At 44.2% G+C, this 57,671-nt stretch carries 48 protein-coding genes and 2 pseudogenes (1 of these 50 running past the window's edge); 37 read left to right on the top strand and 13 right to left on the bottom strand.

Going from position 1 to position 57,671, the window contains the following annotated elements; all coding sequences use genetic code 11:
• Window positions 1-366, top strand: partial view of a helix-turn-helix domain-containing protein gene (locus tag BBG47_RS06650; protein WP_083189120.1) — the 3' portion only. Its footprint begins 510 nt before the window's first position; only the last 366 of its 876 coding nucleotides appear in the window; the start codon falls outside the window, past its left edge; the stop codon is at window positions 364-366.
• A gap of 149 nt (window positions 367-515) precedes the next feature.
• Entirely contained in the window at window positions 516-6,701 is a 6,186-nt protein-coding gene (locus BBG47_RS06645) for a phosphodiester glycosidase family protein (RefSeq protein ID WP_065291068.1), read from the top strand.
• Window positions 6,702-6,792: 91 nt separating this feature from the next.
• Here the strand turns inward: BBG47_RS06645 and BBG47_RS29845 are convergent, their stop codons facing one another.
• Window positions 6,793-6,960, bottom strand: a complete 168-nt coding sequence (locus tag BBG47_RS29845; protein ID WP_175400495.1) for a hypothetical protein — start codon at window positions 6,958-6,960, stop codon at window positions 6,793-6,795.
• A 217-nt stretch (window positions 6,961-7,177) separates the two neighbouring features.
• Here BBG47_RS29845 and BBG47_RS06640 point away from each other — a divergent pair, with 217 nt between their 5' ends.
• The 8 genes from BBG47_RS06640 (at window position 7,178) to BBG47_RS06610 (ending at window position 18,291) form a co-directional block, all read left to right on the top strand.
• Window positions 7,178-7,801 carry a TetR/AcrR family transcriptional regulator gene (locus tag BBG47_RS06640; RefSeq protein WP_065291067.1) on the top strand — a complete coding sequence of 208 codons (624 nt, stop codon included), beginning with the start codon at window positions 7,178-7,180 and terminating at the stop codon, window positions 7,799-7,801.
• Window positions 7,802-7,909: 108 nt separating this feature from the next.
• Window positions 7,910-10,270 (top strand): PEP/pyruvate-binding domain-containing protein, encoded by a 2,361-nt coding sequence (locus BBG47_RS06635; protein ID WP_065291066.1) that lies wholly within the window; start codon window positions 7,910-7,912, stop codon window positions 10,268-10,270.
• Window positions 10,271-10,424: 154 nt separating this feature from the next.
• Window positions 10,425-10,904, top strand: a complete 480-nt coding sequence (gene rlmH / locus BBG47_RS06630; protein WP_065291065.1) for a 23S rRNA (pseudouridine(1915)-N(3))-methyltransferase RlmH — start codon at window positions 10,425-10,427, stop codon at window positions 10,902-10,904.
• A gap of 365 nt (window positions 10,905-11,269) precedes the next feature.
• Entirely contained in the window at window positions 11,270-11,758 is a 489-nt protein-coding gene (locus BBG47_RS06625; protein ID WP_065291064.1) for a hypothetical protein, read from the top strand.
• 608 nt (window positions 11,759-12,366) lie between these two features.
• On the top strand, window positions 12,367-15,513 hold the full coding sequence (locus tag BBG47_RS06620) for a hybrid sensor histidine kinase/response regulator (RefSeq protein WP_065291088.1): 3,147 nt from the start codon (window positions 12,367-12,369) through the stop codon (window positions 15,511-15,513).
• Between the two features lie 28 nt (window positions 15,514-15,541).
• Window positions 15,542-15,715 carry a hypothetical protein gene (locus BBG47_RS29840; RefSeq protein ID WP_175400494.1) on the top strand — a complete coding sequence of 58 codons (174 nt, stop codon included), beginning with the start codon at window positions 15,542-15,544 and terminating at the stop codon, window positions 15,713-15,715.
• A gap of 91 nt (window positions 15,716-15,806) precedes the next feature.
• The gene (locus BBG47_RS06615; protein ID WP_065291087.1) at window positions 15,807-17,546 is read left to right on the top strand and encodes an ABC-F family ATP-binding cassette domain-containing protein; all 1,740 of its coding nucleotides are present in this window, start codon (window positions 15,807-15,809) and stop codon (window positions 17,544-17,546) included.
• Window positions 17,547-17,934: 388 nt separating this feature from the next.
• Window positions 17,935-18,291 (top strand): nucleotide excision repair endonuclease, encoded by a 357-nt coding sequence (locus tag BBG47_RS06610; protein ID WP_028533249.1) that lies wholly within the window; start codon window positions 17,935-17,937, stop codon window positions 18,289-18,291.
• A 143-nt stretch (window positions 18,292-18,434) separates the two neighbouring features.
• Here the strand turns inward: BBG47_RS06610 and BBG47_RS06605 are convergent, their stop codons facing one another.
• Complete coding sequence (locus BBG47_RS06605) at window positions 18,435-19,880, bottom strand: alpha/beta hydrolase family protein (protein WP_065291063.1); 1,446 nt, start codon at window positions 19,878-19,880, stop codon at window positions 18,435-18,437.
• Window positions 19,881-20,198: 318 nt separating this feature from the next.
• Between BBG47_RS06605 and BBG47_RS06600 the strand changes: the two genes are divergently transcribed.
• The 11 genes and pseudogenes from BBG47_RS06600 (at window position 20,199) to BBG47_RS06545 (ending at window position 30,973) form a co-directional block, all read left to right on the top strand.
• On the top strand, window positions 20,199-20,504 hold the full coding sequence (locus tag BBG47_RS06600) for a methyl-accepting chemotaxis protein (protein WP_065291062.1): 306 nt from the start codon (window positions 20,199-20,201) through the stop codon (window positions 20,502-20,504).
• Window positions 20,476-20,676 carry a hypothetical protein gene (locus tag BBG47_RS06595; RefSeq protein ID WP_065291061.1) on the top strand — a complete coding sequence of 67 codons (201 nt, stop codon included), beginning with the start codon at window positions 20,476-20,478 and terminating at the stop codon, window positions 20,674-20,676. Before BBG47_RS06600 ends, BBG47_RS06595 begins: the two co-directional genes overlap by 29 nt.
• 284 nt (window positions 20,677-20,960) lie before the next feature.
• On the top strand, window positions 20,961-21,404 hold the full coding sequence (locus BBG47_RS06590; protein WP_065291060.1) for a cell wall hydrolase: 444 nt from the start codon (window positions 20,961-20,963) through the stop codon (window positions 21,402-21,404).
• A 211-nt stretch (window positions 21,405-21,615) separates the two neighbouring features.
• Complete coding sequence (locus BBG47_RS06585) at window positions 21,616-22,821, top strand: hypothetical protein (RefSeq protein ID WP_065291086.1); 1,206 nt, start codon at window positions 21,616-21,618, stop codon at window positions 22,819-22,821.
• A gap of 513 nt (window positions 22,822-23,334) precedes the next feature.
• Entirely contained in the window at window positions 23,335-23,694 is a 360-nt protein-coding gene (locus BBG47_RS06575) for a thioredoxin family protein (protein WP_065291058.1), read from the top strand.
• Between the two features lie 307 nt (window positions 23,695-24,001).
• Window positions 24,002-25,281 (top strand): annotated as a pseudogene (gene codB, locus BBG47_RS06570) (cytosine permease).
• Complete coding sequence (locus BBG47_RS06565) at window positions 25,256-26,524, top strand: cytosine deaminase (protein ID WP_065291057.1); 1,269 nt, start codon at window positions 25,256-25,258, stop codon at window positions 26,522-26,524. Before codB ends, BBG47_RS06565 begins: the two are co-directional and overlap by 26 nt.
• Before the next feature lie 287 nt (window positions 26,525-26,811).
• Complete coding sequence (locus BBG47_RS06560) at window positions 26,812-27,570, top strand: helix-turn-helix domain-containing protein (protein ID WP_368072435.1); 759 nt, start codon at window positions 26,812-26,814, stop codon at window positions 27,568-27,570.
• A gap of 93 nt (window positions 27,571-27,663) precedes the next feature.
• Window positions 27,664-28,675 (top strand): annotated as a pseudogene (locus BBG47_RS31375) (phosphotransferase enzyme family protein).
• 394 nt (window positions 28,676-29,069) lie between these two features.
• The gene (locus BBG47_RS06550; protein ID WP_065291055.1) at window positions 29,070-30,104 is read left to right on the top strand and encodes a ParA family protein; all 1,035 of its coding nucleotides are present in this window, start codon (window positions 29,070-29,072) and stop codon (window positions 30,102-30,104) included.
• Window positions 30,104-30,973, top strand: coding sequence for an SIR2 family NAD-dependent protein deacylase (locus BBG47_RS06545; RefSeq protein WP_065291054.1), 870 nt, complete (start codon window positions 30,104-30,106; stop codon window positions 30,971-30,973). The genes BBG47_RS06550 and BBG47_RS06545 overlap by 1 nt, the downstream gene beginning before the upstream one ends.
• 77 nt (window positions 30,974-31,050) lie before the next feature.
• Here BBG47_RS06545 and BBG47_RS06540 read toward each other — a convergent pair whose 3' ends face one another.
• Window positions 31,051-32,211, bottom strand: a complete 1,161-nt coding sequence (locus BBG47_RS06540) for a DNA-methyltransferase (RefSeq protein ID WP_065291053.1) — start codon at window positions 32,209-32,211, stop codon at window positions 31,051-31,053.
• Window positions 32,212-32,434: 223 nt separating this feature from the next.
• Here BBG47_RS06540 and BBG47_RS06535 point away from each other — a divergent pair, with 223 nt between their 5' ends.
• From BBG47_RS06535 to BBG47_RS06500, 7 genes are all read left to right on the top strand, one after another.
• The gene (locus BBG47_RS06535; RefSeq protein WP_065291052.1) at window positions 32,435-32,773 is read left to right on the top strand and encodes a helix-turn-helix domain-containing protein; all 339 of its coding nucleotides are present in this window, start codon (window positions 32,435-32,437) and stop codon (window positions 32,771-32,773) included.
• Between the two features lie 1,222 nt (window positions 32,774-33,995).
• Window positions 33,996-34,337 carry a helix-turn-helix domain-containing protein gene (locus BBG47_RS06525; protein ID WP_065291050.1) on the top strand — a complete coding sequence of 114 codons (342 nt, stop codon included), beginning with the start codon at window positions 33,996-33,998 and terminating at the stop codon, window positions 34,335-34,337.
• Between the two features lie 402 nt (window positions 34,338-34,739).
• Window positions 34,740-35,429 carry a lysoplasmalogenase gene (locus tag BBG47_RS06520; protein ID WP_065291049.1) on the top strand — a complete coding sequence of 230 codons (690 nt, stop codon included), beginning with the start codon at window positions 34,740-34,742 and terminating at the stop codon, window positions 35,427-35,429.
• Between the two features lie 152 nt (window positions 35,430-35,581).
• Window positions 35,582-37,039: a hypothetical protein gene (locus BBG47_RS06515; RefSeq protein ID WP_065291048.1), complete on the top strand. Its 1,458-nt coding sequence runs from the start codon at window positions 35,582-35,584 to the stop codon at window positions 37,037-37,039.
• A gap of 190 nt (window positions 37,040-37,229) precedes the next feature.
• Window positions 37,230-38,057: a helix-turn-helix transcriptional regulator gene (locus BBG47_RS06510; RefSeq protein ID WP_065291047.1), complete on the top strand. Its 828-nt coding sequence runs from the start codon at window positions 37,230-37,232 to the stop codon at window positions 38,055-38,057.
• Between the two features lie 86 nt (window positions 38,058-38,143).
• Window positions 38,144-39,121 (top strand): ABC transporter substrate-binding protein, encoded by a 978-nt coding sequence (locus tag BBG47_RS06505; RefSeq protein ID WP_065291046.1) that lies wholly within the window; start codon window positions 38,144-38,146, stop codon window positions 39,119-39,121.
• Window positions 39,122-39,161: 40 nt separating this feature from the next.
• A complete protein-coding gene (locus BBG47_RS06500) occupies window positions 39,162-39,476 on the top strand; it encodes a cupin domain-containing protein (protein WP_021260746.1) in 315 nt (104 codons plus the stop codon).
• A gap of 172 nt (window positions 39,477-39,648) precedes the next feature.
• Here the strand turns inward: BBG47_RS06500 and BBG47_RS06495 are convergent, their stop codons facing one another.
• Together BBG47_RS06495 and BBG47_RS06490 are read right to left on the bottom strand one after the other, a co-directional pair.
• Entirely contained in the window at window positions 39,649-40,431 is a 783-nt protein-coding gene (locus tag BBG47_RS06495; protein WP_065291045.1) for a TIM barrel protein, read from the bottom strand.
• 18 nt (window positions 40,432-40,449) lie between these two features.
• On the bottom strand, window positions 40,450-41,439 hold the full coding sequence (locus BBG47_RS06490; protein WP_065291044.1) for a Gfo/Idh/MocA family protein: 990 nt from the start codon (window positions 41,437-41,439) through the stop codon (window positions 40,450-40,452).
• A 131-nt stretch (window positions 41,440-41,570) separates the two neighbouring features.
• Between BBG47_RS06490 and BBG47_RS06485 the strand changes: the two genes are divergently transcribed.
• The 5 genes from BBG47_RS06485 to BBG47_RS31185 all read left to right on the top strand — a co-directional run bounded on the left by BBG47_RS06485 (window position 41,571) and on the right by BBG47_RS31185 (window position 45,140).
• Complete coding sequence (locus BBG47_RS06485; protein ID WP_065291043.1) at window positions 41,571-42,407, top strand: helix-turn-helix transcriptional regulator; 837 nt, start codon at window positions 41,571-41,573, stop codon at window positions 42,405-42,407.
• A gap of 127 nt (window positions 42,408-42,534) precedes the next feature.
• Window positions 42,535-43,242 (top strand): DNA alkylation repair protein, encoded by a 708-nt coding sequence (locus BBG47_RS06480; protein ID WP_065291042.1) that lies wholly within the window; start codon window positions 42,535-42,537, stop codon window positions 43,240-43,242.
• A gap of 36 nt (window positions 43,243-43,278) precedes the next feature.
• Window positions 43,279-44,244: a helix-turn-helix transcriptional regulator gene (locus BBG47_RS06475; protein ID WP_065291041.1), complete on the top strand. Its 966-nt coding sequence runs from the start codon at window positions 43,279-43,281 to the stop codon at window positions 44,242-44,244.
• A gap of 110 nt (window positions 44,245-44,354) precedes the next feature.
• Window positions 44,355-44,981: a type 1 glutamine amidotransferase family protein gene (locus BBG47_RS06470; RefSeq protein WP_065291040.1), complete on the top strand. Its 627-nt coding sequence runs from the start codon at window positions 44,355-44,357 to the stop codon at window positions 44,979-44,981.
• A 15-nt stretch (window positions 44,982-44,996) separates the two neighbouring features.
• Window positions 44,997-45,140 (top strand): BBE domain-containing protein, encoded by a 144-nt coding sequence (locus tag BBG47_RS31185; protein ID WP_139070685.1) that lies wholly within the window; start codon window positions 44,997-44,999, stop codon window positions 45,138-45,140.
• Between the two features lie 3 nt (window positions 45,141-45,143).
• Here the strand turns inward: BBG47_RS31185 and BBG47_RS06465 are convergent, their stop codons facing one another.
• From BBG47_RS06465 to BBG47_RS06435, 7 genes are all read right to left on the bottom strand, one after another.
• Window positions 45,144-46,295, bottom strand: a complete 1,152-nt coding sequence (locus BBG47_RS06465) for an ABC transporter permease (protein WP_065291039.1) — start codon at window positions 46,293-46,295, stop codon at window positions 45,144-45,146.
• A gap of 1 nt (window position 46,296) precedes the next feature.
• The gene (locus tag BBG47_RS06460) at window positions 46,297-47,421 is read right to left on the bottom strand and encodes an ABC transporter permease (RefSeq protein WP_065291038.1); all 1,125 of its coding nucleotides are present in this window, start codon (window positions 47,419-47,421) and stop codon (window positions 46,297-46,299) included.
• A gap of 27 nt (window positions 47,422-47,448) precedes the next feature.
• Window positions 47,449-48,384, bottom strand: a complete 936-nt coding sequence (locus tag BBG47_RS06455; protein ID WP_065291037.1) for an ABC transporter ATP-binding protein — start codon at window positions 48,382-48,384, stop codon at window positions 47,449-47,451.
• Window positions 48,385-48,531: 147 nt separating this feature from the next.
• A complete protein-coding gene (locus BBG47_RS06450; RefSeq protein ID WP_065291036.1) occupies window positions 48,532-49,635 on the bottom strand; it encodes a sensor histidine kinase in 1,104 nt (367 codons plus the stop codon).
• Window positions 49,636-49,654: 19 nt separating this feature from the next.
• Window positions 49,655-50,380: a response regulator transcription factor gene (locus BBG47_RS06445; protein WP_083189117.1), complete on the bottom strand. Its 726-nt coding sequence runs from the start codon at window positions 50,378-50,380 to the stop codon at window positions 49,655-49,657.
• A 16-nt stretch (window positions 50,381-50,396) separates the two neighbouring features.
• Window positions 50,397-50,909, bottom strand: a complete 513-nt coding sequence (locus BBG47_RS06440) for a GNAT family N-acetyltransferase (protein ID WP_065291034.1) — start codon at window positions 50,907-50,909, stop codon at window positions 50,397-50,399.
• Between the two features lie 134 nt (window positions 50,910-51,043).
• On the bottom strand, window positions 51,044-51,646 hold the full coding sequence (locus BBG47_RS06435; RefSeq protein WP_028533272.1) for a DUF4062 domain-containing protein: 603 nt from the start codon (window positions 51,644-51,646) through the stop codon (window positions 51,044-51,046).
• A 311-nt stretch (window positions 51,647-51,957) separates the two neighbouring features.
• Here BBG47_RS06435 and BBG47_RS06430 point away from each other — a divergent pair, with 311 nt between their 5' ends.
• Window positions 51,958-54,519 carry a discoidin domain-containing protein gene (locus BBG47_RS06430; RefSeq protein ID WP_065291033.1) on the top strand — a complete coding sequence of 854 codons (2,562 nt, stop codon included), beginning with the start codon at window positions 51,958-51,960 and terminating at the stop codon, window positions 54,517-54,519.
• A gap of 103 nt (window positions 54,520-54,622) precedes the next feature.
• Here the strand turns inward: BBG47_RS06430 and BBG47_RS06425 are convergent, their stop codons facing one another.
• The gene (locus tag BBG47_RS06425; protein WP_065291032.1) at window positions 54,623-55,111 is read right to left on the bottom strand and encodes a VOC family protein; all 489 of its coding nucleotides are present in this window, start codon (window positions 55,109-55,111) and stop codon (window positions 54,623-54,625) included.
• Window positions 55,112-55,271: 160 nt separating this feature from the next.
• Between BBG47_RS06425 and BBG47_RS06420 the strand changes: the two genes are divergently transcribed.
• The 3 genes from BBG47_RS06420 to BBG47_RS06410 all read left to right on the top strand — a co-directional run bounded on the left by BBG47_RS06420 (window position 55,272) and on the right by BBG47_RS06410 (window position 57,459).
• Window positions 55,272-55,706 carry an Lrp/AsnC family transcriptional regulator gene (locus tag BBG47_RS06420; protein WP_065291031.1) on the top strand — a complete coding sequence of 145 codons (435 nt, stop codon included), beginning with the start codon at window positions 55,272-55,274 and terminating at the stop codon, window positions 55,704-55,706.
• Between the two features lie 37 nt (window positions 55,707-55,743).
• Complete coding sequence (locus BBG47_RS06415; RefSeq protein ID WP_065291030.1) at window positions 55,744-56,553, top strand: MerR family transcriptional regulator; 810 nt, start codon at window positions 55,744-55,746, stop codon at window positions 56,551-56,553.
• 129 nt (window positions 56,554-56,682) lie between these two features.
• Entirely contained in the window at window positions 56,683-57,459 is a 777-nt protein-coding gene (locus tag BBG47_RS06410) for a CPBP family intramembrane glutamic endopeptidase (protein WP_065291029.1), read from the top strand.
• Window positions 57,460-57,671 lie beyond the last annotated feature (212 nt).

The following is a 57,671-nucleotide window of genomic DNA, read 5'->3' as shown; positions in this document are numbered from 1 at the left end:
GAGCATTGGGCGGCACGTTCGAATATGTTGCGAAGGAACAATGCGGGGCTGCTTATCCAACGGGCAGGCGAATATATTCAAAGCTATTACTATAAGGAACTGACACTATCTGAATTGAGTGAGCGGTACGGGATGAGCATCTCTTATTTCAGTGCTCAGTTCAAGCGCGGATATGGCTATTCCTTCGTTGATTATGTGAATCGGGTTCGTATACAGAAGTCGAAGGAACTTCTATTGAACCCACATCTCAAGGTCTATGAGGTTGCACATGCTGCTGGATATACAACACTGCAGTATTTTAATCGGGTATTTAAGCACATCGTGAATATGACGCCGCTTGAGTATCGGAAGCAGTTCGGTATCTAGCAATTTTTGATATTCCGTAAAGAGTAGAATCGGCGAAGAAATGATAAATGTGTTTCATTACTTTGCAGAGACAGCCGACTATACTAGGTCATGTTATAGAGAGGACAAGGCCTCTCGAACATTTCAATGGTAGGGGGAACGCATTTCAGATGAAACAAATTCGACAACGATTGGCGGTTGTTCTATTACTGTGTATGATCTGGTCCATGATTGCATCGACAGGGACTAGTATGGCGATGGCGTCAAGTGCTGCTCCTGGGAGCTTCGCCAAAGTTACGGATGAGCGCAAGATGGAACTTGCGCCAGGGGCGAACTACACGTGGAACAATATGGAGCTTCCACAAGGGCAAGAGAAGGTTCATTACGTGGAGTTCGATCCGAAGAATCCTTCCTTGGATTTGCAGCCTGGAATGACGGACGGAAAAGTGTACGGTATGACGGGTGTTACGAAGATGGCTGATAATGCCGACAAGGCAGGTAATCGGGTCATCGCAGCCATTAACGGCGACTTCTATGAAATGACGACAGGCGTGCCTCTTGGATTATTCATGGGAGACGGTGAAATATTGGTGAGCCCACCGCCTAAATGGGATTGGTATGCTTATGGTTTGAAGAAGGATGGAACGTCCATATATGGACTGAGTCCTGAGTTGAAGCGTACCCTCCACATTGGCGGCAAAGACTACGAAATATCAGAAATTAATCGGATGAGGGAAAATGCGGACAAGCTGTCCTTATTTACATCTGCATTCCATACTTCGACCAAAACAAATGATATAGGCGACGAAGTTATCCTCGATGTGTTGTCAGGAGAAGTGAAGAGTGGCAGCACTTTAAAACTCAAGGTCGCGGTAATACGCAAAGACAAAGGGGACTCTCCGCTTGCCCCAGGCAAGGTTGTGTTGTCTGCTTCCGGAACAGAGAACCGCAAAATCCTCGGTCAGCTGAAGGTAGGAGATGAAATCTCCGCAAGCTTCGAGCTGGAGGATGAGTGGAAGGACGTTAAGATGGCAGTCGGCGGTGTGTTCATGCTGGTTAAGGATGGCGTGGCGCAAGAGAATCCAGATAAGGCGCTCTATCCACGAGTAGCAATCGGAACGAAGGCTGACGGCTCCATTATCATGATGGTGATCGACGGTCGTGCACCGGGATTTAGTGAGGGTGTATCCTATGATGATTTTGGCAAGGTGCTGAAGGACATGGGGGTCGTCAATGCGCTATGCCTTGATGGCGGCGGCTCGTCTACGTTTGTGGCGAAGCTGCCGGGTGAACTTACTCGCAAGGTGCTAAATCGTCCATCTGACGGCAGTGAACGCAAGACGGCAAACGGATTGCTGCTCGTAAATAAGGCGCCAGAGCAAGGTACTGCTTCAAAGCTGGTTGTACAGCCGAATATGGAGCGAGTACTCGTTGGCTCTACATTCAAATTCGCAGCAGCTGGGGTAGATGCAAATGGACATCCTGCTCCCTATGCAGGTGCATTGCAGTGGACAGTAGATCCTCCATTTGGAGCGATAGCAGGGGATGGCAAGTTCACGGCTGGATCTGCTGCAGGGATCGCAAATATAGAAGTGACTGCAGGTGGTGTAAAGGGGCAAGGTCAAGTCGAGGTTGTGAAGGATTTGACAGACCTCATACTGACTGACAAGATAAAGGCTTTTTCTTCTGGTGAACAAGTGAACATGCAGGTCACGGCAGTTCGAGATGGGCAAGTCGTTGTCTCTGATAATCGCCAGTTTGAGTGGAAGGTCGAGGGCCCGATCGGTTCTATTGACGCTAACGGTGTATTTACCGCGACGTCGGAAACGGATAAGAACGGTAGGATTATCGTCAAGTACGGTAATGTCGAGGCATCAATGGAAGTAAATATAGGGCTGAAGCCTGTCGTGTTGGAAGATTTCGAGAATGGTCTGGATCGTTACTTTGTAGAAAGTGGTGCAAGATACAAGTTCGTGGAGCTCAGCGAGACGACGGATGAGGAATATGTTCGATTCGGCAGCAAAGCAGCAAAGCTGAAGTATGACTTCACGGATACAGTGGGGATATCAGGCGCATACATCAATACAAAAGGCAAGGATCAGTATATTGATATTCCTGGCTATCCGGAAAAAATCAGCGTATGGGTTTATGGCGACGGCCAGAAGCACTGGCTGCGGGGCCAGCTGCGAGACGGCAATGGGGCTGCAGTAGATATTGATTATACAGATGAGAACACGGGTCTTGATTTCAAAGGATGGAAGTATATCGAGGCAGCGGTTCCAAAGGGAAGACCTCTTCCGCTTCAAATTTCCATGCCGATTCGATATATGGAGACGAAAAATACAAACAAGAACGATGGGACTCTCTATATCGATCAAATTCGAGCGCTGTATGGCCCGAACACGGATGACATGGATCCTCCAGTGCTAAAGGATTTCTCTCCAGTTGACGGCAGCACGATTCATACCTCGACTCCAAGAATTCATGTGTACGGTGAAGATTTCGGATATGATCCGATTAAGCATCCGGGAACAACATTAATTGATCCTGATAAGGTACGCATGTATGTGGACGGACAGCTGGTGCAGCATGGATTTTATCCACCTAAGGGCGAAATTCACTACACACCAAGTGTACCTTTGGCAGACGGGGTTCATGTCGTGATGGTCAAAATTCGTGACCTAAACGGGAATCGTGCAGAGAAAGAGTGGATGTTCACAGTCGATACTGGGGCATCGAGGCTGGTATATACGGGAGCAGACAATGCATATGCAGGCAATGTTTATAAGCTGGAGGTCAAAGGATATAAGCCTTCCAATATTAAACGTGCTGAAATCGGATTTAAGGTTGACCCGAATTTGATAGAAAAGATAGAAGTAGTTGCAGGCGATAAACTTGCTCCCGCTAATATCGAGCATCATATTGCCCCGGATGGGAAAGTGAACTTGAAGTTTACTGATGTGAATCAGTTGAACTTGAAGGATGACGAAGCGCTTGCGCAGATTGAATATCACCTGAAATCGGATGTGTCGGGCACATTTAAGATTGAATTTAAATCCGGAAGCATTGCATTGGCAGATAAGGGAAATACCGACTTTAGCTTCTTCGGTCTTCCTCTTCACGCAGCTATTCAGTATCATTTACGCTTGAATTGGAATGCAGACGGTATAGCTGAGGGGCAAGACACTGTGCTTGGGGTTGTAGATGAGGCTGGTGCTCCTGTGCAGGGAGCGCGTATCGTGACACGTGATGGAATAGAGTTAGGTGTAACGGGCGCTGACGGCAAGCTTACCACGAATAAACTGACGGGGACGGTACGCGAATACGAGCTGCAAGCGAATGAGGGAGTACGCTTCAGTCCGGTTGTGAAGTTTAAGGTATCCCCGCTAGCGGGCAGCGAATTGCCTTACAACATCAGTGTGTCGATGGGAGAAGATCCTGCAACTTCTCGCGGTTTTACATGGCATTCGAAGATTAACGTGGATGCTTCAGTAGTAGAGATCGTGAAGAAGAAGGACTTTGTCGATTTTAACAATGCGAATGTTACTCGGGTAAATGGCACGAGCACTATGCTCCATACATGGGATATCGGTACCGTTCGTGTGCATAAGGCGGTTGTTCAAGGGCTTGAGCCGGGAACGGAATATGTATACCGTGTTGGCAACGGCAGCGATAAGGTGAGTGAGCAGGGCGCATTCAAGACGGCTGAGCTGGACGGTACACGTACAAAATTCCTCTTCTTCGGCGATTCCCAATCCGAAGATGAGGCAGGATTCAAACTATGGAGTAATATTGTACGAAAAGCAGTAACTGATCAACCTGATTATGACTTTATCCTTCAGGCTGGGGATATGGTAGAGAATGGATTCAAAGAGGCAGAGTGGAATATGTGGTTCAAGGCCGTACAGGATACGTTCTTGAAGACGACAGTCGTATCGGTGGTCGGCAACCACGAGGTAACGGGTACTCGGAAAAATGATGATTTCCTTGCCCATTTCAATAATCCTCAGAACGGGATAGACAGCTTGAAGGGCAGCAATTATTCGTTTGATTATCATAACGCTCATATCGCAGTGCTGAATAGTGAGTATGACTTTGAGGAGCAAAAGGAATGGCTTCGCCGTGACTTGGCTGCTACAAATAAGACGTGGAAGATCGTCACGTTCCATCGTGGTCCATATGGCAGCAAGAATAATGAGAAGCGTATTCGCGAAGCTTGGACATCCGCATTTGATGAACTTAATGTGGACGTAGCCTTGAATGGCCATGATCATGTTTACCTGCGTACGTATCCACTCCGCGGTGGCAAGCCCGTCGGGGAGGGAGAGGGTACAACCTACATCATTGCAGGCTCTTCTGGGCCGAAGTTCTATGAGGTCGTTGCACAAGACTGGCAGTACAAAATAGACGGAACGAAGGCGCAAATCTATGTAGCCGTTGAGGTTGTTGGCAGCGAGATGAAGTTCCTCGTGAAGAATATCAATGACGTGGTCATTGATGAATTCTCGATACGAAAACCGGAGCGTAAGCCTCCTACTGCGGTAGTGCTTGATCAGCCAAGTGTAAACTTGGCTGTGAACGAAAGCGTTAAGCTGAATGCAACGGTTCTGCCAGACCAAGCGTATGATCGTTCTGTTACGTGGTCGGTCTATGGATCGTCAGAGGATGGCGTTGCGGCGGTAAGCACAGATGGAGTGGTAACTGGACTTAAGCTGGGGACTGCAATCGTGCGGGCGACGAGCGTCGTAGAATCGGTGTATGCAGATAGTCTTATTACGGTCGATCGTTTGCCAGAGGTTCGTATTGAGGAAGTTCGAATTGACCGTAATGAGGGAACGCTGAACATCGGAGAAACCTTGCAATTGAATGCAACGGTATTGCCGGACAACGCAAGCAATAAATCTGTTGTATGGTCTGTGTATGGTTCTTCTGCAGAAGGAGTTGCAAGTGTAACGCTGAATGGGCTTGTAAAGGCATTGAAACCAGGCACAGCCGTCATTCGTGCGATGAGTGCGGCAGATGCAACGAAGTATGCAGACTTCCAACTAAAGGTAGAGTTAGAAGATAAGCCGAATATACCAGATCCGTCAACGGACAATTCGAGTTCGAACAGTTCCAAAGAAGAGAACAAGCATCCAGAGCCGCCAAAGCCTGATTCAGGAGCAGCGAAGCTGGAAAACGACAAGATTGTGGTACAAGCGAAGCGGGATGCAGGCAGTAGAACAGCGAAGGCAATCATTCCTGCTGATGTGCTTAAGAAGGCTGAAGTCGGCTTGAAGCCGGATTCGAATGGTGTGAAGAAGGTTCGGATTGAAGTATTGGCCGACAAAGAGGTACGGGATATTCTCGTATCCATGCCATCTTCGGCACTGACAGATGCTTCTCTGAAGCAGCAATATGAGGTTGTTACACCTCATGCGAGTGTGATGCTTCCTTCGAATGTGGCGAATGGCAAAACTCCACAAGGAGCGAAGACGATTGATCTCGCCGTCGTTCAACCGGATCGCAGTGCTTGGGGAACAGAATTGCTTGGACGTACTGCAAATCGTCCGGCCGTTCAGTTGGAACTGCGCGTAGATGGAAAAGCGCTGAAGGGCATTGCAGTCGGAACAGCTGTGCAGGTAGCGATTCCGTATCAGCCAAGCGCAGATGAGTTGGCTCGTCCACATGCAATCGTTGTATGGAGTGTAGATGAGCAAGGCCGTCCTGCTATTATTCCAAATGCAAAGTATGATGCAAAGACAGGAACGGTGCAATTTGCGGTGAAGCAGCTTGGTACGTATGCGGTGGGCTTCTCTACGGTGACGTTCCAGGACATCTCTAAGCTGGAATGGGCGAAAACGGCTATTGAGTCGTTAGCTGCCAGAGGTATCATTCAGGGTCTCGGAGCGGATCAGTTTGCTCCACATACGCAAGTCACACGTGCAGATTTCATTGTCCTGCTGACACGTATGCTGAATCTGCAATCTACACAGGCGAAGAGCGGATTCGAAGATGTTACTGCGAATGCCTATTATGCAGATGCCGTAGCTGCTGCGAAGGAGCAGGGGATTGTACAAGGTAGGGACGCACAGACATTTGGCCCGAACGATAAGATTACACGGCAGGAAATGTTCACGCTTACGGCGCGTGCACTTGTGCAATTCAGCAAGTTGAGCGCGGCAGGGGATGCAGATGCGCTTCAGGCGTTTACAGATTACCGTGAAATTCAGGATTATGCGAAGGAAAGCTTGGCAAGTCTGCTTCGTGAAGGATTGATCCAAGGTAACGGGCAGAAGCTTGTTCCGCAGGGATATGCAACGAGAGCAGAGGGTGCTGTCTTCCTGGAGCGAATCATGTACCGTGTATCTGAGTAAGCAATAAAACCTAATAGGAAAGCACAAATAAAGGGGCTGGATATCCAGCCCCTTTTGCATGTCAATTTTATAAAAAATAATGGTTGCTAGGTTACAGTTGGCCCGACAAGAACACGATGAAGCAGAATGCCGACATCACGAATGAGTAGGTGACGGAATATTGTGTTCGCTTCTTATTGTTGTCGAGCAGGTTGAACAGAAACAGAAAGCTGAGTACGGGAATAAGCAGGTAAGCCATGTACAGAATGATCGTCGCCATTCTTAACACCTCCAAGTAGTAGTTGTTGATAAATACCATGTAAATATTTGCATAGACGTATTCTATCATGCTTTTACGCGTTTGGGTACAAAAGTTTTTTATTTTTTGTGAATGAAGGGCAAAGCTTTTCAGTTTGCGTATTGACCAAAGTGGTCAATACAATTATGATAATAATTACCAAATATTCGAAGTAAACAACTAAAGGGTGACAGTCGCGATGAATTCGAAGTTTATGACCCTATCTACAGAAAAGCAGAATCGAATCATAAACGCAGCCATGAAGGAATTTGTACGAAAAGGGTATGAGCATGCATCGACCAATGAGATGGTGAAAGGGGCGGGGATATCAAAAGGACTATTGTTCCATTACTTCAATAACAAGCAGGAGTTGTTTCTCTCTTTGTATGATTATGGTATAGAGACGGTTATGGGCCTTTTTTACGGTAGAATCGATCTAGAGGAGAAGGATTTCTTTATTCGATTTAGGCAGATTCAACAGGTGAGATGGGAGCTGCTTATGCAGTATCCGGAGCTGTTTGAATTTCTAAACGCCGCATATATCGAGACGGCAAGCGACATTAGGCCGCACATCGAGCAGCGAAATAAGGGACTGACGCAGGAAGCGTTCGGCAAAGTGCTTGCAGGGTTCGATCGTTCTAAGTTCAAGGAAGGCTTGGATATCGACAAAGCAATTAATATCATCGTCTGGACGTTCCATGGATTTCTAAAGGATAAGATGAAACGTGCAAATGCAATGCAGATAAACTCTGATGATTATGTGCATATGGTGAAGGAAGCGGACGAATATATCGACATGTTTAGACAGAGTTTTTACAAATAAGGGAGAAAGCGATATTTCTCGAATAACGATTATCAATCAATCGCCATCATGAGGTTCAATCAGCATCCGTATGTATTCGGGGATAGCATATGGGAGGAGTAGCTGCTCATGGGAAAAATGGTTGTGCATTTCGAGGAGTTAACGCCAGCGCTGCAAGCAAATGCCGGAGGCAAAGGAAGTATGCTGGCTAGGATGTATCAGCATAAATATCCTGTACCGGAGGGCATCGTCATCCTAACGCCGGCTTTTCAGGACGGGAAACTGAATGCACAGGCTTGGTCAGCCGTGCAAGGATATGCGCAGCGTTTTCGCAGCCACTATGGGGAGGTGGCGTTCGCGGTAAGATCTTCGGCGCTCAGCGAAGATTCTGCGCAAGCTTCTTACGCAGGGGAATTTGAGACGGTATTGAACGTAACGACGGATGAGCAAATCCGTGAAGCAATTATGAGGGTATATGACTCAAAAAGCTCAGAACGGGTGGAGGCTTATAGTGCCGTAAAAGGAATGGAGCAGGCGCATGAAATCGCGGTCGTCATTCAAATCATGGTTCGTCCCGAGCTATCGGGTGTCCTTTTCACTGCTGATCCGATTACAGGCAGCTATGCAGCTATGGTAGGCAATTATGTGCATGGATTGGGAGAACAGCTCGTATCGGGTGAGGCGAATGCTTTGTCATTTGCGTTCCAAAGACCAAAGGGAAGGTACGAAGGCCCAGATGAGTGTAAGCGGCATGCATCCAAGCTGTATCGACTAGCGTCTAAGCTGGAAGAAGAACTGGGAAGTTCACAGGATATCGAGTGGGCTGTAGCAGAAGGTAAACTATATATTCTCCAGACGAGACCGATCACTACGCTAGTGCTGGGGAATCTGGATACGTATGAATGGAATGAAACGAACTCCGGCGATTTTCTATGGACGAATACGAATATCGGTGAAGCCACTCCAGATGTCATGACGCCGCTGACATGGTCCGTATTAAGAGCTCTTGATGAGGAATCTAATATGATATCGGGCTTCCGCATTATGTCGGGCAATATATGTGGGAGGGCATATACAAATATAAGTTTGCCAGTGTCTATATTTCCGGCATTGGGAATACCGCTAGCCATCAGTCTGGATAAATTGTCCCAAACACTTGGCAAGATTCCAGAGGGAATGGAATTTCCCGTATACCCTTATTCTCGTTGGCATGTGTTTACAAAAATAACTCCGTCTATTTTTCGTTTTGCGAAGAAGGTCAAGACTACGCTTGAGGATATCGAGCAGTACCTCGCTGACAATCCCGATTGGTGTGCGAGGATGACAAAGCGTATTCAGGCAACAAGTTCGTGTGAGGAACTGTGTAGCATATGGAGTGATGAGCTTTGGCCTTATACATGCAAGTCATGGTGGGGCTTAATAGCAGGCGGACGGAAATTCGGTGATGCGAGTTATAAGCTGAATAAGGAACTTACTAAGCTTTCTGGTATGGAGACTGCGAATGCGTTAATGTCGAATTTGCGAGGAAAGTCCGGATTGGCCAGCCTTGGGCCGGTTATCGGCATATCGCAGGTGCTCCAAGGGACGATGAGTAGAGAAGAATACTTGAAGCAATACGGCCATCGCGGCCCGCATGAATTTGAGTTGTCACTTCCTCACCCGGGAGAGGATCCGAAGTGGCTAGAGACTCAAATCGAGGAATATGAGAGATCGGACACGAATGTGGAGCAGCTTCTGAACCGTCAGCGGTCGCAATATGAAGCTGATTGGGAACGGTTTGAGCAGAAATATCCGCAAAAAGCGAAGCACATAAAGAAGCAGATTGCCAAGGCTTCGGAGTATGCTCATCTAAGAGAGGAGACGCGATCCGAATTTGTGCGGGTGTACCGCGTTATTCGTGCATTTGCGTTGCGGGCGGGAGAGATTAGCGGGGCGAGGAGCGACGTGTTCTTTTTGTATATGGAAGAAGTGCAGAGGCTACTTGCGGGAGATGGCACAGGTATGAAGCATGTTGCTGCCCGTAAGGAGACATACGAGAAATATTTGACGCTGCCGCCGCTGCCTACGTTGATTCGTGGACGATTCGATCCGTTCCAGTGGGCGAACAATCCGGAGCGAAGAGTCGATGTCTTCGATGCATCAATGCCTCCAGTTGTGGAAGAGGGGAATGGGCTCACGGGTTTTGCGGGCGCTTCAGGCAGAGTAGAAGGAATTGTCCGAGTTCTGAATCGACCTGAGGAAGGCAACCAACTGCAATCGGGCGAGATTCTAGTGGCATCTACGACAAATGTTGGCTGGACGCCATTGTTCCCAAGAGCAGCTGCCATTATTACGGATGTCGGGGCACCTCTCTCACACGCGGCTATCGTGGCGCGGGAATTGGGCATCCCCGCTGTCGTAGGCTGCGGCAATGCAACAACGAGATTGCGGACAGGGGATCGGGTCATCGTGGATGGGGGCCATGGCATCGTACAAATATTGAAGGGGTAGTGGACGTTGCTATCAAGCAGCGTGAGCACCGATATGGACGAAGGAAGCAGATGTCGGGTAGACTAACGGTATACATGCTGGATCAAAGGAGAGCGTGCGCTGCTCTCCTTTTCTATATTACGATCAAGATCAGGAAACGGGGTAAACGACAACAATGAACATTCAATTGGTATGCGTAGGGAAACTGAAGGAGAAATACTTGATGCAGGGTATTGCGGAGTACAGCAAGCGGCTCGCACCGTACGTGAAATTCCAAGTGTCCGAGGTACCGGACGAGCAGGCACCAGAGAAAATGAGCGATGCCGAGCTGGAGCAGGTCAAGGATCGTGAGGGCGAGCGCATTCTTGGTCACATTAAGCAGGATGCCCATGTCGTGGCGCTGGCGATTGACGGTCAGCTCTGGTCGAGCGAGGACTTGGCCTCGCAGCTCGATCGATTGGCGACATACGGGACAAGCAATATAGCCTTTGTGATCGGCGGTTCCAACGGGCTATCCGATGCTGTTCTCCGCCGTGCCAATTCGAAGCTGTCCTTCGGCCGTATGACGCTGCCGCACCAGTTGATGCGCTTGGTACTCGTGGAGCAGATTTACCGTGCAGTGAAGATTAATCGAGGTGAACCGTACCATAAGTAACGGCGAAAAATTTTCGCCGGAGATGGAACAATTGGACGCAGCCGAAACCTTTGCTGCTCCCCCGTTCCGATAAAATTCATCCTTGCTTCAAACAATCCCTCTACTATTTCATCCAGATGGGCCAATAGAACGTGCTTTCCCTTATGAAGAGCGTATGGGAACATGGAGTGCATTGGAGTTCAATACAATCTTGCTTATCCTCCGTTCGCCATCTCTATGAAAAAGGCATTGCTACACTGGAAGCAAAATGAAGGCCTATACAGTGAAAAAGTTTCTAAGGAAACGATTACTAGATTAAATAGCTTATTAGTCCTCAACAAGTAGCTGTATATATTAGTAACTTAAGATATAAAGGGGGATTTATTATGAATATTGTTGTTGCGGAACATTGGAATCTTGAAAAGCATGAACTGCCCGGCGTTAATAGCATCATCTTTCCAAATGGCACTGTAACAATCTTAAGTTGTTACAGCGCATATAACCCCAACACAAATGAAAGTAAATTTTATTGCTCTCCCTTGTGTGACACAACCATTGAAAGCATATCAAAGTATAATGTTGAATGTTGGACGATCGTTGATGAATGGGTCAGTATTGATTATCAAGACGGGAAAATCTGTGGCGGTGATGGTCAAATGGGAAATGAAGGATTTATTGCTTGTACGGATGCTGAAGACCGTTTGGTATGGGGAATATTTTTTGAAAATTCAAACCCTATAAAAAGCTTAGAAATTAAAGATAAAATCCTAATCGCTATTAATGAGCATACCGAATTACAAATTGAAATCAACTTAGAAAACCTCACCCAAATTAAAATGACTTCCATAAAACCCAAAAACGAGCCAACTAATTGATGAAACAAATACCAAGCACGAAATTTCCTAATATAGAAGGCAAAAATCATGAGGGAAGTATTGGAAGCTAAGAGGTAAACGGATCGGAGCGTGCAGCAGCACGAAAGGCACCCAACTCGGGTGCCTTTCGATTTCGCCTTATAGATGATATGGTGAGCCTTATCATAAATAGGGCGAATTAATTGGCCTAATCCCCCAAGGTGTGTGGTTATTCTTATCAGAACAGCAGTAGTGAGTGATGCAGGAGAGATTGCAAGGCTGTCGCTCTTCATGTCTATGCTCGGAGGGGTTTTGTACCAAGGAAGTCACAACATATACTCGATAAGAAACTTCACTAGTAGTAAAAGGGAGTGTGCAGTACGATTTTCGGGAGGCTCGCTTGCGTGCTCGAGGGCCTCGGCTTGACGGCACCTTGAAATTACCTTTGAACAACAAACTCGCGAAATTCCAAGTAGGTATTTCTATATAATAGGCATAAAGATGTCTCTATCGTCCGTTTCTCTGCTATATTAACTGTGGTAAATTATGGGGAGCACTTAATTAAATGTCTTAGAAGAAAATGACTAGGGGAGAAATACTTCTTGGAAACTCACTCATCCAAATATCCAATGAAAAAGAGCTATATTATATTATTGCTAGTCTCCATATTAGTTGTTTTAACCGGTTTGCGTATTTTGTGGATGGAAACGTTTCATGTTCCCAAACAGGCGTCAATTTATAATGGGCAATCCGATTTGCGTAATTGGAATGCAGAAGATGGCAGCATTCTCTTACTTGATGGCGAATGGGAGTTTTATCCCTCGCAATGGTTGATAGATGGTAGTCGGCAACAATTGTTAGGCGATAATGCGCCAATGCATATTCAGGTACCGGGAGGATGGAATGAAGCTTTGCATGCTGACAAGCCATCTCCATACGGGTATGGCTCTTATCGTTTGCGTCTTTATGTAGACCCTGCAAAGCATCCTAATTATAGTATTCGTGTACCCAGCGTACGCACTGCATCAGAATTATATGTAAACGGTCGCTTGCTTATTAAATCTGGACAGGTGGCGACAACAAAGGATGAATATATTTCGGAGGATCTACCATATTCTACAACCTTTACAGCAGACGAAAACGGTGTAATCGAAATCGTCATTCAGGTGGCAAATTATGTGGATAGTCGAAGCGGGGGCATTGTCCGATCCATTAAATTTGGTTCAGAAGAAGCTATAGCCAAAGAGACGAATGCTTCCGTTTTTATGCAGTTTTTGGCAGCGATAATATTTATTATGCATGCTGTCTATGCACTTATTTTGTATGTACTAGGAAATAAGGAAAAGAAGCTGCTTTATTTCAGTTTGCTTGCATTATGTGTAACGATCACGAGTGTCTTTAGTACGGATGAGAAGTTGTTCCATCAATTATTTTACATTGGAAGTAATTGGGATTTTAGGCTGACTAATATTGCTTTCGTTATTGCAGCCTATGCTTTGCTCCAGTGTATGAATCATCGCGAGCTTCCATATTGGCGTAGGATGTACCCTGTCTATAAAGTAATGAATCTAGGGACTGCCGGCATCACGTTGTTTTTAGATCCACCTCAAGTGATTATGCTCTTTCCGGTTTATTATCTATTAGTTGTTGTTGCTGGAGTTATCACGTTAATTACAATGTTTAAAAAAGTAATCAAAGATTTAAAGAGCAATCTTTTACTGCTTTTCTCTTTTCTAGCGTTGGCGAACTATTCTCTTTGGTCGTTAATCTTGCTGAATAGCGGTTTGAGTCTTGTCTACTATCCGTTCGATATGATTATTGCGATGGGTTGTTTAGCCTCTGAATGGTTTAAGGGTTACTTTATCATGCATGCGAACACCAAAGAGCTTGCTGCAACCTTGCAAAGAATGAATGACCATAAGGATCAATTTCTGGCAAACACTTCACATGAATTTAAAAATCCGCTGCATAGCATGCTTAACATGTCACAATCCGTTTTAAAAAGGGAACAGCATTTATTGCAGGAACGGAGCATCAAGGAGCTTGAAACGGTTTTATCTGTAGGACGTCGGTTGTCATGGATATTAAACGACTTGATTGACGTGATGAGTTTACGGGAAGGCAATCCACGTTTACAAAAGGAAGTAATATTTATCCAGCCAATTGTGACTGGAGTAATGGATATGCTGCAATTTAACGCAGAAGTAAAGTCTATCACAATTGCAAATCAGATTTCGGAAGATTTCCCCCCAGTAATTGCGGATGAGAATCGAGTGATCCAAATCGTATTCAATTTACTTCATAATGCTGTGAAATATACGAATGAAGGGACAATCTCGATTCAAGCTTTTGCCAAGGACGGAAGAGCGTATATTGTGATTACGGATACGGGGATCGGAATGGATGAGCACCTGCTTAAGCGCTTATTCCGTCCGTATGAGCAAGGTAGTACGAGTGTGACGATGATAGAAGGCGGCTTTGGGTTAGGTTTAAGCATAAGCAAGCAGCTTGTTGAGCTGCATGAAGGTACATTAGATGTATCCTCTGTTATAGGCGAAGGCTCGAAATTCACATTTTCGTTGAAGCTGGCGGATGAGGAAGCGAAAGCGTTGGAAGAAAGGGAAGGTTCGAACCGATTGGAACCGTTCGAGTCACAAACTATGGCGATCCAAAAAATAGCCTCCACAGTCAATTTGGACCAAGTGGAACTTCCACTAGCTGCGAAAGGGGCAACACCAACAACTCCATTCCAAATAAATCGTAATCGTCCGCTCGTATTAATCGTCGATGATGATCCTGTCAATCTTCAAGTGCTTGAAGCCATACTGCCACCTGACGAATACGAAGTAACGATGGCAACGAGCGGTAAAGAAGCGTTGGCTTTGCTGGATACCAAGGACTGGGATCTGGTCATCTCCGACGTTATGATGCCGCAGATGTCCGGTTATGAGCTGACGCGTATGATCCGCGAGCGATTTACACTCACAGAGCTTCCCATTCTGCTCCTTACCGCAAGAAGCCAACCGAAAGATATTCAGAGCGGTTTTATAGCGGGGGCAAACGATTATGTGACGAAGCCAGTGGAAGCAATAGAAATAAAATCACGGATCGAGGCGTTAATTACGATAAAACAATCCGTTCGGGAACAACTGCGATTAGAAGCCGCATGGCTGCAAGCGCAAATCCAGCCTCATTTTATATTTAATGCGTTGAATGCTGTAGCAGCTTTAAGCGATATTGATTTGGATAAAATGCGTAATTTGCTCGATGAATTCAGCAATTTTTTGAGGAATAAATTTAAATTTCAAAATATGGATAGGCTTGTTCCGATCGAAGAGGAGTTAAGTCTAGTGCGTTCGTATCTTTATATTGAAAAGGCTCGGTTTGAAGAAAGGTTACAGGTTATTTGGGAGATAGATGGCTACGGGGACATAAAAGTCCCATTTCTTACGATCCAGCCTCTCGTTGAAAATGCGATAAGACATGGCATAATGAAGCGCAATCGTGGAGGAACGATTCTTATTCGGATTTTTGTCTATGAGACGCATGCAGAGATAACCGTTGAAGACGATGGGGATGGAATAGACGAGGTTCAATTGCAACGAATATTAGAAAGAAAAGTCGATAGTCGTTCAGGCGTCGGATTGATTAATACGGATCAGCGATTAAAACGGCACTTCGGAACAGGACTTCATATCACAAGTACGTTAGGTACAGGGACAAAGGTAACTTTTCATGTACATAACAGGTTGAATAGCGGGGATAAAGCTAGGTGATAAATAAGTGATTGAATGAGGAGCATCCTTGGCTGCTCCTTTCTTAATTTTCGCTGATAGCCCCGTTAAGCTGAACCGTATCACAAGTTACGGCAAGTTTTTATTGTACAACTCGAAAGAAATGGAACAGCTAGGCTATTCGCCAGGAGGCAGTATGGAACTTTTTACCGATACTCCTAGCGGTGGGATTCAAATGGTTTGAAGTTGGTTGTAAACAGTGTTACACTCAAAATCTATATTTTGTAATACACCTAAGAATAGTCACTATTTTAGTTATAAAGGAAGGTAATACTGTGATAAAGGTTGATAACTTATCTTTCTCATTCCCGCAAAAAGAACTATATAAAAACATTTCATTTACGCTTGAAGAGGCACAACATTGCGCTTTTATAGGAACGAGTGGCAATGGGAAAAGTACATTAATAGATATACTGATGGATCCAGAAAGATATTTGTTCGAGGGCAAATTAGAAGTTGACCCGACTTGCAAAATTGGGTATGTAAGTCAATTCCCTCAACAAGACAAAACGAAAGAAACAACAGTTTTTGAATATATAGCGGAAGAATTTATTAAGATACAAAATGAAATAACATCTATTTGTACAGAGATGGAAACATCATCGGATATTGATTCATTATTAGAAAAGTATCAATTAGCTTTAGACGCATTTGATTCAATCGGTGGGGATGATTTTGAAAGCAAAATTAATAAGAAACTAAATCTAGCGAACCTCATGAAGCTAAAAGATGTTAGGGTATCCGATCTGAGTGGTGGGGAATTCAAACTTATTCAAGTGATGAAGGAAATGCTTAGTAGTCCAGACTTAATGATTATGGACGAACCCGATGTATTTTTAGATTTTGAAAACCTAAATGCGCTCAGAAATCTTATTAATTCTCACAAAGGAATGCTGCTAGTTGTTACGCACAACCGATATCTATTGAATCATTGTTTCAACAAAATTATACACCTTGAAAATAAAGAGATCCAAGAGTTTGATGGGCGTTATATTGATTATAACTTCTCATTACTTCAGACTAAAATTGAGTTACAAGAACTCACAATCGCTGAAGATGAAGAAATCGAGAGAAATGAGAATATTATCAATAATCTTAGAGCTATCGCTACTGTTAATGCAGATGCATCTAGAGGGAGAGCACTAAAAGCCAGAGTTAAGTTTCAAGAAAGATTGGAAGCACGTAGAATTAAATCGCCATTTGTTGATATGAAGCAACCGAATATTCGTTTTGATGTGGATCATGAACTGGAAGATACCGTTGTTGTAAATGTTAATAATTATCGTGTTGCCTTTGATGAGCTGCTGCTAGACCATGTTAACTTTGAGATAAAATCTACGGATAAAGTAGCCATTATTGGTTCAAATGGTACCGGGAAAACGACTTTACTCCGAGATATCTTTAACAATAATCATGATTCCATTGAAATAAATGCGGATGCTAAAGTGGCTTATCTATCTCAGATTCAAGGCGAAATGCTAAAGGATTCTAATACAATACTCGAAGAATTCATCGATGCTGGGTTTAACACGTATGATGAGATTAGATCGTATATTTCTGGCTATGGGTTTGAAGGAGAAATCGTTAATCAGAAGATAGAATCTCTATCTGGTGGAGAAAAAAATACGCTTCAATTGGCCAAAGTTGCTGCCAGTAAAGCAAACGTATTGCTTCTAGATGAACCGACAAGCCATTTAGACACCTATTCACAAATCGCATTGGAGAAAGCCATTGAAGACTATAAAGGTGCGATACTCATGATTTCTCATGATTTCTATTCTGTTGTAAATGGTATGGATTATGTTCTAATCATTGACGATAAGACGATAAGAAAAATGAGTATGCGTAAATTTAGACAGATGATTTATGCTAGTCATTTTAATAAAGACTATTTAGAAGCTGAACAAAATAAAAAAGCAGTTGGAATGAAAATAGAATTGGCTTTAAAAAATGCTGATTTTGAATCTGCAAAAGTATTGGTTGATGAGCTGGAAGAGCTGATTAAGTTGCTTTAAAATACACCCCTCTTATTGAAAAGGAGACCCTCGAAAAAGGGGTCTTTGTACTAGGTCAAGAATATGATATATGCAACATTCTGGATTTGATTCATGGAAGGGGCGTCAATGATCATAGAACTGTCGGTTGGATAGTCTTTACTTCAGCTTCCATAGGGCAGGGACGTAAGAAGGATCCCAGCCTTGCAAATTCCGGTGTGATATTTGGAGGTAACTGCTCACATAGCGCGATAAGCCCATTGCCTTTTCTTCCTTGAAACTATGTATCTTACCATCGAACTTCCTGCATGGAATAGACAGGTATGTCCATAATAGATAGAATATAACCTAGACTCGAGAATAAGCCGAACCGGAAATAACAATGACGCAGAAGAGAGAGTGAATGTTCATGATACAAATAACGATTCCGACACCGGATGTCACGATTTACAAACAGATTGCTCCTAAATTAAGCCATATATACGGGTTTACGGATTTCATTCTGATTCCTAGAGATAAAGCAGGGATCTTTATGTTCTACAATGATAAGGATGAACTCCTATTCGTCGGCAAGGCGCGGAAGCTAAGACCTCGGATCAAGAAGCATTTCGAGGATACTGTGTCGGTCATTAAAGAGAATCGGGAGGAAGTGACCAAGATCGAGGTTTGTTTGGTCGAGGATCCCGTCCATAGAGAAATATACGAGACGTACATTATTAACGAATATAAGGCTAAGTACAATGTAGATAAGGTGTTATACAAATAATAGATAGAGCTCCTATCGCCCAAGGAGCCATAAAATGATAAGATAGCGCAAAAATGCCTTTAATCCGCTGAATGTGGATTAAAGGCATTTTGATATATGTGCCGAGCTACATGTGTAAGTTGGTTACCCCTCATAAAAATTGATTAGTTGTTCACCTTGAAATTCACTTCTGGGTACTTGGCGGCCAGATCTTGCAGTGCAGAATCGTCTTTCCCTTTTAAATACCGATCGAAGAAGGCAACACTGAATTCGTTCACGATGCGGTGATCCCGCCGTGGGTTTTCGTCGCTGAGGCCAAGCAGGGGAGAGAATAACGCAAGATCGGTGTAGCTTGCATGCTTTGAACCTGGAATAAGGATCGATATCCCTCCGCCTGCCAGAGCATAGCCCGATTTTTGGATATATTCTTTCCTCGGTGCTTCGAACGCTTCACGGCTTACCCCACCTAACTGTTTGGCGACATCATCGTAAGAAATCATTACATTGCTGTACGTCTCGTCTGAATACATCATGAAGAAAGGCTTTCCGAATCCTTTGTCCGAAACTGGCGGACCATAAAACCCTCCATCCATACTAAGGGCAGCCTTCACACGAGAATCATTCTTTAACATTTGCACCGTAACGGCTCCACCGAATGAATGTCCAAGCATGCCGATTCGTTCAAGATCGATTCTACCTGTAAATCGACCTGCAGTATCCTTCTGATTGAACTTCTCCACTTGATTGAGCACAAACGCAGCGTCGCTGGTCCAAAGCGGGATATGCCCCTCATACTGAGCAATCGAAGTCAAGTTGGGGTCGGTTCTACTCACGGCGACTCTTCCGTCAGGGTAAACGGAGGCGGCAGCTTCGTAGGCATAATCGATAGCTATAACGATGTAGCCGTGGCTGGCCAGCTCCTCTAGCTGGTACATATTCTGATTGCGATACCCGTTCATCCCATGGGAGAAAATCAGAACTGGATACAGGCTCTCGGAGTCCGAGAGCCTCGCCTCCACCAAAGCATGCGTTTTGATCAACCCTAGATGGCTTAGCACAAAAGCCGGAAGACCCATCATTTTGCTTGATATGGCATTCGTCATCTTAGACGCGTTCCATAGATAAGGGCTCCTCTCTTCCCCGCCACCTTTGGCGGCCGGATACCAAATTTGCGCCATTAGCTCGCGCCTATCAGCAGTGTTATCCGAATATGTTTCTCGCCGCTCATCGTCAACCCAATGATAAACCGTCGTTCCGACCGCATAGGGTCCTGTTGGTTCTTCAAACGAGAATACCGGTAGCACCGCTGGTGGCGTAACCGAGACCAACAAATATACGGTCAATAGCATCGCTTGAACGGTAACAGCAATCCGGCTTCTGCCGGCTTCCTTCCTCTTGATAACGAAGAAATAAGCCATCAATAAGAGTGGCGTCAAGTAGGCCGGAACCATCTCCCACCGTCCACCTTCCACGACAATCTGCACAATTACCAAAGCGAAGGCGATCCCTAAAGGGATGAACAATCCCCGTCCGCCTTTCTTGTTCGCGATTACCGCCCAGTACAACAGGCCAAAATTAACCACTATCAAGCCTATTTCCCAAAACCTCATGTCGATCTTCCTCCCTTTACCACAAATATAAACTTGTTCCAGCTTACAAAGAAATTATAAAGATGAAAGGGGGAATATTATAAATTTTTTATGAATTTCGTGGGCAGACATTGCAAACGCACCGAAATTAAGAGGAATGGAACGTAGGTTTTTGGGCGGAGGATCTCACAAACGGATAATTTGCAGTTTAATGATCAGAACTATGCATGGAATTTATCCATTTCTATGTAAATTTCCTTAACAACATTTCAATCCTCCCAGCAACTAACTGGAATCTCAGATCAATCTATACAGGCTATGAAGAAGGTTGCCGAATCTGTGCAGAAAGTATCGGATGGGACAGCTTCACAAAAGAGAACGACAGTGGAAGCGGCAACTGCAATGAATGAGATGGCGATTGGGATTACACGAGTTGCGGAAGAGCATGGTCGTGGGTTTAGCGTAGTTGCACAAGAGATAGGAGAGCTTGCTGAAGAAACATCAAGCTCTGGGAGATCCATTTCTGACCTATTGATTGATATTCGATCTCTTGTCGGAGAAACGGTATCTGCTATGGATTCGATACAAATCGAGACGAATATGGGTATGGAATCTATTGAACGAACGAAGGAAGGAGACCATTGATTGCATTCTTAGTGAGGTTAAGCTTGTAAGTGAACAAATTCAGGATGTATCCGCCACCACGGAGGAAATGTCAGCTGGAATGGAGGAAGTAGCGGCTTCTATTGCAGATGTATCCGATATTTCTCATCGTACATCGAATGAAGCTGAGATAATGGCTACAGGTACAGCATAACAACTAGTTTCCGCGGAAAAAATCCAAATTTCTGCCCAAGAGTTAAGGGATATGTCACAGCAATTGCAAAATGAATTAAGCAAATTTGTATTGTGCAATGATGTTATAAGACCTGACTTTAGGTGATGAGAATTTCTACATTTGTCGTATCATTTCAAAGCTCCATGCATGGCGGTCGAAAAGTGGCGGGGTCGTTGATATTATTGCTCTTTATTTTTGCCAGAGTAACACTTCCGCTTCGCCTACAATATGATGAGTCTAGAGAAATCTAAAGAGGTGAGCAAATGGCAGTCGTAAAAGCCAGGCAACAGGATATTGATATGTTGGCAAGGTTGCTTCGAGCTGAAGCTGAGACCGAAGGCGAACAGGGCATGCTCCTTGTTGGAAATGTTGGTATTAACCGTGTAAGAGCGAATTGCTCTGATTTTAAAGGCATCCGGACAATTCCCCAAATGATCAATCAGCCGCATGCGTTTGAAGCTTTGCAACATGGGTTGTACTATCAAAACGCAAGAGATAGGGAACGCCGTCTGGCGCGACGGGCTGTGAATGGGGAGCGGAGCTGGCCAGCCAAATTCTCCCTATGGTATTTCCGTCCAGGAACGTTCGAAAATCCCGGGCCATGTCCGGACACTTGGTATAATCAGCCGCTCGCAGGACGATGGAAGAAGCACTGTTTCTATGAACCGACTGCGGAAGAATGTGAAGAAGTATATAACACGTTTTAGTTCACAAGAGGGTGTCCTGAAGTCCTAAAATGACGGAGAGACATCCTCTTTTTTTATAAGGGAATGAATCTTGCGCATTTCCAGAATCCAGGTAAAAAGTAGGTGGATTCAGGACAAGCGATCATTATAATGAAATTAAGATACAAGGTAAAAATGAACTCAAGAGACCAAAGTTGTCATGTAATCAAGGGTAGAAGAAAGGATGACGGAAGTGCCAATTCATAATCAAGCTCGCCTTTCTGCTTCTGTTAGAGAAGACGGTAGTTATCCCATTGACCTGACGGGTCCTCGTAGCCACACGCTTGTTACTCGGCCCGGTGTGGGGAGCCTATCTATCGGACCGCTGGAATTGGGAAAAAGGGTAGACCTTCACGTCGCGCCAGACGCGAGAATCGATTGGACCGTATTCGATGCCTTTTCTACGCCAGCGGGTTCGCCCTGGCCGCGATTTTTGTACTATTCAGGCAGTGACGCGGGCTTCTTGGACTGGGCGCAGACACGCCCTATTGAAGAGATGACGTGGGCCCCCATTCTGTCTGCAGATATGGAGGTGGACGCCAGCAAGTCCGTTATGCATAGCTTACATATCGAGCTGAGCCAGTCCGGAGGGTGTCTGAGCTTGAAGCTTCCGAAGGGATCTTTCCGCCTGAACGTGTCCGGCGATCTATTACGTTTATCGGCCACTGGAAATATGACTTATTCTCTGACACTAGCGCCGCGCACCGGTCGACGCAGGAATGATCCTCCTTTCACCCTGCCCAACATCGGTGAATTGCATCAGGTGACGAGCCTAACGCTGCAAAACAAGCCGCTGGGACAGCCCATCTCGCTGGACTGTTTAGACAAGTTCCCCAACCTTGACTCACTGAGTTTGTGGGGGAACTTCTGCGACATGGACTTGTTAGCTCGTCATGCTCAGTTAACGAATCTGGAGCTGCGCTTCATGCCTGATTTGGAGGACTTGCCTTCCTTGGACATGTGGCCGTTGCTTGACAGTTTTATCGCCTACAATGTGGAGGAGGCCGCGGGCAAGCGCCTAAGGCAGCAAATGAAAACACGCGCCAAAACACGCCCATGGGCTGGCTATGCTTCAGTGAGCCAATTGCGAAAGCCTGAGTGGTGGGCGAGCGAATATGGCCGACCATTCTCGTCTTGGCCTAAACGTCTGGCCAAACTGGCTAACGAAGCTTACAACGCTGCACAGGCATCCTTGGCGAAGGCTCGCAGCCTTGCCGATGCCGAGGCAGCCATTACTGCTTTCACCGTGCGCTTCAATACCCTCAAAGGCATCGAAACAACCGAAAGGGAAGACCTTGGCGAAGCAGTAGGGCAACTCAGCCAGTCCGACCACCAGATTGGCCAGCCTATAACGGAGGAGATGGCCGGGCGCTGGTTCGATGCAGCTCGCGATTACTGATTAAAAGGAGATCGTGAACGGGCAGTGAACAGCATTGACTGGGAAGGGGATTACCTATGAAGGATGCCATCCCTCAAGTAGATTGATTTACTTCTGGGACAGCCTCCTTTTATCTGGTCGAGTCAGACCGCTAATCAAGCATCCTGTTCCTGTTACAACTTAAACTGCTCCGTTTACTAATTTTGTGAGACGAAGAAATTCTCCGACTTCGGAAACATAGACATCTGCAGTCGAATTGTCGGGGAATATGCATTGTACTCTAATAGGATTCATCCCTTCCTTTTTATATATCATATATCCGATTCGGTACGGGGACTTGTTGAGATGGTGAATTGAGGATTTGTACAGTCGCACTTTGCCATCCTGAACTCTGTCAACTATAAAGGGTACCCAAATGGGTGCCCTTATATTTCGTACTATAGATTTTACGGAGAAGCGTTTCATAAGTAGGGGGTATTCCAATACATTTTACCCCTTACGGAACATGATAGATTCCTACACTTGGAGGTACCCATGAGAGAATTTGAGCAATTAACGAGTGTCGAATCGGCAAATGAATTTATAAGGAGCCATCGATTATCGTTTCTCTATATCACCATGACAGGCTGCAGTGTGTGTCATGGATTGCAGCCGCAGGTACAGAAATTATTGGCGAAATACCCGGATATCCAACTGGGGACGATCAATGCACAAGAAGTTCCGGCGGTTGCCGGGAGCTTTTCTGTCTTCACCGCGCCTGTTCTATTGCTTTATGTGGAGGGGAGAGAATATATACGTGAAGCAAGAATCGTGCATATGGATCTGCTAGACGAAAAAATTCGCAAAATCTATGACTTAGTGACGGGACAATCCTCTGATGAAACCATGAAATGAGCGGTTTGGATTCATAAATACCAATATTTACACTTGTTGATTCCAATTTATTTATTTATAATAGTGACAATTTAATAAGATACCTTTAATTCAGTCCCGTGAGGCTGACAAGGACAGCGGAATGTATGATCTATATAGGGATACGTGTGTATATGCGCGTGTACCTATTGTTACCTATGATCGTAAACGGCTTATTGTCAGGGCAACTGGGCAATAAGCCTTTTTTATTGCTCCTGAAAGCCATCGATCATTCCCGCCTGTTCCATCTTGAGCATACTCGGTATCTAGACGATCTGGAGGATGGATAATGGAAAAAGTGGATTTGGAATTCTCATTGCAACCTGTACCACAAGCACATCGGAATGGATTTTGGAAAATACTCGCCGTGATGCTTGGATTTACGTTCTTCTCGGCAAGCATGTGGTCAGGCGGAGCGTTAGGGAACGGCTTAACGTTCAGCGCTTTTATCGGAATTGTACTGGCAGGGAATTTGATTTTGGGCGTTTATACAGGAGCGCTGGCTTATATTGCGGCCAAGACGGGTTTATCGACTCACTTGCTGACGAAATATGCGTTTGGCACGAAAGGTTCCTATTTATCTTCAGGATTGCTAGGTTTTACGCAGGTAGGTTGGTTTGGTGTAGGCGTGGCGATGTTCGCAGTCCCGGTTCAGAAAGTAACTGGAATGAACGTGTATGTCCTGATTGCGATTGCAGGAATCCTAATGACGGTGACCGCGATCTATGGAATTAAAGCATTGGCGATACTCGGCATCGTAGCTGTACCGTCGATTGCGATATTAGGAAGCTATTCAGTCTTCGAAGCGACCTCAACAGCAGGCGGATTGCAAGGATTAATGAATTATCAGCCGAAGGAAATGATGGGTCTTGCTACAGCATTGACCGTCTGTATCGGTTCCTTCATCAGTGGTGGTACGCTAACACCGGATTTTGCACGATTTGCAAAAACAACTCGATCAGCGGTTGTATCGACAGTCATTGCCTTCTTCCTTGGAAATTCGTTGATGTTTCTATTTGGAGCAGTAGGCGCGATTGTATATGGAAAAGCGGATATCTCAGATGTTATGTTTTTGCAAGGTTTGATTATGCCGGCTATCATTGTGCTAGGGTTAAATATTTGGACGACGAATGAAAATGCGCTGTATGCATCCAGTCTGGGCTTCGCCAATATACGAAGCTGCCTAAGAATATCATTGTTGTCTTTAATGGAGCAGTAGGTACGATCATGGCGATGTGGCTGTACAATAACTTCGTAGGCTTCTTGACGGTACTTGGTTCAATTTTGCCGTCGATTGGCGCGATTCTGCTAGCGGACTTCTATATCCTGCATCGCGGCTCCTATAAGAAATTCGAAGAAATGAGCTTCAAATCCGTGAACTGGATTGCGATATTGGCATGGATCGGTGGTATTCTGATTGCTCAGTTCGTCCCTGGCATCCCGCCTATTAATGGCTTGATTGGTACAGCTGTGCTGTATGTTATAGGTATGAAGTGTTTCCCGGAAAAACAGTTTAACGTAAACGAGAAAAGGGGAATGAGCAGTGATTATTCAACAAGCGAAGCTTAGAGGTCGCGAAGGTTTATGGAATATCGAGATTGTAGATGGAGCATTCAAGACGATTACCCAAAGTTCGCTTCCCACAGAAGGACATGAGGTCATTGATGTAAAAGGGAGCTTGGTGCTTCCTCCTTTTATTGAGCCGCATATTCATTTAGACACAACCCTAACAGCAGGGGAGCCAGAGTGGAATCAGAGCGGTACGCTATTTGAAGGCATCCAGCGCTGGTCGCAGCGGAAGGAAACTCTTTCAGTTGAGGATGTCAAAACGAGAGCGAAGACTGCGCTTAAGTGGCAAATCGCTCAGGGCATCCAGCATGTGAGAACCCATGTGGATGTGACAGACCCTACTCTAGTAGCGCTTAAGGCGATGCTGGAAGTGAAGGAGGAGATGTCTCCTTATGTGGATCTTCAGCTTGTTGCTTTTCCACAAGAGGGTATTCTTTCGTATCCAAATGGAGTAGAACTGCTTGAAGAAGCGATGAAAATGGGGGCCGATGTGGTAGGCGGCATTCCGCATTTCGAGTTTACACGCGAATATGGCGTAGATTCGATGAGAATCGTATTTGATATCGCCGAAAAATATGATCGTCTTGTCGATATCCATTGCGATGAAATTGACGATGAGCAGTCCAGATTCGTTGAGGTAGTGGCCAAGGAAGCTTATGAACGCGGTATTGGCGCACGTACAACGGCCAGCCATACCACAGCGATGGGCTCCTATAATGATGCATATGCGTACAAGCTGTTCCGTCTGCTGAAGATGTCGGGGATCAATTTTGTATCCAATCCACTTGTGAACATTCATTTGCAAGGGCGTTTTGATACGTATCCGAAGCGTAGAGGCTTAACACGGGTAAAAGAGCTTCAAGAAGCAGGACTTAATGTGTGCTTTGGTCATGATGATATCTTTGACCCATGGTATCCGCTTGGGACAGGCAATATGCTTCAAGTTCTGCATATGGGTATTCATGCTTCACAGCTTATGGGCTATGAGCAGATCGTGAACAGCATCGATATGATTACGAAGAACAGCGCAACTACGCTGCAAATTGAGGATAAATACGGAATTGAGGCAGGGAAGCCAGCCAACTTTATCGTATTGAATGCGGAGAATGAGTATGAGGCCATTCGCAAGCAGGCTGCGGTACAATATTCGTTCCGTAACGGTAAGATCATTGCCGAGACAAAACCGAGCGAGACATGCGTGAAGCTGGGTAGTGCGAGTGAGATTGTTACGTTTCAAAAGTAAAATAAGAGGCAGGCCTTAGGGTCTGCTTCTTTTTTTATTTTTACAATTTGTTTAATAGAGTTCGAGCCCCCATCCTACTATCTAAAAATCGGTTGAATTTCTATTCCTTAATATCGTTTAAGGGCTTTATTATATATGCAAATGACGATGTTCGTATCCAAAACATGGTATGATCTTGCTAATAGCAATTCTGTTCATATAGATAGCAATTTGCTTATTAAAAGGAACAAAAATACATTAGGAGAGTGACACAGGGGCGGAATATTTGACAGACCTTCCTATCTCCGTTGTTCATTTGCGCCGGATTTTCAAATTCGCTTTCGGCGTACCACTACAAAGTTATATCCGCTCTCGCAAGCTGGCCGCCAGCTTGGAGGCAATTGATGCAAACCGAGAGGAGAATCCTCGACATTGCAATTGAATGCGGTTATGAGCACGAGCAAACTTACATACGCGCGTTTAAACGGGAGTATGGGCTTACCCCTGGTGAATGCAGATTATCCGGTAGAAACATTCACGTAATCGCTCCCCTTCGTCTGTTTCCAGAAAACAATGCCTGCGGAAATGTGGTGTACGTGCCGGAGATGGTTATGATTCCGTCCTTCCATTTAATCGGGCAATTGCATCAAATTGAGATCGACGTAGCACCGACAGAAGCACCCCAGGGTGCCAAGCAGTTCTGGTGGAACAAGCGGCATGAAGTACCTAACTCCGTAGAACCCAATATCTATTACGGTCTAACGAGGGTACCTGATCCATCATTGAATTGGACGTATTATCTACCGTCGATGCGTGTACCGAATCTGGACGATATTCCGGAGGGTTTTTCAGGGGATACCTTCCCTGCTTCCTTATGTGTCGGATTTCGCTATATTAGGAATCACCATTATGAGGAGCTTAATGAACCACGCGCAGAGGCGATGTATCATGCCATTGGCAGGCTTGCCAGGGAGCATGAAGGGAAATATGAACTTTTGAATTGCGAAGTATTCTTCGGGAAAGTGGATACAAATGTATATGATGGACAGTATTGTCAAATTGAATAGTTTGCGCCTTTCAAATGAGGAACAGCTAACATGATCAAAAAAGTCTATTGAGCGTGACGCAATTTTGGTAGTTTATATAGTAATAATAAATAGATGTTTGTACGAAAGGGAGAGATAGTTATAAATTATAACGAAGTTGTTGCAATCGGAGATACCTATTTACTTACAGTAGTATCAGAGTTGTTCGAATTAGAAGGCTATGAATTCCAGCTGATTCCGGCACATGATGGAGGACGAAATGTCGTTTATACCTGTGAAAAAGAGGGCGAGGGCGCAAAAATACTCCGGATCTCTTTCATACCTGACAGGAACCGGGACGATTATCTGACCGAAGTATGTAAGGTATTTATTTGAGCATGGTGGCAGTGTCTCAAATGTAATCAGCTCCCGAAAGGGGCTTCTGCTGGAAGAGATCACCCCCAATAACCACATCTTTTTGTCTGCTTGTTCGAAAAGGCAAAGGGAAAATGCTTGTGGAAAATAATTATCGGTATCGGGAAGGAGTCCCTATTTCCGAATATTTTTATAACTGCGGTAAAGTCCTGGGGAAACTGCACCAAATATCGAAAGGGTATACTCCTGTCCATCGCCGGTATAGCTTCTTCATACCTTAGAAGGATTGGAAAGAGGCCATATGACTTACGGTATGATCCATTTTGATTACAACGATGGGAATTATTCAATAGATTTTGATACCGGGCAAATTACCGTATATGATTTCGATAATTCTTGTTTCGGTTGGTATATATATGACCTAGCAGAACTCTGGACACATGGGGTGGGCTGGATACAATTTGAACCAGACGCCGATAAACGTAAGAAGTTTATGGATGATTATTTTGAAATCGTTCTTGCGGGTTACAGATCCGAGACCAATCTCGAAGATTCGATGTTGGATAAGTTGCCTTTATTTATTCAGGTAACCCTCATGGAGGGTATTGTAGATACATTCGAGGTAATGCGGAACAACGGCGAAGAGCCGGAGTATGATGAGGAGTTGTCATTTCGCATAAAATGTATGGAGGACGATATCCCGTATAGGGGATTCTCTCATGAAATTTACTCTTGTGAAGAGCCTTTTGAATATAAGGAACGAAATATATAGTTTTTTTGTTTATTCAGGCATCAATTTTCGCTTCGCCATAGCATATCAAGCTATCCTATAGACACAGCCATAACATAAGTAGGATGCGTCTTTGAAGGTTCGATATTCTGGTAAATCAATAAAATAAAATTCAGTATATTTTTTTACCTTTTTTAACGGATTCATATTTTTTAAATGAAGATGAAACATCATTGTAATATAATACAAGGGGAATGTTTATTTTAACTCAAATAGCCGTGAAATGGGGGGACTCAACTGCTACTTTCGAGATTTATAGGCGCTTATTAGCCTCCTTGTCTCACCGACGTAGTGCAGACGGTGGATAAAATTAATAATAGAGAATTAATATTTACTATTTTTTTTCTATTAATTTATAACTTAGGAGGGAGACAGAATGAAGATAATAACTTTTTTTAATAATAAGGGTGGAGTAGGCAAGACAACGACGGTTGTTAACCTAGCTAGCTACTTGAAAAAGCAATTTAACCAAGAAATATTACTAATTGATTTAGATCCACAGTCAAATTCCACTCAATTAATAGTCCCAGAAGAAAATTGGGCTGATTTTTATTCGGATGAAGCATTTAGGCCTACTATAATGAGTTACTTTGGAGATATGGATGAAGGAAATATTGCATTAGAGAATATAGATGTACCAATTAAAAGTTACGAAAATAAGTACAAGCTGGATATGATACCAGGTCACCCTAACTTATCTATAATTGATGACAAACTTAGTCGTAGTTGGAATAATATGTTTGCCAAAGAGAAGGGAGATCTAAGAATTGTAAATTGGCTTAACCAGCTAAGAAGCATGTTCAATAGTTACGACTATATTTTTATAGATGTGGGCCCCTCGTTAGGAGCATTAAATAGAAGTATTCTTCTAAATTCAGATTATTTCTTGTCCCCTATGGGCTCAGACATCTTCAGTGTTATCGGTGTTGAGAATATCGGGAGTTGGATAGAAAGGTGGCGTACAGATTATAATACGGCTCTTGCAGCTTTTAATAGTGGTTATGGAAAGGAGTCCATGTTGCAATTTGGTGAAAAATATGCCATTAATTTAAACCCACAATCGACTTCAAGCTTTATTGGCTACTCCGTCCAACAGTACTCAAAAAGGAAATTTAAAGGTAAAGTAAGGCCTGTACAGGCATACGAAAATATTATAGCCAAGATGCATAATAAAATTTACGAAAGCCTTGGAAGTCTATTGCCACCAAGTGTCAATAAAGAGGATATGAAGATAGGAGATATTCCTTATGTCTATAGTATAGTCCCCTTATCACAAACATCTAACTGTCCAATATTTGAACTGGATTATCAATCTGGTTTAAGGGGGAATCAAAGTAGTAGTGTTGAGGAATATACGAGATATTTAGACAACATAGCAAAAAACTTGTTGAAGAATTTAGGTGATTTATAATGGCGAGAACTAAGAACATCAATTGGCCTAGTAAATTGATTGAAGAAATTGCTTATAGGAGATGTGTATTGTTTTTAGGATCTGGAGTATCAGCAACCGCTGTTAACGAGCAAGGTGAATCACCAAAAACTTGGGGTGATTTTATAACTTTAATTCAAAATTTAATGAGAAGCCCTTCTAGGGACGATATAAAATTTGTTAAAAGTATGATATCCCAGGAGAATTATCTACTTGCTCTGCAAGCTATTTATGATTTGAGTGACTCAGGTGAATACGCAGATTTTTTGAAGAGGAATTTTGGTAGGGGGAATTACGAAGCTTCAGCTGTACATAGATATATTAAAGAAATTGATAGTAAAATAGTTATAACTACAAATTTCGACAAGATTTACGAGAACCTATGTAATGAGGATTACTATGTAAAGTATGACTATCAAAAAACTAAATCTATTATAAACAATATTAAATCACCTGAAAATATAATTATAAAAGCGCACGGAACAATTGATGATACAGACGACATTATTTTTACTTCTCAACAGTACTATAATAGTCAGGAAAAATATCCTGAATTCTATAACTTACTACACTCTTTATTTACAACGCATACAGTCTTGTTTTTAGGATATAGTTTGAGTGATCCAGATATAAACTTAATTCTACAGAACTGCAGAACTACTTCTAGTCCAGCGTCACCACATTATATGGTTTTGAAGCAAGGGACCTCAAGACATAGAATTAAACATTGGGAAAATACCTATAATGTTAAATGCCTAGAATTTGGACCTACTTATACTGAATTTACTCCCAATATTGAGGAATTAAAAAATCAAGTATTAGCATTACGTGAGGAGAGACAGTTACCGTAAGTGTATACGTTAAAAACTCTTAGATTGTTTCAATGTAACATAAGGAGCACCCCAAGATGAGTGCTCCTTATAATCTGTTAAGATAACCAGTAACCATTTTTAGTTCTTATTTTTTTCATTTCCTCTGTAAAGAGTTGGTTTTTGGAATCTTGAATTTGCTGAATTAATAGGGAAGGGAATTCAAGGTTTTTAAATCTGTCTTCTATAATGTCGATTGGTCCTATTTCTGTTCCTATCCAGCGTCTTTTAAGAATTTCACTTACTACGTAAGTAGTACCACTCCCACCAAAAGGATCAAATACCATATCCCCTTTTTTTGTCGATAGGCTTATGATTCTCTCTAATAGGTTAAGCGGCAATTCATTACTAGTACGATTTTTATATTTTTTGTGTCTAACTGGAGAGATATCTCTCCAAACATCTGTGAGGCTGATCCCTTCAGTGTTTAATTTATTTTTATATCCCCCATAATCCTTTATATCCCCGCCACAATGACGGCAAATTTCTAATGGTAGTCTTTCTTGATTAAAACTAGTAGGTTTATCACCTTTTACATAATAAAGAAGTGAATAATGAGACGGATAAAGCTTGTTAGGGATTGGTAAACTATATTTAATATCAACAGCTATCCAATGTCGTAAATTTAAGTACTTATTCAAGATTTCAGCGGTATACGTATTCCATGAAGGTAAGTTCCAAATAAATAAGGATCCACCTTTTTTAAGAATTCTAATACTCTCAGTAATCCATTTTTCAGACCAGTTTAAATAACTGGTTTTGCTTAATCCATCATTAACACCAGATTCATATTCTTTTTTTAAGTTAAAAGGTGGATCTGCGAAAATTAAGTCCACAGATTCATCAGGTAAACTATCCATAATTTCAAGACAATCGGCTTTATAAAGCTTACCTAAAGATGTACTGAACTGGGCATGTGGAAGTTCCCTTTTAACGTTTGTCTCTTTAGCAGCAGGGTTGCAAATTGAGGAAATTTCCTTAACATTTTTTTGTAGGTAACTTAATATCTCGGAGTCGATATGACCTAAACGTATTTTAAGTTCAAGTTCTGTAAGATCTTGATTATAATTTAGTATTTTTTTAATTATGTTGTAATCCGGATAAATGCAATTATCATTATAATAAGCAAGTTCAGTAACACTAACACCAATTTCTTTGGCAAATATCCTAGCATCTTCTCGGTTATTCAAGTTTAATATAGAAAAAAGATCCTCTTTCATTTTACTCCTCCAGTACATTAACATTAATTCAAACTGTATGAATAAGCAATTGTTTGTAGTAAAAGGTTTGATTTAAAAAATCATGGAGGAAAAATAGAAAAAAGGTTAGCAAAAAGCATTTATTTTTCCTATTTATTATTATCTATAAATGTTTATTTTGTGTCAATAATTATCTATAGATTGTTTGTTTGGGAATCTACTTAAATTCATACTGAGGTGAAGCATGAACAATATAATCCTTCGAATAGGTGAGAGAATTAGACAACTACGTAAACAGCAGGATATAAGCCAAGACATTTTGGCAGAACGATCGGGTCTACATAATAATTATATTGGCCAAGTAGAACGTGGGGAAAAAAATATTACAATTGAAAGTCTCAATAAAATCGCTACTGGTCTTAGTGTTTCTTTTGAAGAATTGTTTTATTGTATAGACCCTACTCATCAGCCAGATGAAATAAGACAATTAGTAGAAATACTTTACTCTCGACCTAAAGAGGATCATGTAATGGTCTTAACTTTAGTGAAAAATATAATAGAGTGGGAAAACAACAAACGTTAAGTTGAAAAAATAGATCCTAAGGTTGAACGGGAAACTTTTCAATGCTTGCAGTACAAAGCATATTGCACTGCGTCTCCCATTAAGTAGCGACGAGCTTGTAGGAAATATCTTATACCAATGTCTTTGGAAGATTTGGACTGAGTTTTGACAAAGATGTCAATTGTCTTGGCATGATCGGAGGCATATGCCTCAGCAATTAGAATCCATGACATGACGATGGACAAGACAATCTGTTGATAAACATAGGCATGTCCTTACCTGCCAGTAGCTAGGGGCAGACGACGCAGCGAGGAGATCTCGAGGCTACTAGAAGAAGAGCTAGGGTGAAGTGGGTTTATACTTTAATGAACTACAAAAAGATTTCGTCTTTTAGATCTCATATTATCGTTCAGATCACCCAGGGGGGTTAGCGCATACACTCTTATGGCACGTAATAGTGTAGAAAGTTGGATGTTAAGCCCCCTTTTATAGTTCTTTGGCTTTTTAGTACATCCGGTTGGTGTTTTGGAAAGTACTTTCGGGTTTCACTTTTTCGATTTTCGATGTATGTTCAGGAACTTTCTCGAACAAACACAAACTCAAGGGGAAAATGGATACTAGGGCCTTACCTTCGGCATGCTCCAGGTTGAGCTTGTTATTGTACATTCCTATGTTTCAATAGCACTGAAATATAGAAAGTTTCTTTTTCTACAATTAGCTCTGTATGAACTACATTATAATTGATTCCTTCCATTGTTATCCCATTTACTAATTTTGTCAGACGGAGGAATTCTCCAATTTCGCAAACATAGACATCCGCAGTTGAGTTGTCGGGGAATATGCATTGTACCCTAATAGGACTCATTCCTTCCTTGTTTATAATCTCCTACATGTCAATGGACATTCGAGTGCTCCATGCAATTAATCCTTGCTGCTTCCTACCTTGTGGGATTGTGAAATCAAATTACATTTTAATAAGTTCAATCTCCTCAGAGCTAAATTACGTTAGTTTTACTAAATCAGCCTAAATATCATTTTGGTTCGAAACAAGGATTTGTTGAGATGATTATGTTAATAAGGTTCCAAGTAGCGTCTTTGTCATGTCTTAAGTTTACTTTTTTAAAAAATGGGCAATCTTATTATATCAGAAAAAATCCCTATAGGATATAAAATTAAAAAATAATTCCTATAGTATCTTGGAGTAATCAAATGGCTAGTCTATGGTTTGCTTAGGGTGATCGCTGTGAGTAATTTTATGAAAATGGTAGGGGAAGGCATTCGACACTTTCGAAAACTACGCGGACTAAGCCAGGAGGAACTTGCAAGTAAGGCTGATGTACACGAAACTTATATTGGCAAGCTGGAACGTTCCGAAAAAGTATGTACCGTCGTCGTACTGGCTAAAATTACGAGTGCGCTCAACCTCTCGATGGTGGAGTTCTTTAGTTACATCCAACCTGTGAGCGGAGAGGGGAACGATTCTACACTTGCAGAAATTGTGGACAGGCTCCGAAGCAGAAGTCTAAATGAGCAAAAGAGGATATTGAAAGTCATTGACGCTATGCTGGACGATCAGTTGGATTGAGAGAGAGAACCTTACTACTTCTGATTACGCCTTAGGCAAATACTTCTACTTAATGATCAATTGTTCTGCATATTAACTTCCTACATAGATAAGCATAAAAAGTGGTTCATACAGTTTCATGGGTGTAGCGGCTTCATGGGAAGACGGCTTACATTGAAAAGAGGCAATTTAACATAAAAACATATTGTCATGATTAGAAAAGGAGCTGCTGCGGCAAGCTCCTTTCATTGTAGATGGTTCTGTTAAGTTAAGCTTATCGCAAGTGGTGATAAACCTAGCCTAGCAGCGAAGAGAAAGGTAGATCAAGCTAGTTGAGTAATGTAGGCACGAAAATAGGCATACGTATCAGTCAGAATCGGAAGTTCGAGAAAATACCCAAAATGATGGGGAGGAACTTGATTTATGCTTCGAAAATGGCTGATTGTTGCAATTCTCGTGACGGGTATGATTCACTTAGCGACGCTGTCCTTAGACAGCAGCGTACTGAACGGGATCTTTAAGCTGTTGCCAATGGTACTGATCATCGTGCTCGCTGTCAGCTCGCAGCCTGCGGACAAGTTGAAGATGTATAAGGTTTTGATCGTGAGTGGATTGATTTTTAGCATAGCTGGGGATGCATTCCTGCTGAAGAACGGAAATCAGTGGTTTATGTTCGGTTTGTCGTCTTTTATGGTGGGGCATCTGCTTTACGTAGCGGCTATGATACGACGGTGGGAATTTTCACTGTTAGCGTTGTTGTGCGTAGCACCGATCGGCGTATACTCGTGGCTTATTGGTTGGCAGCTGCACAATGGGATCATGGCGAATAGCGATCAAAGCGATTTATGGCTGCCGGCCGCCGTTTACATAGGCGTCATCTCGGTCATGTGCTGGACCGCGATCATGAGTCGGAACTGGCATGCGGCGGTCGGAGCGATTTTGTTCACCGTGTCGGACTCGATTTTGGCCTGGAATAAGTTTGTCGGCGCCGTACCGGCTTCAGGGATTTGGATTATGCTGACGTACTTCGCCGCGCAGTTGTTTATTGCGGGCAGCATCGCGAACGTCTTCGGTGGCAAGCGGTTGTCGGAGGGCCACGTTGTGAGGATGTAGTTGCGACAATATTTTCCATTCCTATAGTATAATGATGTTTAGGGCTGAGGTCTGTTACGGTGATTTGTTATGGAAAATGGCGAGGTACGGAGAGTCTGAACTTCGGCTTCAGCTTGCCCTTGATCGCATTCGAAGTTTGAAAGGAGTAACAAATGGCGATACAACCAGGTGACGTATTCGGATTCTGGAATTCACTATTGAATGCCTATGTTGCATGCCAGATTACGCATATCTTGCCCGCAAACCAAGCGGACAAAGAAGACAGCTATGCTGCATTGATGCTACATTGGATCGGAGGAGAGCTTCCTTCCCTTGATCAGCTGAAACAGGTAAAGCCGCTAATACTAGATTATTATTTTTGGAATGAGCTGGATCATCTCATTAGTGAGGGTCCGATTCCTCCGAACTATACCTATATTGGGAATTTCGAAGTTCTTGTACAGGAGCAGCCGAGAAGTTACGGAGACTGGGATCGAGAGAACAGGCAGTTTCGTCAGCTGCAGTGGGAGCGCATTCCAGAGAACAAACGGCATAATTTTAAAGCGGCCAGTAAGGCGGACGGAAGCAAGCAGATAGAAATTACTGGAGTCATGGTGCCATTGGGTCTTCGATCGCTTTCTCTGGATCGGATCCCGGATCTAGCCGACTACACAGAGTTGGATCGTCTGTCTTGTCTGACATCCTTGAAGGCTTTCGATTGGAATTCTGCACTGGAGGACTATGTAAGGACGCATGATTTTATCTGCAAGCTGGAGTTAGATCTCGAGGCAGAAGTGGAAAGGATCGATTTGCAGCATGATGTCCATATCAAGCACGAGCAGGAAGGGCGCGGCATCAGGCTTCAGTTGAATGGCGAGGCGGTGAATTCCTATCGTTGCTTAAGGGGACTCGCGCATTTGTCTGAGCTGGTTCTGTACGCAGTCGATGACATCGATTTAGGAGAAGTCATCGGTAGGTTTCCTTCACTACAGAGCTTGCGAGTAGGCGGCAACCCAGGCTATATCCGTGGAATAGAGCAGTTGTACAAGCTCGAACAGCTTCAAATGTTCACGACAATAGACATGTTTGGCTTTTCAGGAGATCAATTCCCACGCCCGGATCAGTTGCCGCAGCTGCACACATTGTGGATGACCAGCTTACCGGATGATGCTGCCAAGACGATCAAGCAAGCCTACAAGCAAGCAGCCAAGCAAGGTCTGGATTTGTACATTCGCCAACCGCGCAAGCCGGAATGGCTCGCCGACAATCTCGATAATCCATTTCGAGCGTGGGACGGCCGGGAAGGAATTACACCTGCGCAAGCGAAAAAGGCTGCCTCGCTGTACAAACAGATACGCGGGCAGCTACGGGAGCTTGCAGCACAAGCACAGACAGGTGATATGTCATCCCAGGACGTGCAGTTGCAACTCGAACACATCTTTTCTACCTATATTGAAGGCTTTAACAAACTCGACAAGCGCAAGGTGTTTATTTATACCGAGGAACGGGAGGAGATTTTTGATGCTGTGACTCCACTTGTGTCCGAGATTGTTGAGGAATTGCGGGCGAATCAGCTCGAAATAGATGAACATGCACTGTGGGGATATACCGACCAACTCCGCGATTTCTAATCGCCACGCCCCCCTATTTTGAGAGAATATCTTGATCGGATGCCGTTACCCGGCTGTTTGAACAGTTGCAGGGTAACGGCATTTTTATTGTCCAAACAGGTTGACAGTGATAATCGTTATCAATAATGTGGAAATAGAAATGATACTCCCTATTTACCGAATAACTACTATTTGAAATGAGGCATGCAATGTGAAAATCGACGTTAATCAGTTAGCAGAGCATCTTGCTCACACTCCTTTTCAAGTAGAAGGAGTATATCGATATGCTAAAAATCCAGGTGTGCCTCACGCTGACTATACAGATTCTTTTCCTGGATTCGTATTTCCACTTACAGGGAAGACACAATTTCAATTTGATGACACGCCGTACATTCTGTCGCCAGGCAAAGTTGTGCATGGGGGTGCAAAAATGAAGCTAGCTCAAAAGTTGTTTGGCAACGCCAACTGGGAGTATATCCTTGTTCAATACCGGATATGTCACTCAGAACTAGAAGAGTCAAGCTTTTCCCATCAGCATTTTGAATTATCAACGGGACAGTCTCCTCGTCTTATCGAATTAATTATGCGCCTGTGGCATGTGTATAATCAGCGTGGAGGAATTCCGATGTTTCAGACTGAAGTGCTGTTTCGCGATGTACTGAACGAAGCTTTATTATGTGTTGCTAATAGGCAAAATAGCTGTGAATCACTTACTTTATTTGAACGAGCGTCTCATTATATTCATGAATACTATGATCAAAGTCTTACCATAGAATCGCTTGCAGAACACAATAATGTTAATCGAAATCGACTTTCTTATGTATTTAGAAGACATGCAGGTATGGGGCCGGCAGAATACTTAGTAAAATATCGGATAACCATGGCGCAAGAAATGCTATTTACAAGTGATGCGCCTGTTCAACAAATTGCGCAGACGGTTGGGATTGCAGATCCCTTTTATTTTAGTCGAGTGTTCAAGAAACAATTTGGTGTTTCTCCTACTGAATATCGAGCGAAGTTCATCAATAATCTATGCTAATTTCAACAGGCATCCATTCTCATCTACAAATGACTTCACTATACTAATGGCAAATGAAAGATAACATGATGTTGGAGGCATTTCGTATGCAAAAGAGGATAGGACTGTTACTCTCCCTACTAGTAGTCATACTAGCGGCTTGTAATGCAACACCTGCTGAAAATAAAGGTTCCACTGCAGAAGGCGCATCTGCATCAGTAGTTCATGCAGCTGCAACTGATTGGCAAAGAACATTTAAGGATGCCTTAGGCAAAGAAATTGTTATCGAGAAAAAACCAGAAAAAGTAGCCTCGTTGTGGTACTTTTACCCTGAAATATTGGTTGCATTAGGTGAGCCGCCTGCTGCTACTACGGAAAAAGAGTATCTATCCACTTTATCTTATTTACATGGAAAGCTGGATTCAGCAGAGGAATTAGGAGATAAAGTGTCTCCTAGTATTGAGAAAATTCTAGCTCTTGAGCCTGATTACATTCTAGCAACCGAACAGCATGAGAAGATGTATGATTCACTAGAAAAAATTGCGCCTGTCATTACGCTGAAATCGAAGGACATCTATGAAAACTGGCAGTATGGACTCCGTACAGTGGCCGAGATTATTGGAAAAGAAGAGGAAGCGGAAAAAGTAATTACTACCATGATGAAGGACATCACAGCTGGGCGCGAAGCATTAAAGTCGATTCAAGGGGAGTCAGTAGCACTTATATTGTCTTGGGATGGAAAAACTTTTAATGTTCTAGGTGAAGGGAATCCTGTCTATACACTTGCGTTTGATAAAGAAAAGGGACTGGGACTTACACCAGATAATACATTCAAAGGTGCTAATAATAAATTTAATACGTTTGAGGGAATTTCAACGGTTCAAGCAGACCATATTTTCCTTATAGGTGACATTACAAAAAAGGAAACATTAATGAAAGACTTAAAACAAAGTAATGTATGGAATAAACTGAATGCCGTAGAGAAGGACAATGTCTATTTAATGGATAGTTCCGCTATTACTGGTGGCCCATTAGCTATCGAATACGCTTTGCGAAATATAACAAATGCCTTACATAAACTCTAAAAAGTCGAGAGAATATCATCGAAAACTAGGAGGGCTTAATATGCATTACGAAGCTATTAATCTAAATGAGAAGCTATCTACATTCAACGATCTCTGGTCTCCAAAAGTTGTTGCTGAATTAAATGACTATCAATTCAAGCTTGTTAAAATTGATGGGGATTTTATATGGCACGAGCATCAAGGTGCCGATAAGGTATTTATTGTGCTCGAAGGGGAAATGTTCATTGCTTTTCGTGATGGCCAGGTGAAAATCTCTAAGGGTGAGATGTTTATTGTCCCGGGGGGAGCCGAGCAGAAGCCTTTCACCGAAAAGGAATGCCATATTATGTTGATAGAACCTAAAGCGGCAGGATAAGCTTTGAATCATAAGAAATAAACAGAGTAAAGGGCCATCCGCTAAGGACGGCCCTTAAACTTGTCGTTACAGACAGCACGGGGGAGGAAAAAAGACTGACTCGCATATTTTCATTGCAAATGCGGGAGATAATCCTTGCTATTCTCGAGTTCAAATATCGATTTCGATAAGCTTATGCCTGCAAGCTTCCGAACACTGGCGTAACAATGTCCCGCTTAAATTGCTCCACCGCTACGTCAGTGTCGATCGTATAGCCGCCTTCCAGTCCGACAAATCCGGAGAAGCCGGTTTCTTTAATCGCGCGCAGAATATTTACGTAATTTAGCTCGCCCGTGCCTGGCTGATTGCGGCCTGGATTGTCTGCAATGTGGAAATGATTGATTCGGTCGATATAATGGGTAGCGTTGCGAATGACGTTGCCTTCCGTGACCTGCTGATGGTAGACGTCGAAGACGAGCTTGACGTTCGGGCTGTCTACCCGATCGATCACTTCCACCGATTCATCCGAACGCTGAAGGAAATGTCCGTAATGGTCGACGAGTCCGTTGAGCGGTTCCACCTCCAAGACGATTCCGGCTTCCTCGAGCAGAGGGGCGCAGCGTTTGAGTGTCTCCACCATAGCGGAGCGCTGATCCTCGCGAGGCAAGCCTTCCAGTTCGTTGCCTGTCTGAGAAATAATTGAAGTGACATTCAGAATCTTGCACGCTTCAATCGTATCGCGTATCCCAGCGATATAATTGTCTCTGAACGATTCATCGACTAGATTGAAGAACTTCGTGCAGGTCGCGCTGATGCCCACCCCGATGCGCTCTTGCTCCTTCGCGATTTGTTTCAGATCATCAAGATTCCACCACGAATAATACTCCAATCCGTGCAGGCCATGCTCCTTAATTTTCTCCAAATGATAAATGACATCTTTCCCGCTATAAGCGCCGATGCACAATGAGAACTTCACAGTCGATCCCTCCAATCACTAGTATGAACCAAGCAGTACAGGTTTGCCCGAGACGGCAGATTCAGTGGCTGCAATCGTAATTTCGTGAGTTCGGAGGGCATCTTCATAATTGGACTTAATGCGGGAGGTATCGCCAGTACGGATCGCATGGATGAACGCTTCATCTTCAGCGATAGTGAGATCAATCCCATTGGAGTGAGTCTGAACGCCCTCAGTCTCGATCACCTTCAATGAGGTGTCACGCACCTCGAGCACACCTTCGTCCGTGTAGATATCGAGTCCGACGTGGTGGCCGATGGGCATCATACAGGTGTTGGAAATGGTGGCAACCATGCCGTTTGCAAGCTTCATCGTAACCGTCCCGACATCGGGGACATCGGTTCCTTCGACTTTCTTGCCCATTGCTTGAAGCGCGTATGCGGCATATACTTCTTTCACTTCGCCGCACAAAAAGCGAAGCATGTCTACGATATGCGTCGTCTGTTCGACGAACTGTCCGCCCGATCCTGTCATTACTCTCCACCAAGGCACCATCGGCATTCCGCCCATCCAGTATCCGAGCGCCATGCCGGGAGTCCTCTCAGCCAACAGCTTCTTAGCTAAGTGTGCTGTTTCGCTGTATCGCCAGTGATACCCGACGGACGTGATCAGCTTTTTGTCCTTGATCGCCTGACTGATGGCGGCGGGAGTGTCGCGGTTGATGCCGATTGGCTTTTCTACAAGAAAAGGGATTGACCGTTCGATCAATTGCTGTTCGGCATCTCCATGGGCTAGTGGTGGAACGCAAATATAGACGCCATCGAGCTTATTGTCGTCCAGCATGTCGTCCAGCATGTCGTCCAGCTTTGCGTACGCTTTCGCATCATTGTGCTCTGAAGCCGCTTTCTGTGCACGGCCAAGGTCAACATCGTAGAATGCAGTCATGGATACGCCTTCGATTTGAGCTAAGCTGCGGATATGATGATTGGCGATTCCTCCGGTTCCGATAAATCCAAGCTTCACCGTCATAATCGTGATCACTCCCGTTTCAAGGATATAATAAATATCAACTTTGTAAGTTATTCTAATCGAACCCAATCCGTAATAAAATATCAGATATAACGCTTTCAATATCGAAAAATGAAACTGGAGGAGCGGATATGAACATCAGCTATGGCAGGCATTTCATAACAACGGAGCGTGACCGGGGGCTGCCGCTTCACCTGGGCAGTGTCGGCTTGATGACGCACCAGGGATCCATTTATCGGGAACACGGCTATCACGCTTTCCACTGGCTGCACACGGTAGAGGGAGTCGGTGAATTCTCGGTGAACGGCACAACGGTGAAGTTGTATCCGAATCAGGGCATCCTGCTCAAGCCAAACGTAAGCCACAGTTATCGTGCGGAAACTAGCATCTGGTCGACATGGTTTATGACCTTCGATGGGGCGCTCGCCAATCCCATTACAGCGTCACTTGATCTTCAACACATGCGGCCACTGAGTTGGGGTTCCGATTCGCCACTCGCAGCAATTCATCTGCAATACGATCATAAATGCAATCATAGCTTCGATCTTGCGGGGGTCAATGGTTCACTTGAGGTGTATGCCTTTTTGACGCTTATCAAGCAGTTCGGACAAGCTGGCAATGAACCCTCCTTATCTGAAGGTCATGAGAGGCTCGCTCCTATTTATTTGCTCATTGAAGAAGCGTACGGGAACCCTGATCTCGGGCTGGAACGGATGGCGAATACACTGCGGGTCAGTCCACAGTATCTGAATTTATTGTTCCGCAAGAGCTGGGGAATAAGTCCCTATCAATATTTGCTGCAATTTCGCATTCAGAAATCGAAGGATATGCTCCTCTCTGGGAGATGCCCTACTGTGAAGGAGATTGCTGCATCTGTGGGCTTCCAAAGTGATAGTCACTTCGTCCATACGTTCCGTCGAGTGACCGGCATGACGCCAATGCAGTTCCGAGCGCAATATGGGGAATAACCGAGTCACCGATAACCGGTAAGGTGGTCTTGATTCTGATTTCATCGGATACAGTCTTCTTTATGATATATTGAAGTGTAGACGGGCTTGTTCCGTAAGATATACCATTGTAAAGTAAGTATGAATCATGAATCTAGAGACGGTCATGCAAGAGCTTGAAGCTCTTGGCAAGGAACGCACCAAGAAAATATACCTATCCAATGGCGCTCACGAGCCGCTTTTTGGAGTAGCTACAGGTCAGATGAAGCCTATCTTCCGGAAAATAAAACGCAATCAGCCATTAGCGGAGGAGCTCTATGCTACAGGGAATTACGACGCCATGTACTTTGCCGGGGTAATCGCGGATCCTGAGGCAATGTCTGCGGTGGATTTTGAGCGGTGGATTGATCAGGCCTATTTCTATATGCTATCTGATTATGTGGTAGCCGTAACGCTGGCAGAGACAGATATTGCGCAGGAAGTCTCCGATAAATGGATTGCAAGCGATATAGAGCTTAAAAGGTCGGCAGGCTGGAGCTGTTATTGCTGGATGCTCGGAAATCGCCCGGACAGTGAATTCTCTGAAGCCAAAATTGCGGATATGCTGGAACTTGTGAAAAATACGATTCATGATGCTCCTGAACGTGCGAAGTACGCGATGAATAATTTTATCTACACCGTGGGAGTATCCTATCAGCCGCTTCATGATAAAGTAGTCGAGATCGCAAAGGAAGTGGGCCCGGTGGAGGTCAATCGCGATTCTGGAAAGAGCAAGTTCTTGAATGCATCCATGAATATTCAAAAGGCGGTAGAGAAGGGGCAGATCGGCTTCAAACGGAAATATGTAAGGTGTTAGTTCTTAAATCTTGAGTGAATTACGAAGGGTTATGCGATGCCAAAAAACGATAATATGCTGGCAATATTGTGGTTGCTGAATTCGGGCGCCAAAATGACTGCCAAACAAATATCCGAAAAGTTAGAAATAAATATTAGAACTGTCTATCGATATATTGATGCACTATGTGCCAGTGGAGTGCCCATCGTATCTGATTCAGGTCATTATGGCGGATATAGCTTGCTCAATCATTTTATCAGAGCCCCTCTGCTATTTGATATGGAGGAGAAAAAGGCGCTCCTTCATGCTGCCATCTTTGCAAAAGAAGCTGGATATCCTCTGAGCGAAGTATTAGACAATGCGACATCGAAGTTGAAAAAGTATTCGAACCAGGAGCAGGAACGCACACTTAATCGTCAGTTAGCAGGATTTGAAGTAATCAACCAAGGGGGAGCTCCTTCTATTCAGCCGGTATTGCTGGAATTGGAGCAGGCTGTAGAACAGGAATGCTCTCTAGAAATCGATTACCGCACAGTCCGGGAGGAGCAGCCCAAGCATAGGGTCATAGACCCCTATGGGACAGTGAACTGGAACAATAAATGGTATACCGTTGCATTTTGCCACCTAAGGAATGAGCTCCGCATCTTCCGGGCAGAACGGATTGTACAAATCGAGCGTACGTCCATCCGATTTAAGCGTCCCGAAGCCTTTTCAGCTCGTGAGTTTGTTAAGCAAAACTTGCTGCCTGATTTGGTGGGCAAGGACAGAGCGTTTTCTGTAATTATCGAGGGCAGAGCAGAGGCATTGGACGACTTATGTCTGCACGGGTTCTTGGGGCACTATCTGCAAGAGAGGACGGCAAATCAAGCAATCTTTGTACTTGAGGAAGAATCAATGGATACTTATGTGCCTCATCTTCTCTTATCCTATGGGAAATCGATTCAAGTTATCGAGCCACAGCAGTTGAAGGATAAACTTATTGCTGTTGCATCAGAATTAATGGAATATTATCAACGAAAATAACTTCACTGACAGCAGTTGTCAGTGAAGTTATTTTATTATGAAGACAATCATGGATTACCGATAGATGATGGGAATCCGTTGAATATTGGGTAGAGAAGGAGAACGTACACATGAGTAATACGGTATATCTGTATGTATTTGACACAATGGCAGACTGGGAGATCGGTTATGTAACTGCCGAATTGAATTCGGGAAGATTTTATAAAAAGGGGATAACCCCCTCAAAAATAGTTACCGTGGGAAATGAAAAGACCCCTGTAACGACGATGGGTGGATTGAAGGTACTCCCTGATATCTGTCTGGAGGAGTGCTGCATAGCAAGTACAGATGTATTGATTTTGCCTGGTGGAGATACATGGACAGCACCCATTCACCAACCGATCTTACAAGTTGCCCAGAGATGTGTAGAGGAAGGCATACTGGTTGCCGCGATTTGCGGTGCTACGATAGGATTGGCCCAGACAGGATTGTTGAATTCTCGCGAGCACACAAGCAATGATCTGGAATACCTGAAGATGGTCTGTCCCACTTATGCAGGCGAACAGCATTACAGGAGGGAGTCAGTTGTAACGGATGGGAAATTGATCACGGCATCTGGAGTAGCACCATTGGAATTTTCTGCACACATCTTGAGAGCATTAGGTGTGTTTTCAGAAACAACATTAGATGCTTGGTATAGTCTAAATAAGACCCATAAACCCCAATATTTCTTTGAGTTGATGAACTCAATCCAATAAAGGTATCAGCATGAAATAAATCGGCTTCGGGTGAAACGAAAGTATGATCCACATAATATGTTTCGTTTTGCCCAAGACAAAGAGGCTGCACGCTGGCTTACCCAGGTACAACCTCTTTTGCTATTTTTATGCCCCAATATATTTCACTGCAAACCATGAAAGCTAAACGAAGTTTCTCGTATCATTGTTACGTCCGAATTTGTACGTTGCAATCAGGAAGAAAACAACCGCAAAGGCGAATAAAATCGTCAGATGAAACCAGATATTGCCCATCGCTTCTCCGGACTGTAGTTTGTCGATCGACTGCAGCGCCCAACTCTGTGGCATGAAGTCGGAAATGCGGCGCAGCATTTCAGGCATAATGCTTCTCGGGAAGAAGCAGCCCGCGAGCAGACAGGTTGGAGTCACAATCAGATTTTGAAGCGCTCCAGCCATCGCCGAGTTTTTGGAGAAAGCTACAATCACCAGCGACACGCTGACGGATACAAGCGCAAAAAGCGTTAGAATAATAAGCATTTCCCCCATTGAGATTCCTGGATCCAGATTAAACACGACCCGCATGAAGAACAAAGCGACGATAATTTGCGCGATCATGACGATAATATTCACCAAAACATTCGCCAGCACATAGGTCCTCGCATTGATCGGAGAAGAGAGAATGCGGTAATAGGTTCGGTTCTCCCGGTTTTTCAAAATCAGCTCCGATAGCCCGGTCGCAGAGTTCATCATAAACAAGAGCAGAAACCCGATGGATTGAAACGACATTGCTTTGGTTACAGATGTATCATTTACGGATTGGGACGTCAGCTTAAAGTCCGAGGAATGGTAAGTATCATACAGCTTCCGGAATTTGGCTTGGTCGCCTCCAGAAATTTTCGCCATTGCCGCGACATTATCGATATATCCGTGCAGCATCGATTTCATGTACGCCGTTACTTGAGCTCCTTTCACCGATTCGATGGAAATATGGCCCGGATTCCCGTTCAGCACGCTCTCCGAATAACCCGAGTCGATAATCAAGCCGCTGTCCAATTTGCTCGCAGCCAGCTGTTCCTTCAGCTCGCTTGCCGTAACGTTTATGATTTGCACATGATCGAGACGCTGCACAAAACCGATCGTATCCGCCGCAATCTGTTGACCCTGATCATCGTTAACCACGCCAACCCGTAATTGTGTCTGCCCTTGTTGGCCATACAACAGTATGGAACCCAAAATACCGATAATCGGCAGACCGAAGTATATTAATAGCGCACTGCGTTTGCGAAATGTCGCAATCAGCGTTTTGGAAGCTAGAAACCAGATCTCACTCCACATGTTACAATCCCTCCCTGCGTCTCATTACGACAATTGATGCACCTAGAAACAATACGGCGAAGCCGATGTTTATGCAAACAACCGGCCAGGCTGCCGATACGTCATTTCCGTAAATCACTTGCGTCAGACCATGGTTAGCCCAGCGGATGGGTGACAAATTGATGAGGAATCCCATCAAGCCGCTGCCAGAATCATTGCCGATGGGGAAATAGGCTCCTCCGAAAAAAGACATGAGCTGAACGATCAAGCTGACGACATTGCGGCCCGCCCTGCCTTTTATCATATAGCCGCATGCAAGGCCAAGACCCATCGCCATGATGACCTCTGACAGCAGAACGATGGCAACGATCCCCATATGGCTGCCCCAATAAGCTTTAAACACATATTTGCTGAACAGGATCATCGCTGCCACGCACAATACATTCGTCATCATTCCGCCCAAAATCTTGCCCGTAAAAATCTCGCCTTTACTTACCGGAGCTATGATAAGTCGATTCCCTGTGCCGCGACTGATCTCGCTCTGGATCAGCCCGCCTGCCGACATGGCCGCCCACATGCCAACCATCACGGTCATGGCGAGCGCATAATAATCGACGGAGCTTGGCGTTCGGTTCGGCGTTATGGACATTTCTTTGATGTAGTCTGTTCCGCCGCTCGCGAACACCGCCTCGGTGTGGGCCGGTTCGATCTTGGCTACCGCCACAGCCGCATTATATTTATCCGTGAAAGAAGCCAGCATCCCCTGCACAATATTGCTTGCGATCGTATCGCGGCTGCTGCCATAAAGGGAAATTCCTTGCGGAGTCAACTCGACATAATCCACATAACGGTTATTTTCAACTTCCGTTCGTCCATCCATCCCAGACTGAAGAGACTCAAATATCACTCCCGTCTTGCCTACTTCCTTCGTAAAAGCGTTAAACGCTTGAGAAAGCTCTCCGCCGCCGGTTGAATCCTTCATCAAAACCTTCAGATCTCCGATTTTGACATCGGAACTGAATGCATTGCTCAGCGCCATACCCAGGATTAACATGAGAACGATCGGGAAACCCAGCATGAACACCAGCGTACGCCGATCGCGGAGATCCTGCTTTATTTCTTTTAATGCAATCGATAATATATTCACCGTGGCAACCTCCTTTTCCGCGATATATTAATCCCGTAAATTGCGCCCGGTTAATGTAAGGAATACCGTTTCTAAATTAGGCTCCTGTTCTTCAACCGCGCGGATTTCTTTGCCATTATCCATAAGCTGCTTCAATATCCGGTTCAGGTTATCCACCGCGGCATCACTCTGAATCCGAATTACCTGTTCATCCTGAAGTACATTACGCACCCCTGGAATGGTTTTTAAACCTTCGCTTTCCCCACCTTGGGCCAATTTCAATTCAATGCGAACTTCCTTGACGTCAGTGACCGTTGATTTCAGCTGCTCCTTGGTTCCCTCGGCGATGATTTTTCCATGATCCACAATAGCGATACGGGAACAAATCTCCTCAACTTCCTCCATGTAATGGCTTGTGTAAATAATGGTGCAGCCGGATTCGTTCAGCTTTCGCACCGAGGTTAAAATATAATTGCGCGATTGGGGATCGATCCCTACGGTCGGTTCATCCATAATAATCAGCTTTGGTTTATGCGCAATAGCACAGGCGATGTTAAGGCGACGTTTCATCCCGCCGGAGAAATTTTTCGGGAAACTTTTGGCCTTGTCGCCGAGACCGACAAACGTCAGCGCTTCCTCTGTCCGCTCCTTCAGCTCGGTCCCCCGTAAACCGTACAGCCCTGCAAAAAAGCTTACATTCTCATACGCAGTCATATCCTCATAAATCGCTAAATCCTGGGGAACAACGCCGAGGTTCATTTTGGCAAAGCGGCTATGCTTCATGATGTCCTTCTCTAGAATCCGGATTTCCCCACCAGTCGGACGCAGCAGCGACGAAACCATATTGATCGTTGTGCTTTTGCCAGCTCCGTTAGATCCGAGAAAACCAAAAATCTCACCTTCCCGAATGGACAGCGACATATTATCAACAGCGATAAAATCGCCAAACTTCTTTGTAAGCCCCCGGATTTCTAATACGTTCATCTATCTTTCACTCCGTTTCGTTGTGCTTTTGATGTCTTTATCATAATAAAAAAGGATGCTCTTATATCAGTGCATAAGTTCATCCTTTTTACATGAGAAAATTCATATTTTGTTAGGAGAAGGATTAACGGCAAATGAGAAATTTCATTAGTCACCGTACGGAATCAGGGTCGTGATGCTAAAACCGCGGGTACCGTCGGCGACGACCGTCCCGTTGACGTGTGCAGTCCGCTCCTCCATCCCGATCAAGCCGAGGCCTTTGACGATTTTGGAGGCACCTTTGCCGTTATCGGCTACGACGGCTTTAATAAAACGGTTTAGTACCCGGACTTCCACATGAACGGCCGAAGCGCCGGAATATTTGGCACTGTTGGTCAAAGCCTCCGTGACATTTTCATAAATAATTTTCCAATGAAGCGGAGTGATCTGATCGATGTTTCCTTCATGGACGACCGAGGTCATGAGCCCCGTTTGGCCTGCAAAAGCTTCAACCGCGGTCTTCAAACGGCTGAACCCAAGCTGCTCCATTGGCGGCTTGGTATGTTTCAGTGTAATCCGGATTTCTTCAATCGCTTCCTTGGAGATGCCGATCGCGTTTTGCAGCAGCGTCTCCGCTGTTGCTGCATCGCTGCCCAGAAGGCGTTTGGCCGCTTCCATCTGAATTAGGGCGCCGGTCATTGCATGCCCGATGCCATCATGGATTTCCTGAGCCAGCCGGTTGCGTTCCTCCAGCTTGACCATATATTCCGACGCTCTGGCATATTCCCGGTTTTCGTTGAGGCTTTTCGCCAGCTTCTGCACGTCCTTGCGCATTCGTTCAAGCTCATCCTCCTGTTTGATGGCCCTCCCCATATAATGACGGATCATCACATAACCGAAGAAACTCCAAGCAGCTACAAAGACATACAAAATCATCATTTCACCGCGCAAAAGCAGTATCGGAAGAAATACGGCGATCAGCAAATAACCGTTTTTTCGCGAATGAAAGGACGCCAGCTCATTCATGCTAAACGGAAGCAGCAGTGCAAAATACGGATAGTGAACCGTGCAACCGATCAAATAGATGATAATTCCTATAATAATCATCTGCTTGGTGACGCTCTTCTTCACGATATGCAGGATTAGATTCAGCGCCAAATAAATTAGAAAAAAGAATACTAGCCATTGGTCTGCCACTGCCGCCGTAATATAAGAAGCGATGACAACAAACAGCAGCATGATCATTTTATTGCCAACCGTCCAAACTTCCATGCGATAGCCTTTCCCTTCTCTAACGGGTTTTGCCCGTCAGATAATAAATCGCAATCTGTGTCCGGTGCGATAGCCCGGTTTTATTCAAAATTGCTGTGATATAATTTGCCGTCGTCCCTTCGGAAATAAATATTTCTTTGGAAATCTCCTTGTTCGATAGGCCCTGCGCGATGAGCGACATGACATCCAGTTCCCGTTCCGTAAACAAACTGCGGTCGAAGGGCCCGTCATTGGAAGAACTCTCGTCCTTTTCAGTACCGATTCCTGTTTTCTGCTTTCCGGAGGATGCAGCCGGGACGGACATTTTACTCTCCGTCGGCTCCTGGTAGCCTGACATCTGGGATTTGAGCTTTTCCAGTACCACATCCTGCAGGACGCTCTGCCCGTTGTGTATGCTTTTGATCGCATCGCGGATCCGCTCCGGATCGGTGTTTTTCAGCAGATATCCCTTTGCGCCGAACCGGATGGCATCCAGAATATATTCATCATCGTCAAACGTCGTCAAAATGAGCGGTTTGGTTGCCGTCTGCTCGCTAATCAGCTTGGTGGCCTCGACTCCGTTCATATTCGGCATCCGTACATCCAGCAAGGCAACATCTACTTCATGAGCCTGGCAGTATTCAACGGCTTCCCGGCCGTCCTCCACTGTGGCAAGCACGTCGAATTCCCCGAATGTGGTTAAAATAATCTTCATCCCTTCGCGGATGAATGAGTTGTCATCGGCGATTAGTACGCGAATTTTCATCATACGCCTCCTTGCTTTATTTCAGCATGATTTCATAAATGGCTTCTTCCTGCTGTGTATCTTCGAACCATTCCGTGCCGGCGTATGTAAAGCCTATTTTTTCAAGAATCTTGCTGGAATCCGCATTTTGAGGGTCAACAGAAGCATGGATTCGCTTCACGCCACCATGATTTCTGGCAAGCTCTAAGCAAGCCTTTGCCGCTTCTGTCGCATATCCTTTTCCCCAGCTTGACTTGGCAAAATGATAAATGAGTTCAACCTCATGGACTTCTCCCGATATATTAAAACCGCCGGCTCCTATGACCATGCGCGTTTCTTTTTCCACCACCGCATAGACGGACAATCCCTTTGCCTGATGACATTCGCGGTAAGCTGTAAGAGTCAAAGGCAGCTTCTCATGGGCGGCGGCACCAAGACAGTACCGCATCACTTCCTCATCGCCCCAAAACCGCTTGGCAGCCTCAACATCCTCTTCTTCAAAAACGCGCAGAGCAAGACGCTCGGTTTCAATTTCATATGCGGATTTCATGTTTTATCTCCTTTTTAATGGAATTCCATGGGCCTATCCCCAGATCTTTTGATATTTATTGTACTCAAAGGATATTTTTATGGGAAGAAAAAAAGTACAGCCCCCATCTGACGATGAAGCACTGTACTTCCCTATCATTGATTTTCTCTTTTATTTTTCTCCAGCTCAGCTTGTAATTTAGCATTCTCTCTCAATAAACTCGCATTCTCTTCCAATAACTTTTGTACGTCTGGGACATCCTTGGCAGAAATCCAGCCGTGCAGATCATCTCTTCTTTCATACTCTGGCAATTGATCGCGCATAACCATCTTAATGTGCCGTATGTCTTCAACATAATAGGTAGGTACTTCCTCAAATACGGATTGTTTAAACTCTTGGAGCCTCTCATAATACTCCCCTACTACAAAGTCGTATGGCTTTTGTCTTAATGCTTCATCTGTGACTACAAAAGCAAATCTGGGTTTACCAACTTCGCCCGCATAATCATATTCCCAATGCGTATAACTCTTTGATTCATCATCAGGAAGCGTTAAACCATAGAATCCTCCGAGAATTAGAATATATATATCGGATTCATCGATCCATCTTTTCCTAATGCTCATCGGAGTTTCCTTGAAGAATAGCTCAACTCCTGCAGGAATATGCCCAGCTTTACGCACGGCTTCTACAGCGGTGTATCTTTCCTCAACCAAATCAGAAAAAGTAGACGATATGTAGATTTGTAGTTTTTTTTTCATAGGCCACCTTTATAAATTGAAATGAAATTAATATGGATCATACCGTCACATTACTTTATGTGTCAATATTTAACGATACTGTGTAGGTTACATGCGAAGGAAACGAGAGAGAGGGGTACATCGTCATCGTGATTTTGGGATGTAAAGAAGTGTATATCAAAGTAAACAACTATCTATTACTGCGCATAAAAATGTCTCATAAAATCTATGGTGAAGAGGCTACTTGGAATAATTGGGCGTCAGGGTCAGGCTCATGTACCAGACTTGTACAAACGTAATTGTCATTTCAATCTAAGAAATGGGGATGAAAAATGAAGCAGAGTCAAAGGTATCCAAGACGAGGTTCGTTGTTGTTATCACTTGTGCTAATCTTCTCGATTGTTTTTTCTGTCCATCCATCGGTACTGAATGCAGAGGGGGATATACCGCCGGAGGTTACGCAGGGGCAGGGAGATCAACAGCCTTTGCCTGAAACTCCTACTCAGCCGGAGCAAGGGGGAATTCCTCAGCCTGATCCCGATCCACAGTCACAGCCTGAATTCAATCAACAGCCCCAATCTGATCTCGAGCAACAGCCACAGCCTGCCATAGAGCAGCCTCTTGACCTTGCCGCTGCGACGGGATATTTCCCACCCAACACCGCGGCATCTGGAAACGTGAAGAATATGGCCTTGTTGTACACCGGATATTACGGCGGACGAACGACATACGAGGGGAAAGAAATCGGCACGTATGACAAAAATACATTGTTGCCTTATGTTGCGCACTACAACAGCAATAATGTGATGGACGACACCTTCTTTGACTCGTTCCTGTTCCTAGGAATCAATACGCCTGACTATCGGGATTTCGGCGATTCGGCTGACCCTGCCAAGTTTACCTACAAGACGGATTGGGAGTGGTACATCAACCGTATTTTCACTGCCAATCAACAGCTGGACGCCCTGAATCAAGCTACCCAGCAGGTTGCAGCCACGCTAAACCAACCAAACTACAAATCCAAGGTATATATTATGATACCTTATCCCAACAGTAGAATAACCAATTTCGGGGATGTCGATAACGACGGCATCAGTGAAAATTTAAAAACCAATCCTAGCAACTTAACCAAGGTAACCAAATGGTATATCGACAACGTACGAAGTAAATGGAACCAAGCCCAATACAGCAACCTTGAATTAAAGGGTTTCTATTGGTTCCACGAAGATATCGACACCGGCAATCAGGGTGAAGTAAATGCGATCAATAACACTGGAAACTATCTGCACTCGCTTGGCTTGAAATATTGCTGGATTCCGTACTTTGGTGCCGGGCAAAGCAAAAGCGCGCAAAACTATACCTTTGATTTCAGTATCCAGCAGCCCAACCACTATTTCGTCCCGAGTTCAGACTATTCGAGAATGACCAATGTTACCACCCAAGCTCAAACCTACAATCAAGGCATCGAAATGGAATTTGACGAGAGAGCGATGTCTGACCCCGATTTTAAGAACCGGTTCGATAATTATTTAAAGGCTGGCGCAGAATACGGGTACATGACAGGGGCGATCAAAGGCTGGTACCAAGATATCTTCGGAATATATAACCTCTATAAGAACAAGAACAACAACGGCGTAAGCGGCATTTATGACGGTAGACAAATGTACGAAGACATCTACAAATTCACCAAAGGAACGTACACGATTCCAGGAAACCTGGCAAGCGGCAAGACGGCTGTAGCCTCTTCCAGCCAAAGTTCTTCTGTATCCGCCGATAAGGCGGTCGACAATAAGTTCGGCACCAGATGGTCAAGCCAGCAATATACAAATACGGAGTGGATTTACGTCGATCTCGGGCAAGCCTATAACGTTAACCGAGTTAGGCTGAACTGGGAGACCGCATACGGCAAGAGTTATAAAATACAAGTATCGAACGATGCAACCAATTGGACGGATGTCTATGCGACCACAACTGGCGTTGGCGGAGTCGACGATATTGGCTTTGTGCCAACAACGGCAAGGTATGTAAGAATGTACGCGACGGAACGAGGGACGATCTACGGGTACTCCCTTTACGAGTTTCAGGTATATGGGGATAGCGTTGGGTCCGCCACCACAGCGAATCTAGCGTTAAATAAGACAGCTTCGTCATCTTCCAACCAAGACGCAGCTCTTACGCCGAACAATGTGGTGGACGGCAATGCGACGACAAGATGGTCTAGTCAGTTTACAGATTCAGAATGGGTAGCGATTGACCTCGGGCAGTCTTATAACATTAATCGAGTCATATTGAACTGGGAGCTTGCCTATGGCAAGGGTTATAAGATTCAAGTATCGAATGACGCTGTCAACTGGACGGATGTATATACGACAACGAATGGAGTTGGCGGTATCGACGATATATTCTTTACTCCGGTGAATGCAAGGTATGTACGAATGTACGGGACGCAAAGGGCTTACACCTTCTACGGATACTCCTTGTATGAATTCCAGGTTTATGGCAGCAAACCAAATCTAGCGCTAAATAAATCGGCAACAGCTTCTTCCAACGAGACAGCCGCATACACGGCTGATAAAGCGGTAGATGGCAATCCGACGACGAGATGGTCCAGTCTATATTCCAACCCGCAATGGATCTACGTAGACCTTGGACAACAATATCGCGTCAATCATGTCAAACTGAACTGGGAGTTTGCCTATGCGAAGGGCTACAGGATTCAAGTGTCGAACGATGCCCTCAATTGGGCGGATATGTATACCACATCGATGGGCGACGGCGGCATTGACGATATCTACTTTGAACCAGTAAATGCGAGGTATGTCCGCATGTATGCAACGAACCAGGGTACCGGCTACTGGTATTCGCTTTATGAGTTCGAAGTCTATGGCAGCTGATCCACTAGCCTTATGGTGTGAACTTTCCTAGACTGAAGCAGGTAAAACGCAAGTATGACCTTCATAGCACGAAACAGAAGAACACACCCTCAAGGGAATGCCCCTATAGCGCAAGATAGGGGAGATAACCTTGGAGGTGTTTTTTTGTGGACACATCAAAATCTACATCTTCAATAAATTCGATAACCTCCCCATTGGGACTGTGAATGAGAGCGTTTCTGACTACAAGTGGCGGTTCGCCAAGGGAAAGACTCGCCGGTTCTATAAATGGCTTGGCTCCATATGCGAGTGCTTTCTGGTACATATCCTCAACATCTTGGACATAGAAGGCGAGATGCAATAACGCCCCATGAGTTACCTCATCATCAGACTGTGCTTTCTTGCCTTGAGCAGGAATGACCGCGTCGTTATCAAAGACCTCAATACAAGTTCTTTGGTCAGGTGAAATCAGCATGGAGGCTTCTTTAATTTGAAAGGATGGCAGACTCCAGTGATGGCCGATCTTAAACCCTAATACTTCCGTATAGAACGCAATGGTTGCTTGATAATCTTTGGCTTGGATTGCCACATGGGCAAGACCTTGTATACTCATTTATAAGCCTCCTCTTCAGAGATGGTTCTAATTATAGGGGGATGAATTCGTAAAATGAATGCGAAAAGTGAGGAACATGTAGTAGAATGCATGTGAATATAAGGCTATGCAGGCTGAGGAGTTTATTTTATTAAAATCTCGTATTTGAGGTGTGCATCGTATGGAAAATGGGTTTGATGATATTGATCAAAAGATCATGAAATTACTTCAGAATAATGCGCGAATGTCGATTTCCCAAATCAGTAAAGAAGTGGCTATGTCGCAACCATCCGTGAAAGAAAGAATGATTAAGCTGGAAGAAAAAAATATCATTTCCGGATATACGGCTCAATTTAATTTGCGGAATTTGAACAGAGGGACGACCACGTTTATTTTGTTAAAAACGGAACGGTGCCAAGAGGTTGTTGATTTTTGTGAACATGCCAAGGAAGTAACGGATTTATATCGCATTAGCGGTGAATATAATTATCTGATCAAGGTACAAACGGCATCCATCGAGGAGCTTGCCCAGTTTCAAGATGATCTTGCAAAAATCGGAGTTTCAAAATCCCATATTAGTATGAAAAATATTCTAGAGAACAGGGTGCTGCTCTGAATAGAGGAGATTACGGACATCAGGAGGCCTACTTGAAATGGAGGAACGAAACACATACAGAACAAGCCAGTTATCAGAGATCCTTGGAGTGACTAGGGATGCCCTGAGATACTATGAGGAACAAGGGATTGTGAACCCAAAGCAAAATGAATCCAATCACTATAGGCAATATGACTACTATGATATCTATACCTTGATGGTGGCTGACTTTTACAAAAAGAGAAATTTATCGATCAAAGAAGTAAAAAGGTTGCAGGTAGGCAGCGAAATCGAAGAGCTTGGAGCTTTATTAGGGGATAAAGCCAGCAAATTAGAAGAAACGATACGGATGAAAGCACACATGCTTCAAAAAATAAAGGAAACCCAACAATTCTGTGAGGATATCAAACACCATCTCAACCAATATTCCATTAAGGAATTCCCCGCTTATAAAGTGATTGGGGAGATATCGGATTTCACTGCCTTTCAGGAGTATCCGGTTATATTGGAGCATACGGACTCGATGAAGGACGATATTCTCAGTAGAATCATGAGGCAGTTTACGTTTGATGAGATTGGGTTTCTGGATACGAAGATGTACATTGTGGAGAAGCTTGAAGCGAAGCCAACAGAAGAAGGGCGCTATTTGGAGTTTCCCTCATGCATCTACACGATTGTGGAGGATGGCAGGTTCCAAAACGGGAGCGGGGATATTAAGCATCAGGTTTTTGAACATACATTAGCCTGGGGACGGGGACAGGGGCTTACACCCAAAGGGGTTGCATTTGTGAATACTCGTCTGATCACGTATCTGGATAACATGGAGCGCGTATTTTTAGAAATTTATATTCCTGTTGAGGGAAAATAGGGACTTTATGATCGATCTATTGACCTGGGTGTAACACCATAGTTTATATTTGGAAACCAGTGGAGGATGAGCGCGCAAATTGTTCTATTGGTTTTTTGTTTTATAAACTAGTTACAGGCGGGGATTAATATGAATGGCATATTAAAAAGATATATTCTATGGACCTACGGCATATTCTATGTGTTTCTTCTTCTCATCGGGTTATCCATGTTGGTGATCAAATCTCAACCATTAGCCGAAGTGGTAAAAGTGCTATCAGCTTGGACGGCAACCTTTGTGTTCATCGCGATGTTCCGTAAAATCAAGCCTCAAGAAAACCTGATGGATTTTATAAAGGGTCAATTTCGTGCAAGGATACGCTTATCAACGGTACTGAGCGTTATTTTGCTCCAATTATTTGTTTTAATAGGGAGTCTCTCCGTAGTAACTGCAGTTTGGAATGTGCCCATACGCGAGCAATTAGCTGATTCCTGGACGAAACTGCTTCTCGTATTTGGCTATAATCTGATTCTGGGGCCACTAGGGGAAGAGCTCGGGTGGAGTGCATTTGTACTCGATGAATTGCAGAAAAAGTTCAGTCCGTTAACATCTGCGTTGATCGTTGGGGTCACTTGGGGATTCTGGCATGGGCCGCTATGGCTGATGACAGGCTATTCAGGAATGGATTTAGTGCTGTATATTGTCTGTTTCTTGGTCTCCATTATCTCTGTCTCGATCATGATAACGGTATTTTATAATTTGAATCATAATCTGATTATTCCTATTCTCATTCATCAGCTTTTTAATTATTTTATGGGGATTCAATTGGGGGAACCTTTGCGTATTATTGTCGTTACGGCCCCATTCTATTTGATCGTGGCTGTAGGTTTGGTTGTATTGAATGATAGAAAGTGCTTGTACAAATAAGTGAGGGGAATACAGGTTCCGTCATGACTTGAAGGGTGAACCTTTTTGTAAGAAATGGTAAAGTGAAATGGAGATGACCTTTTCTACGAGGTGGGAGAAGCATGAAGGAATTATTGGTGAAGTACATAGCGAAATATACATCCCTTACTGAAGAGGAACAGCGGGCTGTTCTTGAAGATATTCATTTAGAGGAATATAAAAAAGGAACAGTG

This window comes from Paenibacillus sp. KS1, from assembly GCF_001680695.1.
Taxonomy (GTDB): Bacteria; Bacillota; Bacilli; order Paenibacillales; family Paenibacillaceae; genus Paenibacillus_B; species Paenibacillus_B suaedae.
Note: the sequence above shows the minus strand (reverse complement) of the source record. Positions and strands in the feature narration are given on the sequence as shown.

Excerpts from the sequence above, each read along its gene's own strand:
- BBG47_RS06465 (WP_065291039.1), bottom strand. The coding sequence starts at position 46,295 with ATGTGGAGTGAGATCTGGTTTCTAGCTTCCAAAACGCTGATTGCGACA.
- BBG47_RS06535 (WP_065291052.1), top strand. The coding sequence starts at position 32,435 with ATGAACAATATAATCCTTCGAATAGGTGAGAGAATTAGACAACTACGT.
- BBG47_RS06640 (WP_065291067.1), top strand. The coding sequence starts at position 7,178 with ATGAATTCGAAGTTTATGACCCTATCTACAGAAAAGCAGAATCGAATC.
- BBG47_RS06625 (WP_065291064.1), top strand. The coding sequence starts at position 11,270 with ATGAATATTGTTGTTGCGGAACATTGGAATCTTGAAAAGCATGAACTG.
- BBG47_RS06645 (WP_065291068.1), top strand. The coding sequence starts at position 516 with ATGAAACAAATTCGACAACGATTGGCGGTTGTTCTATTACTGTGTATG.
- BBG47_RS06505 (WP_065291046.1), top strand. The coding sequence starts at position 38,144 with ATGCAAAAGAGGATAGGACTGTTACTCTCCCTACTAGTAGTCATACTA.
- BBG47_RS06430 (WP_065291033.1), top strand. The coding sequence starts at position 51,958 with ATGAAGCAGAGTCAAAGGTATCCAAGACGAGGTTCGTTGTTGTTATCA.
- BBG47_RS06590 (WP_065291060.1), top strand. The coding sequence starts at position 20,961 with ATGGCAGTCGTAAAAGCCAGGCAACAGGATATTGATATGTTGGCAAGG.
- BBG47_RS06605 (WP_065291063.1), bottom strand. The coding sequence starts at position 19,880 with ATGAGGTTTTGGGAAATAGGCTTGATAGTGGTTAATTTTGGCCTGTTG.
- BBG47_RS06620 (WP_065291088.1), top strand. The coding sequence starts at position 12,367 with ATGAAAAAGAGCTATATTATATTATTGCTAGTCTCCATATTAGTTGTT.
- BBG47_RS06470 (WP_065291040.1), top strand. The coding sequence starts at position 44,355 with ATGAGTAATACGGTATATCTGTATGTATTTGACACAATGGCAGACTGG.
- BBG47_RS06425 (WP_065291032.1), bottom strand. The coding sequence starts at position 55,111 with ATGAGTATACAAGGTCTTGCCCATGTGGCAATCCAAGCCAAAGATTAT.
- BBG47_RS06610 (WP_028533249.1), top strand. The coding sequence starts at position 17,935 with ATGATACAAATAACGATTCCGACACCGGATGTCACGATTTACAAACAG.
- BBG47_RS06475 (WP_065291041.1), top strand. The coding sequence starts at position 43,279 with ATGCCAAAAAACGATAATATGCTGGCAATATTGTGGTTGCTGAATTCG.
- BBG47_RS06480 (WP_065291042.1), top strand. The coding sequence starts at position 42,535 with ATGAATCTAGAGACGGTCATGCAAGAGCTTGAAGCTCTTGGCAAGGAA.
- BBG47_RS06545 (WP_065291054.1), top strand. The coding sequence starts at position 30,104 with ATGGCGAGAACTAAGAACATCAATTGGCCTAGTAAATTGATTGAAGAA.
- BBG47_RS06515 (WP_065291048.1), top strand. The coding sequence starts at position 35,582 with ATGGCGATACAACCAGGTGACGTATTCGGATTCTGGAATTCACTATTG.
- BBG47_RS06575 (WP_065291058.1), top strand. The coding sequence starts at position 23,335 with ATGAGAGAATTTGAGCAATTAACGAGTGTCGAATCGGCAAATGAATTT.
- BBG47_RS06415 (WP_065291030.1), top strand. The coding sequence starts at position 55,744 with ATGGAGGAACGAAACACATACAGAACAAGCCAGTTATCAGAGATCCTT.
- BBG47_RS29845 (WP_175400495.1), bottom strand. The coding sequence starts at position 6,960 with ATGGCGACGATCATTCTGTACATGGCTTACCTGCTTATTCCCGTACTC.
- BBG47_RS06450 (WP_065291036.1), bottom strand. The coding sequence starts at position 49,635 with ATGGAAGTTTGGACGGTTGGCAATAAAATGATCATGCTGCTGTTTGTT.
- BBG47_RS06550 (WP_065291055.1), top strand. The coding sequence starts at position 29,070 with ATGAAGATAATAACTTTTTTTAATAATAAGGGTGGAGTAGGCAAGACA.
- BBG47_RS06520 (WP_065291049.1), top strand. The coding sequence starts at position 34,740 with ATGCTTCGAAAATGGCTGATTGTTGCAATTCTCGTGACGGGTATGATT.
- rlmH (WP_065291065.1), top strand. The coding sequence starts at position 10,425 with ATGAACATTCAATTGGTATGCGTAGGGAAACTGAAGGAGAAATACTTG.
- BBG47_RS06440 (WP_065291034.1), bottom strand. The coding sequence starts at position 50,909 with ATGAAATCCGCATATGAAATTGAAACCGAGCGTCTTGCTCTGCGCGTT.
- BBG47_RS06500 (WP_021260746.1), top strand. The coding sequence starts at position 39,162 with ATGCATTACGAAGCTATTAATCTAAATGAGAAGCTATCTACATTCAAC.
- BBG47_RS06420 (WP_065291031.1), top strand. The coding sequence starts at position 55,272 with ATGGAAAATGGGTTTGATGATATTGATCAAAAGATCATGAAATTACTT.
- BBG47_RS06410 (WP_065291029.1), top strand. The coding sequence starts at position 56,683 with ATGAATGGCATATTAAAAAGATATATTCTATGGACCTACGGCATATTC.
- BBG47_RS06635 (WP_065291066.1), top strand. The coding sequence starts at position 7,910 with ATGGGAAAAATGGTTGTGCATTTCGAGGAGTTAACGCCAGCGCTGCAA.
- BBG47_RS06445 (WP_083189117.1), bottom strand. The coding sequence starts at position 50,380 with ATGAAAATTCGCGTACTAATCGCCGATGACAACTCATTCATCCGCGAA.
- BBG47_RS06485 (WP_065291043.1), top strand. The coding sequence starts at position 41,571 with ATGAACATCAGCTATGGCAGGCATTTCATAACAACGGAGCGTGACCGG.
- BBG47_RS06435 (WP_028533272.1), bottom strand. The coding sequence starts at position 51,646 with ATGAAAAAAAAACTACAAATCTACATATCGTCTACTTTTTCTGATTTG.
- BBG47_RS06455 (WP_065291037.1), bottom strand. The coding sequence starts at position 48,384 with ATGAACGTATTAGAAATCCGGGGGCTTACAAAGAAGTTTGGCGATTTT.
- BBG47_RS06490 (WP_065291044.1), bottom strand. The coding sequence starts at position 41,439 with ATGACGGTGAAGCTTGGATTTATCGGAACCGGAGGAATCGCCAATCAT.
- BBG47_RS06540 (WP_065291053.1), bottom strand. The coding sequence starts at position 32,211 with ATGAAAGAGGATCTTTTTTCTATATTAAACTTGAATAACCGAGAAGAT.